Raw genomic sequence first — 55,905 nt, 5'->3', positions numbered from 1 at the left:
GCAACAGCCAGGCCAGGCTTCCCGCGGACGGCACCGGCGAGGGCCTGCCGCAGGGCAGCCAGCAGGCGGCGGGGATCAACCTGGTGGTCCGCAGGCGTGTCAAGGGCGCAGGCTATCGCGGGGCTGAGGAGTGGCTCGCGTTTGCGGGCGTCCCGCACGGTGAGTGGTTCCACGGCAAGTCCGTTGGCCTGCTGTACGGCGCGGAGGTCCATCAGCGCGCGGCGGTCCGCGGCGTCGGCACCCACGGCGAGAGTCGGCGTCGTCAGGTATCCGGAACCGGAGGTGGCTCCTGCGATGCCTGCGGCGAAACCGGGCCAGCGGGAGGAAGCGTCAAGCATCAGTTCCAGGAGGTCCTCCTCCTGGTAGTGCAGTTCGCTGACGGGGGCCAGCATTCCTGCGGCGGCCCAGCTGGCACCGCTTCCGGGCGCGTCATCGATCAGGGCCACGGAGCGGCCGGAGCGCTGCGCCTCCCAGGCGATGCCATGGCCCACCACTCCGCCGCCGATGACGGCGACGTCCGCGCGGACCGTGGAACGGGGGGCACTGGACGGCCCGGCACGATGGTCAACGGGAGTGCTCATAAGGTTCCTTCCCTACGCCGGCATTATCCGGATCAGGTCAAGCGGTCGGCTCTGACGCCCTCTCAGCCCGGCGCTTTGTGACAGCTGCCGCGGGCTCCCGCAGTACCAGGCCAGTTTAGAGGAACTAGGCTTGCAGGCATGAATGTGTCCGCTTCCTCCCTGCCCGCAGGCCCCCACGCTCCAGCAGCCCCGGCCGGCATAGCCGAAGTTGCCAACGCCGGCCACAACGACGCCCTGAAGGCGGCCCGCCTGTACCTGTGCACCGATGCACGCACTGCGCACGGCGACTTCGCGGAGTTTGTGGACGCCGCGTTTGCCGGCGGCGTGGACATCATCCAGCTGCGGGACAAGACCATCGAGGCCGCCGAGGAACTGGACCTCCTGGCGGCGTTGAAGGAGACCGCGGTACGCCATGGCCGGCTGTGGGCCGTCAATGACCGCGCCGATATTGCCGTGCTGTCCGGGGCACCGGTGTTCCACATCGGCCAAAAGGACCTTCCGCTGGCTGCGGCGCGCACGCTGGTCAACGGCAACGCCGCCATCGGCCTCTCCAGCCACACCACGGGCCAGGTCGACGCCGCCCTCGCTGCAACCGGCGGCCCGTCCGGGCTGGACTACTTCTGCGTTGGGCCGGTATGGGCCACACCCACCAAACCCGGCAGGGCCGCCGTCGGGCCTGAACTGGTGAAGTACGCCGCCGATGCCTCCGGGCAGGCCGGGGATCCGGTGCCGTGGTTTGCTATCGGCGGCATCGACCACGGAAACGTCCGCGAGGTGGTGGCGGCCGGTGCACGCCGGATCGTGGTGGTCCGCGCCATCACCGAGGCCGCCGACCCCGCGGCAGCCGCTGCCTCGCTCCTCGGCGCGCTGGACGGCTGAGACTGCTTAATCCCGGGACTTGGCGCTACGCTGAATTTTGTGTCGCATCATCGGTTGGCCCCTAACGTCCGTGACCACAGGAACGCCTTGGAAGAGGCGCTGGGCCTGCTGCGGACCGAACTTGAGCTGCCCGGGCCGTACCCTGCCGACGCGGTGGAAGACGCCCGGGCCGCCGTCGCGGCGCTGAAGCTGCCGTCCTACGACCTGACCGCCGTCGAGTTCGTGACTATCGATCCGGCGTCCTCCACGGACCTGGACCAGGCAGTCTTCATCGAACCGGACGGCACCGGCTACCGCGTCCTGTATGCCATCGCCGACGTCCCCGCATTCGTTGCACCGGGCGGGCCGCTGGACGCCGAGACCCGGCGCCGCGGACAGACGTTCTACGCTCCGGACGGCCGGATCCCGCTGCATCCGGAGGTGATCAGCGAGGGGGCCGGCAGCCTGCTGCCCGGCCAGGAGTGCTCGGCTTTCGTCTGGGACTTCACGCTCGACGGCGAAGCGTCCGTGATTACCGTCGGCGTCCGGCGGGCGCGGGTCCGCAGCCGCGACAAGCTCAGCTACAAAGGTGCCCAGGCCGACCTCGACGCCGGGACCGCCCCACCCGTCCTCCGGCTGCTCCGCGAGGTGGGGCTGAAACGCGTGGCGCTGGAACGGGCACGGGAGGGCGCCAGCCTGAACATGCCCGAGCAGGAAATCGTCCAGCTGCCGGACGGCGGCTACCGGATTGACGCCGTCCCGCAGCTTCCCGTCGAGGACTGGAACGCGCAGATTTCGTTGATGACCGGAATGGCAGCCGCGCAGCTCATGCTTGAGGGCAAGGTGGGCATCCTGCGCACCATGCCCGCACCTGACGAGCGGTCGCTGCGGCACTTCCGGCTGCAGACCGAAGTGCTGGGCAGGCCGTGGGACGGGCAGGTCAGCTACGGCGAATACCTGCGGTCGCTCGATCCCACCGACCCGCGCCAGCTGGCCATCATGCATTCGGCCGGGATGCTGTTCCGCGGCGCGTCCTACACCGCCTTTGACGGGACGGTCCCCGAAGACGGTATCCAGTCCGCCATCGGCGCCGCCTACGCCCACACCACGGCGCCGCTGCGCCGCCTGGTGGACCGGTTCGTGCTGGTCATCTGCGAGGCCCTGAGCAACGGCGGCGATGTTCCCGGCTGGGCGCGCGAAGCCCTGCCCCTGCTTCCGGGCATCATGGCGGGATCGGACCAGCTGGCGTCAAGGATGGAGCGCCTGGCCCTGGATACCGTGGAAGCGGCACTGCTGCTGAACCACATCGGGCAGGAATTCGATGCGATCGTCATCTCCGGATCCAAGCCGCAGAACGGGAACGGCAACGGGAATGGCAAGAATGGAAATGGGAACGGCAGTTCGGGGGTTATCCAGATTGCCGAACCGGCGGTGACCGCTCGGTGCGCCGGGGAGCTGGAGTCCGGCACCAAGGTCCGGGTACGGCTGGTTTCCTCCGATATCACCACCCGGCAGATCCACTTCGAGCTCGTTTCCTGAACGGCAGGCGGCCCCCCAGGCGGTCCGAAACCGTGTTTTTGTGCCCTTACGGCTAGACTGGAGGGGTAGAACTGGATGCCCGGTCGTTGATTTCCTTGATTTGAAACCAACAAGCCCGCCCCTACGCGATCTTGAGAAGTACCCGTTGGTCACCAGTGCCAGCATTAGATAGCCCGCGATCGGCTTCCACTGGAATCGCTTGCGCGCCTGAGCGTGCTCCGGAACGGCCAGGCCTGGCCGGCCCGTTGAGCAGGCAGCGCCATTGCCTAAATGAATAAGGAAACTCCCCTGTGAGTGAATTGCATACCCACCAGCTTCTGAGCGATGAGTCCGGCACGGAAACCATCGAGCCGGAAGAAACCATCGTCTCGGACGAAAAGCCGCACGAGATCGCGGAGAAGTCCTTCGCCGACTACAACGTCCGCGCCGACATCGTCGAATCGCTGGCTGACGCCGGCATCACCCACCCGTTCCCCATCCAGGCCATGACCCTGCCGGTGGCCCTGGCCGGACATGACATCATCGGACAGGCCAAGACCGGCACCGGCAAGACCCTCGGGTTCGGCATTCCCGCCCTGCAGCGCGTCATGGGCCAGGACGATCCCGGATACGCCACGCTGGCCGTCCCCGGAGCCCCGCAGGCGCTGGTGATCGTTCCGACCCGCGAGCTTGCCGTGCAGGTGGCCAGCGACCTTCAGACGGCGTCCCGCAAACGCAATGCAAGAATCACCACTATTTATGGTGGCCGCGCGTACGAGCCCCAGGTCGACGCCCTCAAGCAGGGTGTCGAGGTAGTGGTGGGTACCCCCGGACGACTGATCGACCTCTATAAGCAGAAGCACCTGAGCCTGAAGAACGTGAAGCTCGTGGTCCTCGACGAAGCCGACGAAATGCTGGACCTCGGCTTCCTGCCGGACGTTGAGACCCTCATCGCCGGCACGCCCGCAGTCCGCCAGACGCTCCTGTTCTCGGCCACCATGCCCGGCCCGGTCATCGCCATGGCGCGCCGCTACATGACCCAGCCCACCCACATCCGGGCAGCCGATCCGGAGGATGAGGGCCTGACCAAGCGGGACATCCGCCAGCTCATTTACCGGGCACACAGCATGGACAAGGCCGAAGTGGTGGCACGCATCCTGCAGGCCCGTGGCCGCGGACGGACCATCATCTTCACCAAGACCAAGCGCACCGCTGCCAAGGTTGCCGAGGAACTGGTGGACCGCGGGTTCGCTGCCGCCGCCATCCACGGCGACCTGGGCCAGGGCGCCCGCGAGCAGGCGCTGCGCGCGTTCCGCAACAACAAGGTCGATGTCCTGGTGGCCACGGACGTGGCTGCCCGCGGCATCGACGTCGATGACGTCACCCACGTGATCAACTACCAGTGCGTGGAAGACGAGAAGATCTACCTGCACCGTGTGGGCCGCACCGGCCGCGCCGGCAACAAGGGCACGGCCGTGACCTTTGTTGACTGGGACGACGTTCCCCGCTGGGCCCTGATCAACAAGGCCCTGGGCCTGAATGTGCCCGAACCCGTGGAAACCTATTCGTCCTCGCCGCACCTGTTCACCGATCTTGACATCCCCGAGGGCACCAAGGGCCGCCTGCCCCGCGACAAGCGCACCCTGGCCGGGGTTGACGCCGAAGTACTCGAAGACCTCGGCGAAACCGGCAAGAAGAACAGCCGCAGCAGCCGCGACGCCGGCCGGTCACGCGACCGGGACGGACGGGCCCGTGGAAAGGCCGACGCCGGCAAGGGCGGCAGCCGCGAAGGCGGCCGCAGCAGTGACTCCGCTGGACGCTCAGGCGAGCGCCGTCGTCGTACCTCAACTCCGGAGGCCACGCCTGCCGGCGAGGCCGCCGCACCCACAGCCGACGGCGAAAAGCCGAACCGCGCCCGCCGCACCCGCACGCGCACCCGCCGCCGCAACGGCGAAGTGGTGGCCGGCGCGGACAACAGCAGCCGCCCCGGCGCCTCCGAGGCCTAACCGCCCTGATGAGTGACACTGTTTGGGCGCCGGACGGCGGCAGCCTGGTGGTGCACGCGGACAACGCGGCGTACCTCCCCACGCTGCCGGACGGCGCCTTCACGCTGATCTACGTGGATCCGCCCTTCAACACGGGCCGGCCGCAGCAGCGCCAGGAAACCCGGATGGTGGTTAACGCCGGCGGCAGCGGGGACAGGGTGGGTTTCAAGGGCCGCTCCTACGACACGATCAAGGGCGCCCTGCACCGCTACGATGACGCGTTCAGCGACTACTGGTCCTTCCTGGAACCCCGGCTGGTGGAGGCGTGGCGGCTGCTGGCCGACGACGGCACCCTGTACCTGCACCTGGACTACCGCGAGGTGCACTATGCCAAGGTGATGCTGGACGCCATCTTCGGCAGGGAGTGCTTCCTGAACGAGATCATCTGGGCGTATGACTACGGCGCCCGGGCCAAGAACCGGTGGCCCACCAAGCATGACAACATCCTGGTGTACGTCAAGAACCCCGCGAAGTACCACTTCGACAGCGCCGAGGTGGACCGCGAACCATACATGGCGCCCGGTCTGGTAACTCCCGCCAAACGCGAACTGGGAAAGCTGCCCACCGACGTCTGGTGGCACACCATCGTCTCGCCCACCGGCAAGGAAAAGACCGGCTACCCGACGCAGAAACCCGAGGGCCTGGTCCGCCGCGTCGTCGCCGCGTCGTCGCGTCCCGGGGACTGGTGCCTGGACTTTTTCGCCGGCTCCGGCACCCTGGGGGCGGTTGCGGCCAAGCTCGGCCGGAAGTTCGTGTGCGTCGACCAGAACCAGCCGGCCATCGACATCATGGCCAAGCGGCTTGGTGCGCACGCCACGCTGACCTCGTTCCTGCCCGCCGGTTAGCGCGGACTGCGCCCTAAGGCCGGACGACGGCGGTTCCCGTGCCCTGTTCCTCGATCCGCGCCAGCATGTCCGGGGCCGTGAGGTTTTCACCGAGCAGGTTGGGCTTGCCGGTGCCGTGGTAGTCGGAGGAACCGGTGATCAACAGGCCATGCCTGGCGGCGAGCCTGCGCAGGAAATCCCGGCCCTCTTCCGGATTGTCCCGGTGGTCGATTTCCAGGCCGGCCAGGCCGGCGTCGATCATCTCCCGGTAGGTCCGCTCCCCTACGATCCGCCCCCGGGCGGAAGCCACGGGATGGGCAAACACCGGCACGCCGCCGGCGGCACGGACAAGGTCGACGGCGGTGGCCGGGTCCGGGGCGTAGTGCGGGATGAAGTAGCGGGACCGGGAGGTGAGGATGGAGGCGAACGCCTCGGAACGGTCCTCCACCACCCCCGCGGCAACGAGGGCGTCGGCGATGTGCGGGCGGCCGAGGGTGGCGCCGGGCGCAACATGGTGGATTACGTCGTCCCAGGTGAGCGGGTAGTCCTCGGCGAGGATGGTGACCATCCGTTCGGCGCGGGTCAGGCGGGAGTCCTTGGCCTTGGTGATTTCCTCGAGGAGCCCGGGATGGGTGGGGTCGTGCAGGTAGCTCAGGAGGTGGACGCTGATGCCTTCCTCCGTCCGGCAGGAGACTTCCATGCCCGGTACCAGGGCCACCCCGCAGGTGGCTGCGGCCGCGGCGGCTTCCGCCCAGCCTGCCGTTGAATCGTGGTCCGTCAGGGCCACCACGTCCAGTCCCGCGCGGGCAGCAGAGGCCATGACATCGGCCGGGGTCTCGGTGCCGTCGGAGACGTTGGAGTGGGCATGCAGGTCAATCCTCACTTATCCAGCGTAGTGGACCGGGGACGGGAGACCTGGGAGGCCCGTTCGCATAGCCGGGACGCTGGTGAGACGATGGTGCCGTGAACGATGCCGAAAACACCCAAAACTCTGCTTCCCAGCCGCTGGAGGACCGCGTCAACAACCGCTCCCAGCGGCCCAGTTCCAACGCCTTCAAGGCCTTCATGGCCAGCAACTGGGCACCCGCCACCCAGGAGCTCCCCCAGCGCGATGCCGTCGCCCCCTACGCCGCAAACCGGCGCAAGGCCATCTCGGCCCAGTTCAAGGGCGAACGGCTGGTCATACCCGCGGGGCCGCTCAAGGTCCGCTCCAACGACTGCGACTACCGCTTCCGCCCGCACTCCGGCTTCGCGCACCTGACCGGCCTCGGCCTGGACCACGAACCGGACGCAGTCCTGATCCTGGAACCGGTTGAAGAAGGAACGGGCGACGACGGCGCGAACCACCGCGCGACGCTGTACTTCCGGCCGCTGGCCGGCCGGGACACCGAACAGTTCTACGCGGACTCGCGCTCCGGTGAGTTCTGGATCGGGGCCCGCCCCACCCTCGAAGAATTCGAGGCCCGGCTTGGACTGGCCACCGCCCACATCGACCAGTTGGAAACGGCAATCACCAAGGACGTTGGCGCCCCGGAGATCGGCGGAATCTCCATCCGCCTGGTCCGCAAGGTTGACGAAAACATCGACGCACTGGTGGACACGGCCCGGTACAACACGGCCAAGGATCCCGAGAACCTGGACCTTGAAGTGCTCGATGCCCTGGACGAGAAGCTCAGCGAAGCCCTCTCCGAACTGCGCCTGCTCAAGGATGAGTGGGAAATCGAGCAGATGAAGATCGCCGTGTCCGCCACGGTCGAGGGATTCGAAGAGGTGGTCAAGGCCCTGCCCCGGGCCCTCACGCATGCCCGCGGCGAACGCGTGGTGGAGGGTGCCTTCTTCGCCCGTGCCCGTGAGGTGGGCAACGAACTGGGCTATGACACCATCGCCGCATCCGGCAACAACGCCACCGTGCTGCACTGGACCCGCAACACGGGGCGCATCCACGCCGGCGAACTGCTGCTCCTGGACGCCGGCGTCGAGGCCGACTCGCTCTACACGGCGGACATCACCCGGACGCTTCCGGCCAGCGGCACCTTCAGCGGGATCCAGCGCAAGGTCTACCAGGCGGTCCTCGACGCCGCCGACGCCGGATTCGCAGCCGCGCAGCCCGGGACCAAGTTCCGCGACATCCACACAGCGGCCACCACGGTCCTGGCAGAACGGCTCGCCGGATGGGGCATCCTGCCTGTCAGCGTGGAGGAGGCAATCAGCCCCGAGGGCCAGCAGCACCGCCGCTGGATGCCGCACGGCACCAGCCACCACCTGGGCCTCGACGTCCACGACTGCGCCCAGGCCAAGCGGGAACTCTACCTCGACGGCGTCCTCACCGAGGGCATGGTGTTCACCATCGAACCGGGCCTGTACTTCAAGAAGGAGGACCTGGCCATCCCGGAGGAATACCGCGGCATCGGTGTCAGGATCGAGGACGACATCCTCATGGCCGCCGACGGCCCCGTCAACCTCAGCGCCGCCCTTCCGCGCAATGCGGAGGATGTGGAGGACTGGATGGCCGGGATCTACCGGACCGAAGAAGCCTAGGCAACACGCAGGCATGAAAGAGCGGGGCCGCCGGATTCATTCCAGCGGCCCCGCTCTTTGTGTGCGTACCGGTTTCTCCCGTGCGGCGCGTGGACCCGTGGTCCTGGACCGCGGTTACTGGCGGTCTTCGCCCCGGTGCTGGCCGCCCTGGGCACCATAGCCGGTATCAGTCGGATGGCCGCTACCGTCCTGCGCGTGGTCTCCTGCCGGGTGTTCAGCAGGGCGTTCCGCGGCGTCTTCCATTCCCGGCTGCCCCCCGGCCGGCCCCTGGGGAACGCGGACGCCGTACTGCGGGCGGCCGTCGGGCAGGTCCGGGTAGCGGACCGCGGAACGGACCGGCTGCTGGGCGGCGTGCTGCTGGCCGCCGTCGTAGTGCTGCGGGGGCTGCTGGCCGCTCTGCTGCTGGCTGCCGTCCTCCGGGTACCCGTGGCCTTCCTGCGCCGGTCCGCCCTGGGCTGACGGGCCGGAGGACCTCTGGCCGTAGGGATCGTTCCAGCCGGTGGGACGGGCCGGGCCCTGTCCCTGCTGCTGGTGGTGCTGCTGCTGGTATGGCTGGTTGTGGTAGTCGTGCTGCGTGTACGGGCCGTGGCCGGATGCTGCGTCGGAACGGGACATGGGCAGCTGCTGCAGGAGGCGCCGGGCCTCGTGGGCTGCCTCGGGGGCCACGATCACGTCATAGCTGGTGGCCACCACCTGGCTGGTGGAGGTGAAGTCCCGCTTGCCGCGCTGCATGGCGTAGGTGACGATGCCGAAGAGCATGAAGAACGCCGCGCCCATCAGCACCGAGGTCATGATGGAGAAGTATCCAGGCGACGGGGCGAAGAAGGAGAGCATGACGCCCACGAACAAGCCGAACCACATGCCGCTCAGGGCCCCGGAGAGCGCCACCCGCGGGTAGCTCAGGCGCCCCGTGACACGTTCCACCATCTTCAGTTCGTTGCCCACGATGGACACCATCTGGACCGGGAACTGCTGGTCCGCCAGGTAATCGACCGCCTTCTGGGCGTCGAGGTAGGACGTGTAGGAGCCAACGGTGTCGCCGGTGGGAACAGCCCGGGCATCATCGGGTCCGCTCGCGGCGCCGGGCTTGGGACCACCAAAAATGTTCGACATAAACCCATTCTTGCCCATGAAGGTGGGTGCCGCCTGTAAATTCAGCTAAAAGAGAGCAGACTCGGTAGCCTGTAGTGGTGAGCACAACACCTACCCGCGTCTTCGTGGCACGCCTTCTTGGCCTCGACGTCTTCGACCCGCTGGGCGACCGGCTGGGCCGGCTGCGCGATGTTGTTGTGCTGTCGCGGGGGACCCAGGGAGCCCCGCACGTGGTGGGCATCGTGGTGGAAGTGCCGGGAAAGAAGCGGGTCTTCGTGCCCATGACCCGCATTACCTCGATCGACCAGACCCAGGTTATCTGCACCGGCCTGGTGAACCTGCGCCGCTTTGAGCAGCGCGGGGCGGAAACCCTGGTGGTGGCCGAAATGTTCGACCGGCGGGTCACCCTCCGTGACGGCAGCGGCGACGCCACCATCGAGGACATCGCCATCGACCAGCACCGGTCCCGCGACTGGTTCGTCAGCAAGCTCTTTGTCCGGCGCGGACACTCCCTCTCGCCCTTGAGCCGGCTGCGCCGCAACGAAACGCTGATCATCGACTGGGCGGACGCCCAGCAGGGACCGCGCACCGAGCCACAGGCAGCCACCCAGTTCGTGGCCAACCACGAGGACCTCAAACCCGCCGACTTCGCCGAAGCCCTGCAGGAGATGAGCGACAAGCGCCGGTTCGAGGTGGCCAGCGAACTGCAGGACGAACGGCTGGCAGACGTCCTCCAGGAACTCCCGGAGGACGACCAGGTGGAGATCCTCTCCGCCCTGGATGTCCAGCGCGCCGCTGACGTCCTTGAGGAGATGGATCCCGACGACGCCGCCGACCTTCTCGGCGAACTCCCCTCCGCCCAGGCCGAGGAACTGCTCCAGCTCATGGAGCCCGAGGGCGCCGAGGACGTCCGCCGCCTCCTTGAGTACGACGAGGACACTGCCGGCGGCCTGATGACGCCGGTACCGGTCATCCTGCCCCCGGAAGCCACGGTTGCCGAGGCCCTCGCCCACGTCCGCCGGGAGGAGCTTTCCCCGGCCCTGGCGTCGTCGATCTTCATTGCCCGGCCGCCACTCGAAACGCCGACAGGCCGGTTCCTGGGCGTGGTGCACATCCAGCAACTGCTGCGCTTCCCGCCGTTCGAGGCACTGGGAAACCTGGTGGACAAGAATCTCGAACCGCTGTCGGACCAAGCCCACATCAGCGAAGTGGCCCGGACCTTGGCTACCTATAACCTGAACTCCCTCCCCGTGGTCAATGACGCCGGCCGGCTTGTGGGGGCGGTGACTGTTGATGACGTATTGGATCACTTGTTGCCGGACGACTGGCGCGCCCACGACGGCGAAGCCCCGATAAGAAAGCTCGGTGGCCGTATTGGCTGATAACAGCGCTCCGAAGAACCCCAACCAGCGGAACCTGGCCACTGCGGAATCAAAAGGCAGTCTCGATACGCCCCTAAGCGCGCGCCAGCGGATCCTGCCCAAGTTCAAGCCCGATCCAGACGCGTTCGGCCATGCCACCGAGGGCTTTGCCCGGTTCATGGGCACGCCGCAGTTCCTGGTCTACATGACCGTCTTCTGCATCTTCTGGTTGGGCTGGAACACCTGGGCGCCGGTGGAGTGGCAGTTCGATTCGAGGGACCTGGGTTTCACCCTGCTGACCCTGATGCTCTCGCTGCAGGCATCCTACGCCGCTCCCCTGCTGCTGCTTGCGCAGAACCGGCAGGATGACCGCGACCGCGTCTCGCTGCAGCAGGACCGCCAGCGGGCAGAGCGGAACCTGTCCGATACCGAGTACCTGACCCGGGAGCTGGCCTCCCTGCGGATCGCGCTGCGCGAGGTGGCCACCCGCGACTATGTCAGGGCCGAGCTGCGCTCACTCCTGGAGGACCTCCTTGAAGCACAAGAGGAACTGCGGACCCACGATGACACGGGCCCCGGTTCGCACGAATCCCCCCGTGACAAGGTGAAGGACAAACTCCGCGAACAGCGGGACCGGCAGCGCAACCCGCGCACCCAGCAGATCCCGCGGATCAAGCCCGGCCACTCCACACAGGACCGTTCATGAGCGAACCCATTCCCCGCACGGCGTTGGCTGGGGCAGTCAACGCCGCCCTTGCCACAGTGATCGACCCCGAACTCCGGCGCCCCATCACCGAACTGGGCATGGTGGATTCCGTCCAGGTGGCCGACGACGGCAAGGTCACCGTGGCAGTCCTGCTCACCATTGCGGGGTGCCCGCTGCGGGACACCATTACTGCCGATTCCCAGAAGGCCCTGTCGGCGGTGCCCGGCGTGACCGCCGTCGACGTCCAGCTCAAGGTGATGGACCAGGCCCAGCGTGACGCCCTCAAGGAAAAACTGCGTGGCCCGGGCGGCCAGCGCAGGATTCCATTCAACGAGCCTGATTCCTTGACCAAGGTCTACGCGGTGGCCAGCGGCAAGGGCGGCGTGGGCAAGTCCTCGGTGACGGTCAACCTGGCCACCGCCCTGGCCGCCCGGGGCCTCCGGGTGGGAATCGTGGACGCTGACGTCTACGGTTTCTCCGTTCCAGCCCTTCTGGGAATCACGCAAAAACCCACCCAGGTGGACGACATGATCCTTCCCCCCGTTGCGTACGGGGTAAAGGTCATCTCCATCGGCATGTTCGTCACCGGCAACCAGCCGGTGGCATGGCGCGGACCCATGCTGCACCGGGCCTTGGAGCAGTTCCTCACGGACGTCTACTTCGGGGACCTGGACGCCCTCTTCCTGGACCTCCCGCCGGGTACCGGTGACATCGCCATCTCCGTGGCCCAACTGCTGCCCAAGGCCGAAATCCTGGTGGTTACCACGCCCCAGGCAGCCGCAGCCGACGTCGCCGAACGGGCCGGCGCCATCGCCACCCAGACGGGGCAGAAAATTGCCGGTGTCATCGAGAACATGTCCTACCTGGAGATGCCCGACGGCGGCCGGATGGAGCTCTTCGGAAGCGGCGGCGGGACGGTACTCACGGAACGGCTCAGCGCCACCGTGGGGGCGGACGTTCCGCTGCTGGGACAGATTCCCCTGGACATTCAATTGCGCGAGGGCGGGGATGCAGGGGTTCCGGTTGTCCTTGGCAGGCCCGGGACCGCGGCGGCTTCCGCCCTGGCCGGGATCGCCGGCCGGCTTGCCACAGCACCGCGAGGCCTTGCCGGGATGAAGCTGGGGCTGCAGCCCCGCTGACCTGCCTAGGTGGCTTCGGTATCGAACGGCGCGGCCTCGCCGGGGGCGAGCCTCTGCACTACCCTTTCCGGGCGCTTTGGTGAGGCATCAGCCGCGGCTGCGGCGCCGGCGACGGCAGCCACGGCGGCGGGAGCGCCTGCGCTGACCGGTTTGGTGTCGTCGTCGAGCAGTGCTTCCTTGATGATGCGGCGGGGATCGTACTGGCGGGGATCGTATTTCTTCCAGTCGACATCGTCGATGTCGATGCCCACTTCTTCCTTGATTTGTTCCCGGGCACCGTTGGCCATCCGGCGGACTTCCTTGACCAGGTTGGCCAGCTTCTGCGTATATTCCGGCAGCCGCTTGGGGCCGATCACCAGCACACCGATGATCAGCAGAAGAATGAACTCCGGGCCGTTGATTCCAAACACTTTAGGAAGATTACCCTCTCCGGGCTGCGAGTGACGATTCCCATCCGGCGGACGGGTGAACAGTCCGTGTCATTGGGTGAACAGGGCCGCGATCTTGTTGATTCCGCGCTCCAGCCGTGCATCCAGGGGTTCCGCAGCCTGGCCGTCGGGCTGCTCCGGGACGGATGCCGCGACCCCCTCCATGGCGGAATCGGCAAGCCGTTCGAGGATCGGCATGGCGTCGCCGGCCTTGTCCGCGGGCAGGTCGGAGCGGTAGGTGATGGTCAGGCCTGCGGCCCGGTAGGTGGCGGACGCCGGGGACGTGGCCCACGCGTGCGCCGGACCTGTGCCCTGGCTGGCGGGGTGCTGTTCCGTGACCGTGGCGTGATGGGCGCCGTCAGTGAGCTGCAGTTCCACTGCAGGTTCCCCGTCGACCACCAGTGCCCGCGCGGCTTCCAGGTGGAATCCCATGGCCTGGAGGTCCGGACAAGCCCAACCCTCGGAACGGAGGGTGGCGAGCTGGGCGGCACTCAAAGTCCTGCCATCAGCGGGAGTTTGGGACGAAACGTGCGAGAAAGCAGCCTCGGGCCCGGCCTGTTCGCTGGCGGTGGGGTCCCCCGCTGCGGTGAACGCACCGACGGCCAGCACCCCGGCGGCCGCCATGGTTCCGCCCGCGGTCAGGGCCAGCGCCCGCGCGGCGAGGCGCGAGGTGCCGCCTTGGGGTACCGGCGCAGGCGGCTGGGCGGCCAGTTCGTGGGTGCGGGCCAGCAGCCGGGCGGTCAGGTCCTGGCTGGCGGGCGGGATGGGAGCATCGCGGAGGCGCTCCAAGTATTGCCGTTCCCGGCGCAGGGTGGCGGCACACTCCTGGCAGGCCTCGAGGTGGCTGCCGGTGCGCTGATGCCTGCCGCCGAAAGGAAACTGGGACCTCATGTGCCGATCAGAGGATGCCGGCGATGCGCGGCATAGAAAGCTTGCGGCGGGACTGCTGCGGGCGTGGATCGCGGTGGGCCAGCTTCTCGCGGAGCATGGTCCTGCCACGGTGGATGCGGGACCTGACGGTGCCCAGCTTGACGCCCAGCGCCTCGGCTACCTCGTCGTAGGAGAGCCCCTCGAGGTCGCACAGGACCACGGCGGCACGGAAGTCCGGCGGCAGCTCTTCCAGGGCAGCCTGTACGTCCAGGTCCAGGTTGTTCAGCTCGAAGCTTTGCTCCGGCCCCGGCTCGCGGCCGGGCAGGCGGGACTCCGCGTCCTCTGCCAGGGCGTCGAAACGGATGCGGGTCCTGCGCCGGGCCTGGTCAAGGAACAGGTTGGTGGTGATGCGGTGCAGCCACCCATCAAGGGTTCCGGGTTTGAAGTTCTCCAGCGAACGGAACACGCGGACAAAGACCTCCTGGGTGAGGTCCTCGGCGTCGTACTTGTTTCCGGTCAGGCGGTAGGCCAGCCGGTACACCTTCGCGGAGTGGTTGGTGACCACTTCTTCCCAGGTGGGACGGACCCACTCATCGTCGGGATTGTTTACTGCAGGGACAGGTGCCACTACTGAAGATGACATCGTCCACTCCCCTCGTGGAATGCTAACGCCCGGATACTGTTGACATCTCTGATTCGGCGCCGGTCACCTTTTGGATGAGCGGAAATCAAGCATGTCAAACTTGGCTGGGAATTTCCTGATTACCTGCAAACTTCAGCGTTCGGCGCAACGGCTGCTTTCCGTCCCGGCAGGGCCGGACACAGTAGGCTTGGGGGGACATTCCCTTTACGCCCAGAAAGCGATTATTCATGAGCGCCGACAAGTCCAGCAGCTGGTCCTATGCAGAAGATCTGCCCGCTGAGGATGAGGTAATGCTTCGGGCGCGGGAACGTTCCTTTGAACTGGGGGTCAGCGCCATCAGCCCCGGAGTGGGCGCTGTCCTCACGGTATTGGCCGCTGCCTCCAAAGCCCAGACCGTCGTGGAGATCGGCACCGGCGCCGGCGTCTCGGGCGTCTGCCTGCTGCGCGGCCTCGGCGCGCACGCCGTCCTGACCACAATCGATGTGGACGTGGAGCACCTGCGGGCTGCCCGCGAAGCGTTCGCGGAGGCCGGCAGCCCCGCCAACCGGACCCGCACCATTTCCGGCCGGGCGGGTGACGTCCTGCCACGGCTTACGGACGGCGCCTACGACCTTGTCTTCATCGATGCGGACAAGCCGGGCCTGCCGGGCTATGTGGAACAGGCCATCCGGCTGCTCAAGCGCTCAGGGTTGCTGGTGATCAACGATGCGCTGGACAAGGACAAGGTAGCCAACCCTGCCGGCCGCGAGCCCAACACGGTGACCCTGCGGCAGGTGGGCAAGGCAATCCGCGACGACGACAGGCTGGCATCCGCCATGCTCCCCACCGGCGACGGCCTGCTGGTCGCGGTCAAGAAGTAGCTCCTGCATAAAGGTCAGGGTGCGCAGCCCGCGGGCTGCGCACCCTGACCGGCACGACTATTCGGTAACGCCTACCAGGCATTCCTTGAGGTTGGCTGCTTCGGCAGCGTTCAATTCGACCACCAGGCGCCCGCCGCCTTCGAGCGGGACCCGCATGATCAGGCTTCGGCCCTCCTTGGTGACTTCCATTGGGCCGTCTCCGGTGCGTGGTTTCATAGCCGCCATGAGGAATTCCCCTCCATTTTGTCCCAGGACTAATCAGCCCGGGCGGGCTGCGTCCGCATGTCGATCAGGCCGCTGTGGCGGGGTAGTTGGCACCACCGCCAATGCTGCGCGTTTTCTGAATGCTTATGTCCTTGCTTACCTATCATTATCGCGGAATTACCCGCCCGTAGCTAATCGATGGACATTTCCGTCAACGTATCATTCCCGCCCTGACCTGCATTAAAGCCCGTTATTGCTACGGCGGATAATCCCCTCCGCCGGGCAGTTGCGCCCAGGCCCACAACCATACGATCCAGACGATCTGCAGCAGCAGGAACATGGCCACCACCGTCCCCCGGTACGCCCTGGAACGGGACAGGAACACGGCGCCCAGGGCCAGCGGAAACAGTGGCAGCAGCATCCTGAAGGTGCTGGTCTGTGGGTGCAGGAACGCCAGCAGGTAGCCCATGTAGCAGGCGCACCAGAGCCGAAGTTCGACGCCGAGCCGCAGCACTGGCGGCAGATACAGCATCACTGCGAACAGCGCCACGAAGACCAGCGGGGCAACAACACCCAGGACAGGACCGAAAAGTTCGACGCCGGTGTCGAACCAGGGCTTGAACGGAACCAGGTCCTGGCCCCGCCACACGGTTTCCGTCTTGGTGTATGCCTGAAGGTCGCCGGTCGCCAACCACGCTGCGGCCGGCCAGGCAAAAGCGGACAGTCCGGCGACGGCGGTCAGTCCAGCGAGTGCGGCGAGGTCCCGGACGGAATGTGCGTCGCCGGAAGCGTCCTGACGCCGCCCGCTACGGACGTACGCGGCGGCATGGAAGACCAGGAGCAGCCCCACCATGGCTGCGAACGGAACACCGACAGGCCTGGACAGGCCCAGCAGGAACACCGCCGGAACAGCCCACAGGTACTGGCGCCGGACCACCAGCAGGAGGGCCCACGCGAGCAGCAGGAGGGACAGCGGCTCGGCGTAAGGGACCTGCAGGACGGCGGAAACGGGAAAGACCGAAAAAAACGCAACACCCCACATTGCCGGGGCGTGGGAGGCTTTCTGCCGGAACAGTGCGTAAACCACAAGGGCCGCCGCCCACCCGGCCAGCATGGCAACAAGGGTGAGCGCAGCGGCAGGCTCCATCCCGGTGAGCCGGCTGAGTCCGCCCGCCAGGGAAGGAAAGAGCGGGTAGAACGCCCAGGTGTTTTCCTGGACGTTGCCGGCTGCGTCCGTGGGAAGGATTGACGGGTAACCGCTGGCAATGACCTGTCCGTACCAGCGGGCATCCCAAATATTGATGAAGTTCCAGTAGTCCGGTTTTGGCGGGAACCACGGGTTGGGACCCTGGTGGAGTGCTGCGGCCATGAAGATGCATGCGGAGGCCAGCCGGGAGCCGCCGTACAGTGCGGTGACCTGGAGCCACCACGGCCAACGGCGGACGGCGGCGGCAGCCCGGTGGGCCACAGTACCGGCGGAGGCCAGCCGGTTGCGGCGGGCCACGGTGCTCACTGGCCGCCCTTGACCGGGGCAGCACCCTCCTGGGCTGCCCGGTTCCCATCCCCTTCCGCACCCGGCTCTTCCGGTGCCATGGGCGGGACCGGGGCGCCGTCGTCGGACGCCTCCCCTGCGTGCCGTTCGCCTGCGTCCAGCCGCCCGCGCAGCACCGCCAGTTCCGCATCCCGTGCGGCCAACTGGTCCCGCAGTTCGTCGAGGACCTGGTCCACCTGGTCCATCCGGTAGCCGCGCAGGCCCAGGGAGAACCGGAGCCGGGTCACATCCTCCGGAACGGCGCGCTCCGGCAGGAGCACCGGCGGAAGGTTCGCCGGCGGCTCGTCCAATCCGCTCAACAGGGCCGGCAGCGTCGTGGCCCCCGACTTGCGGGAGCGCCGTCCCAGGCCGGCCCAAAGAACAGCCGCGACCAGCACGACGGCGAGGAAAACCAGAAAGAAGCTCACGGTCCCATCGTGCCAGACCCGCGCGGCCAAGCCGCGCCGCGGCTACTCCGGCCGCTGTTCGCCGTTCAGCGACGGGGTCACGGCGCCGTGAAGGACCCGGTCCACAGCCTCTGCCGGGTCATCCACCAGCTGGATCAGGTCCAGGTCCTTTTCGGAGACCATTCCTTCAGCCACCAGGGTGCCCCTGATCCAGTCGATCATCGGTCCCCAGAAGTCGACGCCGAGGAGGACGATCGGGAAGGACGTGACCTTCCGCGTCTGGACGAGGACCATGGCCTCGAACAGTTCATCCAGAGTGCCCAGCCCACCGGGCAGGACGATGAACCCCTGCGCATATTTGACGAACATGGTTTTGCGGGCGAAGAAGTAGCGGAAGTTGATGCCCAGGTCCACCCACTGGTTCAGGCCCTGTTCGAACGGCAGCTCGATGCCCAGGCCCACCGACACCCCGTTGCCCTCCACCGTTCCCCGGTTGGCCGCCTCCATGGAACCCGGGCCGCCGCCGGTGATCACCGCAACCCCGGCCTCGGCGAGCTTGCGCCCCACCTGGACCCCCATTTCGTAGTACAGGCTTCCCGGCTTGGTACGCGCCGAACCGAAAACGCTGACCGCTTTTCCAATGTCTGCCAGCGCACCGAAGCCTTCGACGAATTCGCTCTGGATCCGCAGGACCCGCCAGGGATCGGTGTGGACGAACTGCCCCGGGCCCTTCGTATCGAGCAGGTGCTGGTCCGACATGTCCACTGCCGCTTGCTTGCGCCGCAGCTCAAGGGGCCCCTTACGGCGCGGCTGGGAATTCTTGGCCGGATCTGCATTGATGCTCATTCCCCTAGGCTAACCTCCAACATGAGGTATCTCTTGAATCACGATCAGCAGGAACTTGGGGTGATTGGCGTCATAACCCACTGTTGTTCGCTAGATTCTTTCTATGACTACTCATGTGCCCGGCGATGCTCTCGTCTCCCTGAACGCCGTAAATAAGCATTACGGCCAGCTGCACGTTTTGAAGGACATCAACCTCCAGGTCCGCAAGGGCGAGGTTGTTGTGGTCATCGGGCCCTCCGGCTCCGGTAAGTCCACCCTCTGCCGGGCCATCAACCGCCTGGAAACAATCGACGACGGCTCCATCACCATCGATGGCAAGGAACTTCCCGCCGAGGGCAAGGCCCTGGCGAAGCTCCGGGCCGACGTCGGGATGGTGTTTCAGTCGTTCAACCTGTTTGCGCACAAGACCATCCTGGAGAACGTCACCCTCGGACCGATCAAGGTCAAGGGCGCTTCCAAGGCTGAGGCCGAAAAAGATGCCATGGCGCTGCTGGAGCGCGTGGGCGTCGGGCAGCAGGCACCGAAGCTTCCTGCCCAGCTCTCCGGTGGCCAGCAGCAGCGCGTCGCCATCGCGCGCGCACTGGCCATGAAGCCGAAAGTCATGCTCTTCGACGAGCCCACCTCCGCGCTGGACCCCGAAATGATCAACGAGGTCCTCGATGTCATGGTCCAGCTGGCCAAGGAAGGCATGACCATGATCGTCGTCACTCACGAGATGGGCTTCGCCCGCAAGGCCGCGGACCGCGTGGTGTTCATGGCCGACGGGCAGATCGTGGAGGACGAGACGCCGGAGGAGTTCTTTACCAACCCGAAGAGCAGCCGCGCCAAGGACTTCCTGTCCAAGCTCCTGACCCACTAGCACACCGCACCGGCTGCCCCAGCGCGGCCGCTCAATGAAAGGTATCCCCATGAAAAACTTCTTTACCCGGAAGAAGCCGCTGCTTGTCGCGGCGACTGCGGCGCTGGCCCTGTCCCTCAGCGCCTGCGGCGGCTCAGGCGGCGGCGGAACTGCTTCCTCCGGTACTGATGAGGCTCCCTACAAAGTTGCTGACAACGTCACGCTCACCGGCAGCCCGACCTACGACGCCATCAAGTCCAGCGGCAAGGTCCGCATCGGCGTCAAGCAGGACCAGCCGGGCCTTGGCTTCAAAGACGCGGCCACCGGTGAATACACGGGCTTCGATATCGAGATTGCCAAGTGGATGGCAGCATCGCTGGGCATGAGCAAGGACAAGATCGAGTTCAAGCCGATCCCGTCCGCCAACCGCGAGTCGGCGATCACGAACGGTGACATCGACTACTACGTGGGCACCTACTCCATCACGGACAAGCGCAAGCAGCTGATCGACTTCGCCGGACCCTACTTCGTCACCGGGCAGGGCCTGCTGGTCAAGAAGGACAACTCCAGCATCAACAGCGAGAAGGACCTCACGGGCAAGAACGTCTGCTCGGCCACCGGTTCCACGCCGATCCAGAACATCAAGGCAAACTTCCCGAACACCAAGACCACCGAGTTTGATACCTACTCGCAGTGCGTCGAGGCGCTCAAGAGCGGCCAGGTTGACGCTGTCACCACCGACCAGGCCATCCTGCTCGGCTACGCTGCCCAGGAACCGGACAGCCTGAAGGTAGTTGGCCAGCCGTTCACCACTGAAAAGTACGGCGTCGGCCTGAAGAAGGGCGACACCGCGCTGCGTCAGTTCATGAACAAGACGTTCACCGACGGTAACTCTGTGTGGCAGAAGATCTACGACCAGACGCTGGGCCAGTCGGGCACGAAGGTCGAACAGCCCAAGGTAGAGAACTACTAAACCAAAGTTGAGGGGGCGGCCATGCAGCCGCCCCCTCTTCAACTGTCGAAAGCGACGATTCTGTGAATACGCTGCTGAACAATTCGGATCTCTTCATCACGGGATTCCGCAACACGCTAATACTTTTCTTCTTCTCGGCAATTTTCGCCCTGATCCTCGGTACCGTCGTTGCCGCGCTCCGCGTCTCCCCCGTACCCGCCATGCGTGCCACCGCGACGCTCTACGTCAACGTCGTGCGCAACACCCCGCTGACGCTGGTCCTCTTCTTCTTCGCCCTCGGCTACCCGAAGCTGGGCCTGGTCCCGATCGACTTTACGACCGCCGCCATCATCGGACTGAGCCTGTATACCGCCACCTACGTGGCGGAAGCTGTCCGTTCCGGCATCAACACCGTCCCGGTCGGACAGGCGGAAGCAGCCCGCGCCATCGGGCTCCCCTTCACCCAGACGCTGACCCTCGTGATCCTGCCGCAGGCCTTCCGCGCTGTCATCCCACCGATGTTCAGCGTTTTCATCGCCCTGCTCAAGAACACCACCGTCGCCGCCGGCTTCTCCGTCTTTGAAGCCGGGGCCATCCGGGCGAACCTCTCCGAACGCGGCGAGCCGGCCATGACCGGCCTCCTGTGGGTGGCGCTGGTGTTCATCATCCTCGTGTTCATCCTTTCCGCCCTGCAGCGAAAGCTTGAACAGAAGTGGAAGGTTGCACGATGAGTTCAATCCTTTTTGACGCCCCCGGCCCCAAGGCACGCGCCCGGTACCGGATCTTCGGCGTCGCCACCGCCATCGTGATCCTGCTAATCGTCGGTTTCGTCCTGCTCCGCTTCGCGGAAAGCGGCCAGTTCGAGGCGAAGAAGTGGCAGCTGTTCACCTTTCCGCTGGTGCAGCAGACCATTGCCCAGTCCGTAGGTGCCACGTTGGCCGCCTTCGGCACTGCGGCAGTCCTCAGCCTGGTCCTCGGCATCCTCCTGGCGTTTGGCCGCTTGTCGGACCGCCGCTGGATCAGCGCGCCGTGCTACGGCTTCACCGAGCTGTTCCGCGCGGTTCCGCTGCTGATCCTCATGATGATCTTCTACTACGGCCTGCCGACCATCGGTGTCCAGGGAATTACGCCCTTCACTGCCGTGGTCGCAGGGCTGGTGCTGTACAACGGTTCCGTGCTCGCCGAGGTGTTCCGGGCCGGCATCGAGTCCCTGCCCCGGGGCCAAAGCGAGGCCGGTTATGCCATTGGCCTGCCCAAGAGCAAAGTCATGACCAGCATCCTGCTGCCGCAGGCCGTCCGGTCCATGCTTCCGGTCATCATCTCCCAGCTGGTGGTCATCCTGAAGGACACCGCCCTGGGGTTCATCGTCACGTACAACGAGATCCTCTTCCAGGCAAAGTACTTCGGCAGCCAGATCCAGTACGGTTCCCCGATTATCCCGGCAGCCATCGTGGCCGCCGTGCTCTATGTGGGTATGTGCCTGATCCTGGCCGCTGTCGCAAAATGGCTGGAGCGCAGGCTCTCCCGCAAGCCCGGCGCAGCAGTCATACCTGCGGCGGCTGTTCCCGCCGAGGTTTAGCCACCCGTCGGCATTGCCGGCGTGAAAGGGCCCGGAACCGTCAGGTTCCGGGCCCTTTCCGTTTGCCGGCTTTCTTCGCCGCCAGCCGGCCGGCTTAGCCGGCGAGCCACTGCTCCAGGGCGCGCAGGCAGGTTCGGATGGCATCGGCGGAAACGTGCTCGTTGTCCTTGTGGGCCAGCAGGGCGTCGCCCGGGCCGAAGTTCACTGCCGGGATCCCCAGTTCGCTGAACCGCGCGACGTCGGTCCAGCCGTATTTGGGTTTGGGCTCCGCACCCACAGCGGCAACGAAGGATGCGGCAGCCGGGTGCTGCAGTCCGGGACGCGCACCGGCGGCGGCATCGGTGCGCACCACGTCGAAGCCTTCCAGGAGCTCCCGGACATGCGCTTCCGCCTGGTCCGGGGTCTTGTCCGGGGCGAACCGGTAGTTGATCTCCACCACGCAGCGGTCCGGAATGACATTGCCGGCCGTGCCGCCGTTGATCTTCACCGCATTGAGGCTTTCCCGGTAATCAAGCCCGTCAACGTTGATGGTCCGTGGCTCGTAGGCGGCGAGGCGCGCCAGGATGGGGGCGGCGGCGTGGATGGCGTTGCTGCCCATCCACGCCCGGGCAGAGTGGGCGGCCTCCCCTGCAGTACTGGCTTCGAACCGGCTGGTTCCGTTGCAGCCGCCCTCCACGGTGCCGTCCGTTGGCTCCAGCAGGATGGCAAAGTCCCCCTGCAGCAGGTCGCCGTGGTTCCGGACCAGGCGTCCTAGCCCGCTCTTTACCGCCTCCACTTCCTCATGGTCGTAGAACACGAAGGTGACGTCCCGTTTTGGGTGCGCGCCGTCGTCGAACATTCCCGCTGCCAGCGCCAGCTGGACCGCCACGCCGCCCTTCATGTCCGTGGCACCGCGCCCATAGAGGATCCCTTCACCCGGAACACCTGACTCCCAGCTGGAGGGGACGGTGCCCCTGGAACCTTCCGCCAGGGGCAACGGAACCGTATCCAGGTGCCCGGCGAGGATGACCCGTTCGCTGTGGCCCAGCTCCGTGCGGGCAATGATGGCGTCGCCGTCCCGGACCACGGTCAGCTGGGGAATCTCCCGCAGAGCGGCTTCGACGGCGTCCGCGAGCCGCTTCTCGTTGCCCGACACGCTGTTGATATCCATCAGTGCCGCGGTCAGCAGCGCCACGTCCTGGTGCAGGTCAAGGGTGGATACGGAAGATTCGGGGGCGGTTTCAGCAGTCACGAAGCCAGTCTAGTTCGAACCGCCAGCCCCGCCCTCGATAGACTGGGGCACATGACTGAGACCGCTTCCTCCGCCGTGCCCGAAACCCTGACTCCCAACGCTGACGACCGTTCCGCCCATGGCTTTGGCGTGGCCACCGTCGCCACCGCCGGCGGCGCGGATACTGTCCTGGACGTCTGGTTTCCCGCACCGGCACTCGGTGTTGCCGCCGAGGACCTCCGCTCGGTGGAAAATGCCGACGACGCCCTGACTGCCATCGCTGAGAACGGCGCAGACCAGGACCGCGGCACCGAGCAGAAGGTGGTCTTCGTCCAGATCAACCTCGACGAAGCCCCTGCCGACACCGCAGACGCCTACCTCCGGCTGCACCTTCTCTCGCACCGCCTGGTTAGGCCCAACACCATCAACCTGGATGGCATCTTCGGTAAGCTCCCCAACGTCGTATGGACCAACTTCGGTCCCGCCGCAGTCGAGGGCTTCGAACTGACCCGCGCCCGGCTGCGCCGCCGGGGCGCCGTCACCGTCTACGGCATCGACAAGTTCCCGCGCATGGTGGACTACGTGGTACCCAGCGGCGTCAGGATTGCCGACGCCGACAGGGTCCGCCTGGGTGCGCACCTCGCCGCCGGCACCACCGTCATGCACGAGGGCTTCGTAAACTTCAACGCCGGAACCCTGGGCACGTCCATGGTGGAGGGGCGCATTTCCGCGGGCGTCGTGACCGGGGACGGGAGCGACGTCGGCGGCGGCGCCTCCATCATGGGAACCCTGTCCGGCGGCGGCAAGGAAAAGATCACCATCGGCGAGCGGGTCCTGCTCGGGGCGAACTCCGGCGTCGGCATCAGCATCGGTGATGATTCCGTCGTCGAGGCTGGCCTCTACGTCACGGCAGGAACCCGGGTCCGCGTGCCGGGCCCCAAGGACGAGGTGGGCGAGGACACCACCAGGATCGTCAAGGCCGCCGAACTCTCCGGCGTCCCCAACCTCCTGTTCCGCCGCAACTCCACCACGGGCGCGGTGGAGGCACTCCCCCGCAAGGGCCAGACCGTGGAACTGAACGACGCCCTGCACGCCAACTAGTACTTTCGTGGCACCCATGTCCGTGGCACGCAGGCGCGGCCTGCGCCGCCTCGCGGTGCTGCTCCTCACCCTTGCGCTGGCTGCGGGAGGCATCTACACGGCGGCGTACTTCGTGCAGCGTTCCGAGACCCTCGTGTCGGAACGCTGCACTGCCACAGCCGGCGACCGGACGGGGGAACTGGCGCCGGACCAGGCGGCCAACGCCGCCCTGATCACAGCGGCAGCCGTCCGGCGGGGCCTCCCCGCGCGCGCCGCCACCATCGCCCTGGCCACTGCCATGCAGGAGTCCAAGCTGCGCAACATCGGTCACGGCGACCAGGCCGGCCCGGACTCGCGCGGACTCTTCCAGCAGCGGCCGTCCCAGGGCTGGGGCACCGAGGCCCAGATCATGGACCCCTACTACGCGGTCAACGCCTTTTATGACGCACTGGTGAAGATCCCGGGCTACGAGACGCTGGACATCACCGACGCTGCCCAGCAGGTCCAGCGGTCCGCCTACCCCAAGGCCTATGCCCAGCACGAAGAGATGGGCCGGGCGTTCGCTTCCGGACTGACCGGCCAGACCCCGGCGGGCGTACAGTGCACGCTTCGCTCCCCCACGGCCGGTGGCAACTCGGCCACTGTGGTGACTGACCTGGACCAGGCCTACGGCGGCGTCGATGCGCAGGTGGACGGCGACACCCTGGTGGTGGACGCCGGCGGGGCACTGGGGTGGTCGGTTGCCGCGTGGGCAGTTGCCAACGCCAAGGACCTGGCCGTGACCAGGGTGGAAGTAGCCGGCCGCACCTGGGACCGGCCAGGCGGCGACGGGTGGCAGGCGGCGGGTGTCCAGGACGGGCAGGTGCGCATTACGGTGCGGAAGGACGACGCCGGCACGTAAGGGGCGCCGTCGGCCCGCCGGCCGCGTGTCAGACCAGGATTTCCAGCACCGGCTGGACATAGCTGCGGAACAGCTCAGGCTGCCCCATCAGCTCGTGGCTCATGATCATCTTGTCCGGTTCCAGGTACCACGCCCGTTGTTCGTCCAGCGGCAACTCGATGATGGTCAGCGTGAAATCGCGTGAGTCCCGCCCCACCTCCATCAGCCTGTCGTCCACCATGTCCCCGATCAGCTGGTCAATTCCGCTGGCCACCCGCTCCGCTTCGAGCTCGGCATATTCACTCCTCCGTTCCCGTGCCCAGGTGAGGGCAGAGCCAAAGTGGGCCTGCAGGACCCGCTGGAGGGCCGGGGAGTTGCCGAAGGCTTCGAAATCCGGCGGCGAAAGTTCCGGGGAGGTGTGCGGGTGGGCCTTGAGCAGTTGCTCCCACCAGGCCTCCCACTCGGTCTTCAGTGCCCCGAGCCCACCGACATCCGCGGTCAGGTGGCTGTGGTCCGCTGAACGGACTTTGGGTGACGCATGGGACAGCATGGGGCGCCCCGCTCCGTTCAGGCCGGCAGCGTCCCGGACGTAAAGAGCAATCATCATCGGTCCGGATGTGTCGGTGGTGATCTGCCACCCTGAACCGCCTGCGTGCTGCATCCAAAGTCCTTTCCTGGCCTCCCGGTCCCGGGCGCCATATTCCGGCCCGGCCTACCCGGCTCCCAGTCTATTCCCGCAGCCAGTTCGCGGTAGTGCCGGACGGGCTTTGGTCGCTCAGCGTGCCAGCCCGTCCAGATGGCGCTCGAGCACGTCGCGGCACATCTGCGCCGTCATCCAGGCGGGCTGCAGGAGCGCGTGCATGCACAGCCCGTCCAACGTGGCCAGCAGCCGCTCCGCCTCCAGGACGAGGTTCTCCTGCGGTTCATCGTCCGGGAGCAGGCTTGCCACCAATGCACCCACGATGGCCGCCACTTCGCGGTGGCTGCGGTCCGCTTCCGCCACCAGGAAGGGCCGGATGCGTGCGGCGTTCTTGAAGGCCAGCCATGCGCAGGCTTCCACTGCTGTCACCTCATCCAGCGGAAGCATTCCACCCAGGAGGGTTAAAACGGCCTCGCGCTGGCCAGGGCTGGCCTTGCCGGCTCCGAGCACGGCCGGCAGCAGGCCCTCCAGCCTGCCGACGACGCGGTCCACCACGGTGCCGAAGGCGAAGGCCAGGAGCTCCTCACTGCCCTCGAAGTAGTGCCGGACCGAGCCGACGGCCAGTCCGGCCTCGTCCGCCACTTCGCGCAGCGACGCCCGTTCGAGCCCGTCCACGGCGATGATGCGGAGAACCGCCTGCACTACGTCCTGCCGCCGGGCACCGGCGTCTACAATTTTGGGCACCATCCTTAGTAGCACACTTGTGCTTTTTCTGTCCCGTCACGGCCCACCCGCCGTCCGCCACATAGCGGCGGGCAACGCTGCGGGTGGGATAGCGTTGAGGCATGAAAATCTTGGTCACAGGGGGCACCGGTTACATCGGTTCCCATACTGTTCTGTCCCTGCAGGAAGCCGGCCACGACGTGGTCGTCATCGACAACCTGGTCAATTCCAGCGAGGAGTCGCTGCGCCGCGTAGCCGAACTCAGCGGCAAGACCGCGGAGTTCCACAACGTTGACCTGGTGGACGAGGCCGCCGTCGAAAAAGTTTTCGCCGGGAGCGGCATTGAAGCCGTCATCCACTTCGCAGGCCTCAAGGCCGTGGGTGAATCAGTGCAGGAGCCGCTGAAGTACTACTACAACAACCTGGTGGGCACGCTGAATCTGGTCCGCGTCATGGACAGGCACAGCGTCCGGTCCATCGTCTTCAGCTCGTCAGCCACCGTCTACGGGGAACACAACCCCATTCCGTATGTGGAAAAGATGGAAATCGGCGCGAACAACCCTTACGGGCGCACCAAGGAACAGATCGAGGACATCCTCTCCGACCTCGGCGCAGCCGACCCACAGTGGCACATAGCCCTGCTGCGCTACTTCAACCCGGTAGGCGCGCACCCCTCGGGCCGCATCGGTGAAGACCCGCAAGGCATTCCGAACAACCTTGTCCCGTTCATTGCCCAGGTGGCCGTGGGCCGGCGCGAGAAGCTTATGGTCTTCGGCGGCGACTACGACACCCCGGACGGCACCTGCCTGCGCGACTACATCCACGTGGTGGACCTGGCCGAAGGACACGTGGCCGCACTGAACCACATCGCGGACCGCACCGGTGTTTTCCGCTGGAACCTCGGATCCGGCAAGGGTTCCTCCGTCCTGGAGGTCCTGCGCTCCTTCGAAAAGGCAGTGGGCCAGCCCATCCCCTACGAGATCACCGGCCGCCGCGCGGGGGACCTGCCGGCCTTCTGGGCCGATGCCACCTCGGCCCTGGCAGACCTGAGCTGGTCGACCACGAAGACCGTGGACCAGATGTGCGAGGACCACTGGCGCTGGCAGAAGAACAACCCCCAGGGCTACGCCTCGTAGTCCCCTTGAATGTGGCACAACGCGAAGCGGCCGCCCACCTTGGAAAGGTGGGCGGCCGCCGTCGTTATTGACGTTGCTGTCCCTGGCTGACCGGGAATCAGCGTGCGGGGTAGTCGCGCTCCGGCTCGCCGATGTACAGCTGGCGCGGGCGGCCGATCTTGGTATTCGGGTCGCTGATCATTTCGCGCCACTGGGCAATCCAGCCCGGCAGTCGGCCGATGGCGAACAGGACGGTGAACATCTTCTCGGGGAAGCCCATGGCCTTGTAGATCAGGCCGGTGTAGAAGTCCACGTTCGGGTAGAGCTTGCGCTGGATGAAGTAGTCATCGCTGAGCGCCTTCTCTTCCAGGCGCATGGCGATGTCCAGCAGTTCGTCGTTGCCGCCGAGCTTGCTGAGGATCTCGTGGGCCGTGGCCTTGACGATCTTGGCGCGCGGATCGTAGTTCTTGTAGACGCGGTGTCCGAAGCCCATGAGGCGGACGCCGTCTTCCTTGTTCTTGACCTTCTCCATGTAGTCCTCGGGCTTGAGGCCCTCGGCCTGGATCTGGCGGAGCATCTTCAGCACGGCCTCGTTGGCGCCACCGTGGGCAGGGCCGAAGAGGGCGTTGATGCCGGCCGAAACGGAGGCGAAGAGGTTGGCATTGGAGGAGCCCACCAGGCGCACGGTGGAGGTGGAGCAGTTCTGCTCGTGGTCCGCGTGCAGGATGAGGAGCAGGTCCAGCGCCTTGACGATGACCGGGTCCAGTTCGTACTGCTCCGCGGGGAGGCCGAAGCTAAGGCGCAGGAAGTTCTCCACCAGGTTCATGGAGTTGTCCGGGTACAGCATGGGCTGGCCGATGGACTTCTTGTGCGCGTAGGCGGCGATGACCGGCAGCTTGGCCATCAGGCGGATGGTGGAGACCTCCACCTGCTCGGCGTTGAACGGGTCCAGGGAGTCCTGGTAGAAAGTGGACAGCGCGGACACGGCCGAGGACAGCACCGGCATGGGGTGCGCGTCGCGGGGGAAGCCGCCGAAGAAGCCCTTGAGCTCCTCGTGCAGCAGGGTGTGGCGCCGGATCTTCTGGTCGAACTCGTCCAGCTCAGTGGGCGTGGGAAGGTTGCCGTAGATCAGCAGGTAGGACACCTCGAGGAAGCTGGAGTGCTGCGCCAGCTGCTCGATGGGGTATCCGCGGTAGCGCAGGATGCCCGCATCGCCGTCGATGTAGGTGATGGCGGACGTGGTTGCTGCGGTGTTCATGAAGCCGGGGTCAAAGGTCACGGCACCGGTCTGCTTGAGCAGCTTGGAGACGTCGTAACCTTCGTTCCCTTCAACAACCTGGATGCGCGGGAGCTTCAGCTCGCCACCTGCGTGGAGCAGGGTCGCAGCATTGTTGGTCTCAGTCATGGAGTCCCCTTCATGAGGCGTCTTCGGCCTCTGTCGAAAGCTTGATCCAACATCAGGTGAGCCGTGCACTGAGCCTGAGGAGACAGGTTCCAACACCCGGGCTGCCTTCTTGTAGAAAGCCACCATTGATCGTCAACTTAAAAAGTACCGCTCCTTGGCGGGTGTCACTAATCCGCAGGCTTCCCATCCGGCCTAAAATGCACCGAATGTGGGGCGAGTCACACGATTATTACGGGGTGCCTGGGAGCCGGATCAGGCCAGCCGTGCAACAGCGGCATCGATCCGCTCGTCGGATCCGGTCAGGGCCACGCGGACATAGCCGTTGCCCGCGTCACCGTAGAAGACGCCCGGGCCAACCACGATGCCCCGTTCGGCCAGGCGGGCCACCGTAGCCCACGTGTCCTCTCCCGCCGTCGACCACAGGTACAGGCCGGCATCGGACTCCTTGATCTCCAGGCCGAAGTCCAGCAGCGCGGGCACCAGGCGTTCGCGCCGGCCCCGGTACAGGTCCTTCTGGGCCTCGACATGGGTGTCATCGCCCAGCGCCACCCGCATGGCCTCCTGGACGGGGTAGGGAACGATCATCCCCGCGTGCTTGCGGCTGTTGACCAGGTTGGGCATCAGGTCCGGATCACCGGCAACGAAGGCTGCGCGGTAGCCCGCCAGGTTGGACTGCTTGCTCAGCGAGTACACGGCCAGCAGGCCCTGGTGCGAGCCGCCGGCAACGTGGGGATCAAGGATACTGGGGACGCGCCGGCCGCCGCGCTGGACGTCCCAGTCGCCCCAGCCGAGCTCTGCGTAGCATTCGTCCGATGCCACCACGGCTCCGATTTCACGGGCCTGGACCACCAGGGCCTTCAGGGACTCCGCATCGCGGACGCTGCCCGTCGGGTTGCCCGGGGAATTGACCCAGATGAGCCGCACGCGTGCACGTGTGGCGTCGTCAAGCTCGTCCAGGTTGTCCGTGGCCACCGAAGTGACCCCGGCCAGGGTGGCACCGATATCGTACGTGGGGTAGGCCACCTTGGGGCGTACGACGACGTCTCCGGGCTTAAGGCCCAGCAGCAGCGGCAGCCACGCAACGAGTTCCTTGGAACCCACCGTAGGCATGATGTTTTTGGGGTCCAGGCCCGCCACTCCGCGCCGGCGTTCGAACCAGCCCGCGATGGCTTCCCGCAGCGCCGGCGTGCCATGGACAGTGGGATATCCCGGAGCGTTGGCGGCGGCCTTCAGTGCGTCCTGGACCAACTGCGGGGTGGGATCCACGGGCGTGCCGATGGAGAGGTTGACTGCCCCGCCCGGGTGTTCCGAGGCCTTGGCCACGAAGGGGGCCATAGCCTCCCACGGGTAGTCGGGCAGGTTCAGGCCAAACGAATTCACTGCGGCGGTCACGTTCCCGTCCGCGTCAGTGGTCTTGGTTCTGCGGCGGCAGGGCGGCGATCATCGGGTGGTCCTTGCCCGTGTTGCCGATCTTTGCCGCCCCGCCCGGGGAGCCGAGGTCGTCGAAGAATTCGACGTTGGCCTTGTAGTAGTCGGCCCATTCCTCGGGAGTGTCATCCTCGTAGTAGATGGCCTCCACCGGGCAAACCGGCTCGCAGGCGCCGCAGTCGACGCATTCGTCCGGATGGATGTACAGCGAACGCTCGCCTTCATAGATGCAGTCGACCGGGCACTCCTCAATGCATGCCTTGTCCTTAACATCCACACACGGCTGCGCGATTACGTACGTCACGTCCCTGGCCTCTCCACGTTGGGTTCCGGCTTGCCCGCCGGCTCTTGCATCCGGCAGCACGGCCGGACTCTTGACATCTGAGCCTATTATCTCCCAGCCCTTTCCCGCTAACCTAGCCGGCGGCCTAGTATGAACTGGTGAGTCTGCCAGCGTCCGCCCCCGTCCGCTTCCTGACCGCGGCCGGCCCCGGAACCCGGGTGGTGGTGCGCTACCGGATCGATGGCGGCCTGACGGATGCGCTGGGCCACCTGCTGGCTTGCGACGCCGGTTCCTGCACCGTCCGCACCCGCCGGGCCGACGTCGTCATTCCCCTGGAGCTCGTGGTGGCCGCGAAGGAAGTCCCGCCCGCTCCCCCGCGCCGCCCCGCGCGCCCCGCCTAGGCCTCGCTGCGCCGGGACTGTCCCTGCGCCATGACCCGGTCCTTCACCGCGCCCGGCGGTACGTGGCCAGGGCCAGCTCCACCATCCGGACGAACTCCGCGGGGTCGCGGACCAGCATCTCGAACGTCACCCGAAGGGTTGGGACACCCCCGATGACGGTGACATTCCAGCGCCGCCTGTCTTCCCGGTAGGCCTCCCGGCTGCTGTGGTGGGCATAGCCGTCCGCCTCAATCCCCAGCAGACCATCAACAAGGAGATCCAGGTGGCCCATTCCAGGAATGTGCACCTGCAACTCGACTGTAAGCCCCGCTTCTTCAAGCAGATACCGGGCGATGGTTTCGATGATGGAGCCGGACTGGGGTCGGATTCTGCCAACCAGGTTCAGCAGGGCCTTTTCACGGGCGGCCGGAAACCGCGCCCGCAGCTCCGCGAGTTGGATGTGGCCTTTCTTGACGGCGGACTCCGCGATAGTCAGGCCCTGAAGAGCCGGCAGACAGCGGAGAGACTGGCAGACGACGTCCAGAGGCGTCAACGGAAGGTCGCTGCGGTGTACCACACAGCCGGCTATTGGCCTGCCATGGCGGGCGGCAAGATGCGGCCTATCCGGAACCTTGATCACCCACAACCCGGAAGCCACTGCGGCCGTGACGCAACCAGGTGCGGCGTGATGGCGCGCCGCATGGATGAGCACGGGGTCAGCATCCGGAAGGGCGAATACTCCACGGGCAATCCTTTGGACGGACCCCTCTGATAGTCCGGCTTCCAGACGTCGGCGGGAGACGCCTGCCAGTAGTAACTCCCGGGTCCCGGCAGTGCCGCCCAGGCCAGCCAGCGCTTCAGAAACAGTTCGCATGTCTGAAGCCTGCGCCTGGCGGGGAGCATCCGCAGGTGGTGGAAACGGCTATGTGGAGAACGGACCCGGGCGCGGAAGCAGGCGCTCAGTGCGCCCACGCCGTTCCTGCGCATCGAGGCCTGGTTTGGCCGCGCCGCCCGGCTTAACGCAGAACGCCACCGGCAAATGCCGGTGGCGTTCTGCAGACCTGCGGAGTTACTAGGCCTTGGCGCGGGCGCGGTTGGCCTTGGCACGCTCGTTGGTATCCAGGATGACCTTGCGGATGCGGATGGCTTCCGGGGTCACCTCGACGCACTCATCCTCGCGGGCGAATTCCAGCGACTCTTCAAGGGTGAGTTCGCGCGGCGGGGTCAGGTTCTCAAAGGTGTCGGAGGAAGCGGCACGCATGTTGGTGAGCTTCTTTTCCTTGGTGATGTTCACGTCCATGTCGTCGGCGCGGGAGTTCTCGCCCACGATCATGCCTTCGTAGACCTCGGAGGTGGGCTTCACGAAGAAGGAGCCGCGTTCCTGCAGGTTGATCATGGCGAACGGGGTAACCACACCGGCGCGGTCGGCAATCATGGAACCGTTGGTGCGGTACTCGATGGGGCCGGCCCACGGCTCGTAGCCTTCTGAGATGGAAGCTGCGATGCCTGCGCCGCGGGTGTCGGTCAGGAACCGGGTGCGGAAACCGATCAGGCCACGGGCCGGAACAATGAACTCCATGCGGCACCAGCCGGTGCCGTGGTTGGCCATGTTGGTCATCCGCCCCTTGCGGGCAGCCATGAGCTGGGTGACGGCGCCGAGGTACTCTTCCGGCACGTCGATGGTCATGTGCTCCATCGGCTCGTGGATCTTGCCGTCGATGGTCTTGGTGACAACCTGGGGCTTGCCGACGGTCAGTTCGAAGCCCTCGCGGCGCATCTGCTCGACCAGGATGGCCAGCGCGAGCTCGCCACGGCCCTGGACTTCCCAGGCGTCGGGACGCTCGGTCGGGAGGACCTTGATGGAGACGTTACCGATCAGTTCCTTGTCCAGCCGGTCCTTGACCTGGCGGGCGGTGACCTTGGCGCCCTTGACCTTGCCGGCCAGCGGGGAGGTGTTGATACCAATGGTCATGGAGATCGCGGGATCGTCCACGGTGATCAGCGGCAGCGGCTGGGGGTTCTCGACGTCGGTGAGGGTTTCACCGATGGTGATGTCCTCGATACCGGCGACGGCCACGATCTCGCCGGGCCCGGCGGACTCGGCCGGAACGCGCTCCAGTGCCTTGGTGGCGAGCAGTTCGGTGATCTTGACGGTCTTCAGCTCACCGTTCTGGCGGGCCCAGGCAACCTGCTGGCCCTTGCGGAGGGTGCCGTTGTAGATGCGGAGCAGCGCGAGGCGGCCCAGGAACGGGGAAGCGTCCAGGTTGGTGACGTGCGCCTGCAGGACGCCCTCAGGGTTGTACGTCGGCGCCGGGATGTGCTCGATGATGGTCTTGAAGAGCGGCTCGAGGTCCTCGTTGTCCGGTGCGGAGCCGTTGGCCGGCTGCTCGAGGGACGCGCGGCCAACCTTTGCGGCGGCGTACACAACGGGAACTTCCAGGACCTTGTCCAGGTCCAGGTCCGGCACTTCATCGGCGAGGTCGGAAGCCAGGCCCAGGAGCAGGTCCATGGACTCGTGGACAACTTCGTCAATGCGGGCGTCGGGGCGGTCGGTCTTGTTGACCAGGAGGATCACCGGGAGGTGCGCGGCCAGCGCCTTGCGCAGCACGAAGCGGGTCTGGGGCAGCGGGCCCTCGGAAGAGTCGACGAGGAGCACGACGCCGTCCACCATGGAAAGGCCGCGCTCCACCTCGCCGCCGAAGTCGGCGTGGCCGGGGGTGTCGATGACGTTGATGGTGATGGTCTCGCCGTTGGAGGAGGGACCGTTGTAGGCCACCGTGGTGTTCTTGGCCAGGATGGTGATGCCCTTTTCGCGCTCCAGGTCGCCGGAGTCCATGACCCGGTCCTCGACGTGGTTGTGCTCGGCGAAGGAGTTGGTCTGCTTGAGCATGGCGTCGACCAGGGTGGTCTTGCCGTGGTCAACGTGGGCCACGATCGCGACGTTGCGGAGGTCACTGCGCGATGCAGTGGCTACCGCAGTGTTGGTGGTGGTTTCAGACATGCGTAAAGGCTCGATTCAGTGGAGTCAGCTGTTGTATCGCGACATTTCCAACTGGAACGCACGACGGACAAGGCCCTTGGCACAGGGCGCCTTCCTCTATTCTAGCCGCTGAGTTATTTGTTGGCCTAAATTCCGGCGGGACAGGCTGCCGCCGATTGAGCCAGTATCAGCCACGGCGCCGCAATGGGTGTGACCAAGTTCACTCCAGGATTCCGGTGCATGGCATGATGTCTGTGACACAGCCCATCCATTGAGCACGCCGGAGACAACGATGCCCCCTGCAAAGGCAAGCACCCTGCGTGGTTTCGCCTGGGCTGCCTGCGCCGCGGTCTCCGCGCTCGTGGCGGTATCGGGAATCGTGGGCAACACCGGGGGCGACGCTGTTCCCGGTAAAGCCCTGTCACGGGCGGCCGCAGGCCAGGTATCCGGCGGCCGGACCGGCAGCGCCGAACCTGCCGTGGCAGCCACGGCCCGCGTCCTGAATACAGGCAACGGACGGCTGGAAGCGGTTGTGCCCGACGTCGCCGGCACCGTCCTGCTGATCGGGGACTCGCAGGCGGAACCCGTTGACGGCTGGCCGCGCCTGGGCCTCGCTGCCGCCGGGTACAACGTGTACTTTTGCGGCCGCGGCGGCACGGGCTACGTCGCGGCGAACGGTGCCACGGGAAACTACATAGACGCCCTGCAGCGCGGAGACTGGCTTCTCCCCTCCGGCACTCCCGCATTGATTGTGGTCGAAGGTGGCGGCAACGATGCCGCCGGCGGGGCAAGCAACGCGCAGATCGCCCGTAATGCCGAACGGCTGGTCGCTGAACTCCGGACCCGCTATCCCGGCACACGGCTGGCGATGATCGGCACCTTGGCGCGCGGAGCGAACGACGGCGGCGGCCGCCGGAGCGAGGTTGACGCCGTGTTGGGTGCCGTGGCGGGAGCCAACGGACTGCCGTTCATCTCTGCAGGCGACTGGCTCACCAGGTACGGGCTGGCGAAAGACCTCGCCGATGCGGTGCACATGAACTCTGATGGCCGCCGGGCCCTTGGCGGAATCCTCGCAGCCAGGCTCCGGGAACTTGGACTTGGCCGCAATCCTTCGCCGGCCCAAGGAGCCCTCGCTGCCGTGCCCGAAGCGGGCAGTACGTTCCAGGACTGACAGCCGCAGCGTTTCTGTCTTCAGCGCACATGGGAGGAGCCGGGACCCGAAGGTCCCGGCTCCAGCCATTCCGAAGAAAGGCTCCAGCTACGCCACCTCGGGCGGAAGCATGAGCTTCGCACCGGGGATGGCGTTGAGCAGGGCCTTCGTGTATTCCTGCTGGGGCGACTCGAAGACATCGTCCGTGGATCCCGTTTCCACCAGGCGCCCCTTTTCCATGACGCACACATGGTCGGCAATTTGCCGCACCACTGCGAGGTCGTGGGTGATGAACAGGTAGGTCAGCCCAAGGTTGGCCTGGAGGTCGGCGAGCAGGTTCAGCACTTGCGCCTGAACCAGGACGTCGAGGGCGGAGACAGCCTCATCACAGATGATGACCTCGGGGTCCAGCGCCAGTGCCCGGGCAATGGCAACACGCTGCCGCTGCCCGCCTGACAGCTCGTTGGGATAGCGCTGCATGGCGGACTGTGGCAGTGCCACCTGGTCCAGCAGCGTCCGGACCTTCTTCTCCCGGCTGGCCTGGTCCCCGATCTTGTGGACCCGCAATGGCTCCTCGATGGTGCGGAAGATGTTGTACATCGGATCGAGCGAGCCGTACGGGTCCTGGAAAATCGGCTGGACCCGCCGGCGGAACTTGAACAGTTCGCCGGGCTTCAGGGCCGACGTGTCGACGCCGTCGAACAGGATCCTCCCGTCCGTCGGCTTTTCCAGCTGGAGCACCATCTTGGCCACTGTGGACTTGCCGGATCCGGACTCCCCCACGATCGCCGTCGTGGTGCCGCGCCGGACGTCGAAGCTCACGCCGTCGACGGCTGCGAAGTCCGTCGCCTTGCCCAGCCCCGAGCGGAGCTTGTAGACCTTCCGCAGGTCCTGGATCTGCAGGAAGGTCTCCGGCTTCACCATTTCGGCGGCAGGTGCCAGCAGGTCCGACGTCTCCACGCCCTGTTCCTTGGCCACCTGGATGCGGCGGCTGGCAAGGGAAGGCGCGGACTCGACGAGCCGCTTGGTGTACGGGTGCTGGGGATTGCGCAACAGTTCCAGTGACGGGCCCGCCTCAACGACGCGGCCCTGGTACATGACCACGACCTTGTCGGCACGCTCGGCGGCCAGGCCAAGATCGTGGGTGATCAGCAGCACCGACGTGCCCAGGTCCTTGGTCATGGTCTCCAAGTGGTCCAGGATCTGCCGCTGGACAGTGACGTCGAGGGCCGACGTCGGCTCGTCCGCAATCAGCAGGCGCGGCTGGCAGGAGAGGCCAATGGCGATCAGTGCACGCTGGCGCATACCGCCGGAGAACTCGTGCGGGTACTGGCCGGCCCGGCGCTTCGCGTCCGGAAGTCCCGCCTGGGACAGCACCTTGGCGATATCGTCCGGACCGCTGGGCCGGCCGTTCGCCCGCAGTGTCTCCCGGACCTGGTACCCGATCTTCCACACGGGATTCAGGTTGGACATCGGGTCCTGCGGAACCATGCCGATGGTGTTGCCGCGCAGCTCGATCATGCGTTGCTCGCTCGCATGGGCGATGTCCTCGCCGTCGAGCAGGATCTGGCCGCCGGACACCTTGCCGTTGTTGGGCAGCAGGCCGATGGCGGCCAGGGCGGTGGTGGACTTGCCGGAGCCCGACTCGCCCACGATGGCTACGGTTTCGCCGGGCATGATGGTCAGGTGCGCATTACGCACTGCCTTGACCTCGCCGCTGCCGGTCTTGAAGGTGATGGCAAGGTCGCGGATCTCGAGCAGCGGCCTTACACCGGCGGCCCCGGATTCATCAATACGGACGTCTGCACTGGTCATCTTGTTATCTCTCATCGCTGACGGCTCTTCGGGTCCAGGGCGTCACGCACGGCGTCCCCGAGCATGATGAAGCTCAACACCGTAATGGACAGCGCCGCGGCCGGGTAGAGCATGATTTCCGGCCGGGTCCTGATCGATGCCTGCGCGCCGGCAATGTCATTGCCCCAGGACATGATGCTCTGGGGAAGACCGATACCCAGGAAGGACAGGGTGGCTTCGGCCACGATGAACACGCCCAGTTCCAGCGTCGCCAGGACGATGATCGGAGCCAAAGCGTTGGGCAGGACGTGGCGGATCAGTGCGCCGAACTTGGAGACCCCCAGCGCGCGGGCAGCTGTGACGAAGTCCGCGTTGCGTACTTCGATGACGGCTCCGCGGGTGATGCGGGCCATCTGCGGCCACGCCAGGAGCGAAATGACGAACACCACGGTCCACACGCTCTTGTTCTCCCGGAAAAGGGGCAGCTGCGTGATCACCAAGGCACCCAGGACCAGCGGCAGGGCGAAGAAGATGTCACCCAGGCGTGCGAGGACGGCGTCGACCCAGCCACCGTAGTAGCCGGCGAGGGCGCCGAGTGTCACACCGATCACCAGCACGCAGAGGACGGAAAGCAGGCCTACGGAAAGCGAGGCCTGCGTGCCGTGGATAACCCTGGAGTAGACGTCGCAGCCCTGGAAAGTGAAGCCGAACGGGTGCCCGGCCGTGGGGGCGCCTTCGGAATTGGCCAGCTCACAGCCCTCGTTGGGGGGCGTCGATGTGAACAGGCCCGGGAACAGCGCAACCACAATCAGGGCAAGGATGAGCAGTGCCGAGATGATGAACAGCGGACGACGCCGGAGCTTGCGCCAGGCATCGGCCCACAGGCTGAGCGGGGCTTGGTCCGCCTTCACGGCGTCAGTGGCCTGCAGCGGGGTCTCATCAATGGGGGCCACGAAGTGGCTGTTATTACTGGTCATAGCGGATCCTCGGGTCAAGCCAGGCGTACAAAAGATCGACAAGCAGGTTGGCCACCACGAACACCAGCACCAGCACGCTGACGATGGAGACGATGGTGGGGCCTTCACTGCGGAGGACAGCCTGGTAGAGCTTGTTGCCGACTCCGGGAACGTTGAAGATGCCTTCAGTAACAATGGCACCGCCCATGAGGCCGCCAAGGTTGGCGCCCAGGTAGGTCACTACCGGGATCAGTGAGTTACGCAGGATGTGCGCCACCACTACCCGCGGCCGGGAAAGGCCCTTGGCGGTGGCTGTCCGCACGTAGTCGGCGTTCATGTTCTCGCTGACCGATGCACGGGTCAGGCGAAGGACATAGGCGAAGGACACGAGTCCAAGGACCACCGCCGGCAACAGCAGGGTGACCCAGTTGGCGTTGGCGCCCACGGTGGGTTTTGCCCAGCCAAGCTGCACGCCGAACACGAGCTGGAAGACGAAGCCCAGGACGAAGGTGGGGACTGCGATGACCACCAGCGAGGCGACCAGGACAGTGGAGTCGAACCAGCCACCACGGCGCAGGCCGGCGAAGACGCCGAAGGCAACGCCGAAGATGGCCTGGATGGCCAGTGCCTCAATGGCGAGCATCGCCGTCACCGGGAAGACGCGGGCGAGGCTGGCTGCAATCGGCTGCCCCGTGAAGTCATTGCCCAGGTTAAACGTGAAGAGGTTCTTGAGGAACAGTCCGTACTGGACCCAGAAGGGTTGGTCCAGGTTGTACTGGGTGCGCAGGGTGTCGATGACTGACTGCGGGGGCTGGCGGTCGCCGAACAGCGCCGCGATGGGATCGCCCGGCAGGGCGAAAACCATGTAGTACACCAAGAGGGTAGTGCCGAGGAAAACAGGGATCACCTGGAGGAGTCGGCGCAGGATGAACCGGATCACAGGATCACCTGCCTTCCGGTAAAGGGGAAAACGCGTTCATGAATGCCTTCCTGCCGCTTGCAAGCCAATGGGGGCCCGGACGTGACCGGAACCCCCATCAGCCTTACGGCAAGTTAGATCTGGGACTACTTGGCGGTGATGCCGTAGTAGAGAATTTCACCGTTCCAGCCAGTTTCGGCCTTCGTAATGTTGTTGCTCCACACGATCGGACGTGCCTGGTCCCACAGCGGCAGGCCGGGCAGGTCCTGGAACAGGATCTCCTGCGCCTGGTTGAACTTGGCGTTTGCCTCGTCGGTGGTCTTGCTGGCAAGGCCTTCCTTGAGGAGCTTGTCGAACTCGGGGTTCGAGTACTTCTCGTAGTTCGACGGAGCGTCAGTGGCCCAAACCGGACCCAGGAAGTTGTAGAGCGACGGGTAGTCACCCTGCCAACCGGAGCGGGTCAGGCCCGGAAGCTGCTGGGACTTGCGCAGGTTCAGGACTTCGGCGAACTTGGCGAAGGGCTGGATTTCAGCCTGGATGCCGAGGTTGTTCTTGAAGCCGTTGGTTACGGCGTCGATCCATTCCTTGTTGCCGCCGTCGGTGTTGGAGGCAATCTGGAGCGGCTTGGAGTCGTCGTACGGCTTGATCTTGTTGGCCTGGTCCCACAGGTCCTTTGCCTTGGCGGCGTCGAACTTCAGGACTTCGCTGCCCTTGAGGCCTTCCTTGAAACCGTCGATGACCGGCGGCGCGAACGCCTTGGCCGGGGTACGGGTGCCGTTGAAGACCACCTTGGCGATTTCCTCGCGGTTGATGGCGTAGGACAGTGCCTGGCGGCGCAGCTTGCCGGCTTCACCCTGGAAGTTCGGGTTGTAACCGGGGATGTTCAGCGTGGAGTCGGTGGCAACAGCCTTGGTGGCATTGCGGTCCGGGAAATCGTTGACGTAGGTCTTCAGGGCGTTGGACGGCAGGACGTCGGTGATGTCCAGGTTGTCCGACTGCAGGTCCGTGTAAGCGGGGCCCGGATCGGTGTAGAACTTGAACGTCACGCCACCGTTCTTGGCGGGGCGGGTGCCGTTGTAGTCGGCGTTCTTGACCAGGGAGATGGACTGGTCGTGGACCCAGGAGCCCTGCTTCTCGAACTTGTAGGGACCGTTGCCCACGGGGTTCTCACCGTAGGACTTGGGGTCCTTCAGTGCTGCGGAGGGCATGGGGTAGAAGGCGGAGTAACCGAGGCGCAGGGACCAGTCGGCCTCAGGCTGGGCGAGCTTGACCGTGATGGTCGAGTCATCCGTCGCCTTCAGGCCCGACATCGTGTCGGCGGTCGGCGCGGGAGTGGTGGTCTTCTTGCCGTCCGCACCTGTCGAGGACGTTACCGCGGATACTTCCGGGTAGCCCTCGATGGACTCAAAGAAGAAGCCGTTCTGCTGCAGGTTCTTCGAGTTGGCGGCGAAGTTCCAGGAGTCGACGAAGGTCTTGGCCGTGATGGCCTCACCGTTGGTGAACTTCTGGCCCTGCTTGACCTTGATGGTCCAGTTCTGCGCGTCGGGAGACTCGATGGATTCGGCCAGCGCATTGACTGCCTTGCCGTTCGCGTCGTAGCTGCGGAGACCTTCGAAGAGCAGGTTGACGACGCGGCCGCCATAAACCTCTCCGGTGTTTGCCGGCAGCAACGGGTTTTGTGGCTCGTTGCTGTAGGCGGTGATGACCTTGTTCGGATCGCCGGCTGCGTTGCTGGATCCGTCAGTGCCGCCGCCGCCGCCGGCGCCGCACCCGGTCAGGGCAAGCGCGGCGACCGCCACGATGCCCAGTGCTTTGGAAGTGCGCGTAAAACGCATTCCGCCTCCTATGAGTTGTGGGAGAGATGTATAGGGGAATCTTGTGCTTCCCCGCAGGCCGAAGCAGCTCACCGCTGTGACGGAACCTACACAATACGAGTTAGCCTAACCGCACGCAGTCCAGATATTGGTACTCCGTTGCCAAACCGTGACCGGGGCAGTGCAATGCCCCGTCAGGTGTGGATAGTTAGGCACGTCACATGCTACTCGGCGGTAGGCCGGACGGCGAATCGGCGCCGCGGGCGCCAAAGGAGCCCACGCCAGGCGCGCTTACTGGGACAGCCGCCAGTCCCACACGTTCCACCAGACGCCCAGCGGTCCAGGGCTCGTCTTCACTCCGGCCACCCTGGAGCTGAAGGCCGTGGTACCCAGGGTTTGGTAGAGCGGCAGCCCGTAGGCGTCCTCCCACACGTGCTTGTCGATCTCGGCCAGGAGCTCGTCCTGCTTACCGAGATCCGTCGTGGCGGCGAGTTGTTCCATGATCTTGTCCGCGTCGCCGTCGGAATATCCCGTGAAGTTGCTGCCTGCCCCGGTGCGGAAAATCTGTGGCACCCTGCTGACGCCTACCTCGGTCCCGATCCACCCTGAGAGGGCGGCCTCAAAGCCGCCCCGGCTCAACGCCGCGGGCCAGTCGGCGCTTGCCAGTCCGCCGTCGACCACCTTGAATCCCGCCAGCGCGGCTGAATCGCGGATCAAGCCGAATGCCCTGGCCCGGTTCGGGTTGTCGCGGTTGTAGAGGATGCGGATGCTGGGAGAGGCGCCCTTCAGGAGCTTCTTTGCCCCATCGATGTCCACCTTGGCGTAGTCGGCGGACCCGTTGTTCCTTACGGTGTCGTCGTACTTCGGCTGGCCGGGGAGGAACACCTGCGAATCCAGCGGCTTGGTGTCCTGGGTTCCCACCACCGCATCCACGATCGCCTGCCGCGGCACAGTCTTCAGGAAGGCCTCCCTGACATCCTTGTCGGAGAACGTCCCGGTGAAGTTCAAATCAAGGTGGTCATAGGCGGACTGCTTGTAGCGTTGAACGGTGATGCCCTGGCTGGAGAGTCCGCTGAGGAGGCTGTCCGTTGAGGCCGAAGGCTGGGGCGAGATGATGTCTGCCTGGCCGCTGCGCAGGGCGTCGACTGCTGCCGGCACGGCCCCTGTGAACCTGACGTTGATTTCATCGAGCCAGGGTTCGGCGCCCCACACGTAGTCCCGGTTCCGGACCAGTTTCATGGAGACACCCGGCACGATGTCGCGGACAATGTAGGGGCCGCTGGAGAGGTACAGCGCGGGGTCATCAGGAATGGATTTCGCGTCGAACCCGGTGTTCCAGAAGTCGCTGACCTTCTTGAGGGCCGGGTTGGAGGCCGGCTTTTCCGGGTTGCCCCGCGGCGTGTCCTTGAGGAGATTGACCAGGTCTTTTTCGTCGTTGAGTCCACTTTTTGCAGCAACGACGTGGGCTGGGAGTCCGACGTCGAAGGCCACTTCCCAGTCAGCGTAGGGCGCGGCGTACACAATGGTGATGGACCGGCCGTCCGAACCGATGTCGGGGAACAGGGTGCCCGCCAGGCCCGTGGTGTCCGAGGCGACGGAAAAGTATTTGGTGCCCTTGCCGGCAACAGGATCGACGTCGTCGAAATACCCCGATCCTGCAGCCCAGGCCAGCAGGAGGTCTGCCGCGCCGATCGGGGCCCCGTCTGACCACTTCACGCCCTCGTTGACCGTGTACTTCACCTTGAGGGGCTGGTCCGAGACCTTCTCGAAGTGCCCGAACTTGTCATTGCGGACCACTTTGGAGCTGTCGTCCAGGTAGTAGAAGCCGGAGTGCGTAATGGCACCGATCTTGGAGTTGATGTCGGTATTGCCGCCGGCGCTGTAGGGGTTGAACGAGGAGAACGCATTGACTTCTGCCACGGTGACGCTGCCGCCGCGCTTCGCCTCCCCCACCACCACGGACGGGGCGCTGCCGCCAGAACACCCGGACAGGACCAGGGCTGCCGCTAACGCCGCGGTGAGCAACTGCATCAGGCGCCTGACCGGCATGCCGCCTCCTTGTGGTTTTTCCCTCTCCGGAGGGGACTGGGGCCGCTGCGATCACGCCCTGCATACTCAGGATACTTGGTGCTGCGGCCCGGTACCCGGATCCGCACCCCCTCCGGATGCAGGAGGGCGCCCCTGCAACAACCTGTCCGCCCCGGGCCGGCTAAGCAGCCCGCAGGCCCTACGCCGGTGGCCCTCCCGCACGCCGGGCTCCATCCGGTCAAGAAGGGAAACGATCATCCGCGAGCGCGGGTTCCGCTCGAAAACCGGCCGGTGGTCCTGGATGAAGGCCCAGTACAGCGCATCCCAGTCAGGCATCCACTCCCCCGGCGGCAGGTCGGACATTTTCCGCAAGTAGTTGCTGCCTGACACATAGGGCTTTGTGGTGATGTCCGCCCCTGCGGCGAATTGGCTCATGGCGTAGACGTTGGGCACCATCACCCAGTCGTAGGCATCGACGAACATTTCCATGAACCACTCGTAGACGTCGTCAGGATGGATCCGGAGCAGGGACATGGCGTTGCCCAGCACCATGAGCCGTTCGATGTGGTGCGCATACCCCGTGGCCAGTACGCGGGATATCACCAGGTCCACGGGCAGCAAGCCAGTAGTTGCATCCCACCAGCCGGGTCCCAGCTGGTTCCGGTGGTTGAGCAGGTTGGAAGTGCGCATCCGGCGGCCGCGCAGCCGGTACGTGGCGCGCATGTACTCCCGCCAGCCAATGACCTGGCGCACAAAGCCCTCAAGGGAGGCGAGCGGGGTATTTTCATCCGCACCCGCCAGAACTGCCTGCAGGATATCGCCCGGGTTCAGAAGGCCGATGTTTAGCCCGGGGGTCAGCAGGCCGTGGTTGACGAATGGGTGCACTGCGGAGATCGCATCTTCGTAGGGGCCGAAGCCGGCGAGGCGTTCTTCGACAAACTCCTGCAGGTGCCTTTGGGCCTCTTCCGCGGTGGTGGGCCAGGCGAAGAGGTGTGGGTCTCCAGGGGCATCCGGAAACTCCGTGGCGACCCAGGCGATAGCGGTTTCGACGTCCCCCGCGGCGTCGGAGCCGGCGTCCTTTCCCTGCCCGCTGCCCGGCGATGCCAGCGCATCCAGGTTGAACTTCCCCTCCTCCTGGAGCACGGGGTGCCCCCTGAACCTGCCGACAGAGGGTGGGGTATAGCCGCGGGGAAGCTTCCTGCGGTTGTCCGCGTCGAACGACCACTTTCCGCCGACCGGAGCGCCGTTGTCCACCAGGATGTCCAACCTACGCCGCTGCCAGATGTAGAAGTCATGCATACGGGCCGGATTGTCCGCGAACCAGTCGTCCAACTGCGCCCGCGACGTCAGGAAATTCGGTGTCTCAAGCACGTCCTGGCTGCGCATCCTGTAACCGCCGTCCTCAAGGGCGGCTTCCAGGTCCTTCTCAAGCCAGTCATCGACGACGTCGAACCAGGTCACCCGCCGGGGGCGCCGCTGCCGGATAAGGTCCGCCAGCTGGACACGGGATATCCGCGCTGGGTCGCTGTAGAGGACAACCACGTCGTGCCCAAGTGCGCGCAGGCGGCGGCCAAAACCAGCCATCGACGCCCGGTGCAGGACCAGCTTGTGTGAATGGAACCGGTATTGGCGGAAGTAGAGGTCGTGCTCGATGAGCACAAAGACCGTGTCCTGGTCCGTACCATCCCACTGCTGCTCAAAGAGCTGATGGGGCAGGACGAGGCGCAGGAGCGGGCCGGAAGTCATACCGCAACCCTAAGGCAGGGTGCCGCAACTGGACCGCGGCACCCTGCCTGATTGACGAAGCGGCGCTAGACGTTGAAGCGGAACTCCACCACGTCGCCGTCCGCCATGACGTATTCCTTGCCTTCAATCCTGACCTTGCCCCGGGATTTCGCCTCAGCCATGGAACCGGCGTCCACGAGGTCCTCGAAGGACACTACTTCGGCCTTGATAAAGCCCCGCTGGAAGTCGGAGTGGATGACGCCGGCCGCCTGCGGTGCTGTGTCCCCCTGCCGGATGGTCCAGGCGCGCGCTTCCTTGGGGCCCGCGGTGAGGTAGGTCTGCAGGCCCAGGGTGTGGAATCCGACGCGTGCCAGCTGGTCCAGGCCTGATTCGTCCTGGCCGTTCATCTCGAGCATCTCGCGGGCTTCTTCCTCGTCCAGCTCCACGAGGTCGGCTTCGAGCTTGGCGTCGAGGAAGATGCAATCGGCCGGGGCCACCATGGCGCGCAGCTCTTCCTGCTTTTCCGGGCTGCCCAGGATCCCTTCGTCGGCATTGAACACGTAGATGAAGGGCTTGGCAGTAAGCAGGCCCAGCTCCTTGAGGTGCTCCATCTCGAGCTTGTCGCTCTTGATGGAGGAGTAGATGGTATCGCCCCGCTCAAGCACCGCCTGGGCGGCCTTGATGGCGGCGAGCTCTGCGGCTTCCCGCTTCTTGATCTTGACTTCTTTTTCGATCCGCGGAATGGCTTTTTCGATGGTCTGCAGATCGGCAAGGATCAGCTCGGTGTTGATGGTCTCCATGTCGGAGCGGGGATCCACCTTGCCGTCAACGTGGACCACATCGGGATCGTCGAAAACCCGGACAACCTCGGCAATGGCTTCAGCCTCGCGGATATTGGCCAGGAACTGGTTGCCCAGCCCCTCCCCCTCGGATGCGCCCTTCACGATGCCGGCGATGTCGACAAAGGAAACGGCGGCGGGCAGGACGCGCTGCGAGCCGAAGATCCCGGCGAGCTTCTGCAGCCTGGGGTCCGGGAGGTTCACGACGCCGACATTGGGTTCGATGGTGGCGAACGGGTAGTTCGCGGCCAGGACCTGGTTGCGGGTGAGCGCGTTGAAGAGGGTTGATTTGCCGACGTTGGGCAGTCCGACGATGCCAATAGTAAGAGCCACGAGCATTGATTCTACCCGCCGGACCCCGCGGGCCAGTACCCGGGGATGTCACTGCCCGTGATTGTCAGAGCCCCGTGCAACAGTGAAGCCATGGATGCTTTTGCCTTGATTCTGGCCCTCTTCATGCTGCTGCTGGGTGCGCTTGCCGGCGCTGCAGCCACTTATTTCTCATTGCGCCGGAACTCGCACGCGCTGGAGGCGGACTTTGACCAGGTCTCGTCCCGCCTTTCGGAGGTCACCGCGCAGCTGGCAGCGGCCGACGCCGAGCGGCGGCTTTTGGCGGCACAGAACCGCGAGCTGGGCGAGGCCAGGACACAGGATGGAAGTGTGCTGCGTGCCCTGGCGCCCGTGGCGGAGAAGCTGTCCGCCGTTCAGCAGCAGGTCGCATTGCTGGAGCGGGACCGGGTGGAGCAGTACGGCCAACTGGCCCAGCAGCTGCAGGAGGCCCGGCTTTCCGACGAGCAGCTCATTCGCTCCACCCATGCCCTGGAGTCGGCGCTGCGGTCCAACAGCGCCCGGGGCCAGTGGGGCGAGGTGCAGCTCCGGCGCGTGGTGGAGGCCGCCGGTATGCTGCGCCACGTCGACTTCGTGGAGCAGGTCCACAGTGCGGGCCACGACTCGGCGGTGCGGCCGGACCTGGTGGTGCAGCTGCCGGGCGACAAGCAGCTGGTGGTGGACGCCAAGGTTCCGTTGTCCTCCTACCTTGAGGCACAGGAGCTGGGCTCGGTGGACCCTCGCCTGGGCCCGGCTGGTCCGCAGTCGGCGAACGACGGCCGCAACAGGCAGGCCCTCCTGGCCGCACACGCCAAGGCCCTCAGGGCGCACGTGGACGCGCTCGGTACCAAAAAGTACTGGGACATCCCGGGGAACTCGCCGGAACTGGTGGTCTGCTTCATCCCGGCCGAGTCCATCCTGGCGGCGGCGCTGACAGCTGACGCCGGGCTCCTGGACCACGCGCTGTCCCGCAACGTCGTCCTCGCCTCGCCGAGCACCCTGCTGGCCGTGCTGAAGTCCGTCGCCTTCACGTGGCGGCAGGACGTCCTGACGGACAGTGCGCGCGAACTGTTCGAACTCGCGCGGCAGCTGTACGACCGGATGGGCACGCTGGGCGAGAACGTCACCAAGCTCGGATCCTCGCTGAAGACGTCCGTGGACCGCTACAACGCCATGGTGGGGACGCTGGAAGCCAGGGTCCTGCCCACCGCGCGCAAACTCAACAGCCTGGAGGAAACAGGCCTGGTGGCACCCCCCTTGGTGGAGGTGCAGCCGCGGGCGCTGGTGGCACCCGAGCTGCAGGGCGACGGTGAAGCAGCCTGACACGGCCGCCGGATGCAGAATGGGCCGGGCAGCAAGATGCTGCCCGGCCCATTCCTTTGGAAATATGGTGGCGGTTCTAGCTGCGGGGCCGGCGTCCGCCCAGGGCACGGCTGACGTCGCCGGCCTGCTTCAAGGTGGCCCGGAGCTCCTTGGGCAGCGAGAAGAGGAGGTCTTCCTCAGCCGTGACTACTTCCTCCACGGCGCCATATCCATAATCGGCGAGCAACCGCAGCACGTCCTGCACCAGGACCTCGGGAACGGAGGCCCCGGAAGTAACTCCCACGGTGGCCACTCCTTCGAACCAGGCTTCGTCCACCTCGTTGGCGAAGTCCACCCGGTAGGACGCCTTGGCGCCGTATTCAAGCGCCACTTCCACCAGCCGGACGGAGTTGGATGAGTTGGCCGACCCCACCACGATCACCAGGTCGGCCTTCGGCGCGATCTTCTTGATGGCCACCTGGCGGTTGGTGGTGGCATAGCAGATGTCGTCGCTGGGCGGATCCTGCAGGGTGGGGAACCGTTCCTTGAGCAGCCGCACGGTTTCCATGGTCTCGTCCACACTCAGCGTGGTCTGCGAAAGCCAGATGACCTTCTCGGGGTCCCGGACAGTGACCTGGTCCACTTCGTGCGGGCCGTTGATGATCTGGATGTGCTCCGGCGCTTCCCCTGAGGTGCCTTCCACTTCCTCGTGGCCGTCGTGGCCGATCAGGAGGATATCGAAATCGTCCTTGGCGAACCGGACGGCTTCCTTGTGCACCTTGGTAACCAGGGGGCAGGTGGCATCAATCGTGCGCAGGCCCCGGGTTTCGGCAGATTCGACGACTGCCGGGGAAACGCCGTGGGCGGAGAAGATCACCAGGGCGCCCTCGGGCACCTCATCGGTTTCGTCCACGAAGATGGCGCCCTTCTCCTCCAGCGAGCTGACCACGTGGACGTTGTGGACGATTTGCTTGCGGACGTATACGGGCGGACCGTAGTGTTCCAGCGCCTTCTCGACGGCGATCACGGCACGGTCAACACCGGCGCAATAACCGCGCGGAGCAGCCAGCAGTACCTTCTTGGTGCCGTTCACGGGGGCCGCAGCTGCTACTTCCTCCGGGGAGCGGCGCCTGCGCGGAATGGATGGCATCGAAAGGGATACAGCCGAGGTGGTCATGCCTCCATGCTACCGGCTGGCCCCAACCCGTTTCCGGGATGCGAACAACGTCACAATGCCGGCTGCCACCAGGACGCCGCCGGTAACGGCGGTGGTTGTGATCCATGCCTGGAAGTCTGCACCGGCGGCGGCAAGGAACTCGTCGCGGAACATGTTGGCTATCGCGTTACCGGTGTCGGTGGCCTGGGCACGGCCCGAGCCCAGCTGCAAGCCAAGCCCCCACAGCCCTGCAACCGCCAGGCCGCCAACCCCTGAGGCCAGCAGCACGGTCCAGCGGCGGCGTGCCGCCACGAGCGCCAGCAGGAATGCCACGGCCGAGCCGATGGCCAGGACGTAGCCCATCGGCGCATAGGTGGCCAGCCGTTCGGTCCATTCCCGCTGCGCGGGTTGGCCCACATTAATCAGCGTCTGTTCCGGGGGGTTGAGGGGAAGCCTTGTGGCCCGGCTGATCTCCTCTGCGCCGAGGGCTACCAAGGGGGCGACGTCGAGGGTCAGCGACGAGGCCGACGCTCCGCCCTGCGGCGCCGCGGCGGGGTCGGCGAAGCTGAGGCGGTGGCTCCTGCGAAGGGTCTCCTCCCACGCTGCCGGATAGCCCGGAAGCTGGGTCAGGGACTCCGCCGCTTTCTCGAGCATCGGTTCCACCAGTCCCGAGAGGAAACCGGGAACAGACCCGGTATCGATCGTCCCCACCGCCGCCGTGGCCAGCTTCCGTTGGAATTCCGGGTCCTTGCCGAGCGGAGCAGCAAGACGGACAAATCCATCTTCCTGGACGATATTGCGGTCTACCCAGATGGCGGGAACGGCAACGGCAGCCAGGAGGATGCCCAGCACGGTGGCCAGGGCGGAAACAAAAGTGCGCACAACAGGTCCTTCGGGGTTGGGGGACTCAACCCATCCTAGGCAGGGTGGCGGGGCTGTCCCTGTCAGCACCCGGTGCTAGACCTTACGGATAAGGTTGATTGACCGCCACCAACAGATAAAGGACCGCATGCCCGCAGCACCAGCCTCCCAACGGCGTCCGCATGTCTGACCAGGCCTCCCTTCCAGGCACTGCACCCACTACCCTGCCAGCCACCGCGGCGGAAACCAGTCCGGACAACCCGTGGCCGCTGCAGCTGCTCTCGCAGAAGCTGAAGGCCCACATCGACCGGACCCCGTCGGCGTGGGTCGAAGGGCAGGTCATTGAACTGAACCGGCGCGGCAGCAACGCCTACATCACGCTTCGCGATGTAGATGCCGAGGTGTCCCTTCCCGCTTCGGTCTGGACCAAAGTCCTGGAACGGCAGAACCTTCCCCTGGAGCGGGGTTCACGGGTCGTGGCGCTGCTGAAGCCGGAATTCTGGCTGAAAACCGGTCGGCTGAACATGCAGGTCAGGGATATCCGGCCGGTCGGCCTGGGTGACCTGCTGGCCCGCATTGAGCGGCTGCGCCAGGCCCTCGCGGCGGAGGGCCTGTTCGCCGACTCCCGCAAGAAGCGGCTGCCCCTGCTGCCTCACCGGATCGGCCTGATCACGGGACGGGACTCGGACGCCAAGAAGGACATCCTCCGCAACGCGGCACTGCGGTGGCCGGCCGTGGAGTTCGAGATCCGCGAGGTTGCCGTCCAGGGCAACACGGCCGTGGCCCAGGTGGTCCGCGCCCTGCGGGAACTGGATGCCCGGCCGGAGGTCGATGTGATCGTTATCGCGCGCGGCGGCGGGGCGCTCGAAGATCTCCTGCCCTTCAACAGCGAGGACCTCATCCGCGCGGTGGCCGCGGCCGAAACACCGGTGGTGAGCGCCATTGGCCACGAGGCGGACCGCCCCCTGCTGGACTACGTTGCCGACCTCCGCGCCTCAACCCCCACGGATGCGGCCAAGCGGATCGTTCCTGAGGTGTCCGAGGAGCTCGCCGGCGTGCGCCAGGCACGCGAACAGCTGCGGCGCTCCATGGACCGGATGATAGACCGGGAGTCGGACCGGCTGGCGGCACTGCATTCCCGGCCAGTCATGGCGGCGCCGGAGGGCATGGTCTCCGTCCGGGCGGAGGAAATCGAGCGCCTGCTGCGGCGTTCCTCCGCTGCCGTGAACTCCACGGTGGTGCGGGCAGCGGACCAGCTCCAGCACCTGAAGGCCCAGGTGCGCGCCCTCTCGCCGCAGAAAACCCTGGACCGGGGGTACGCCGTCGTCGAACTCGCCGGGAACCAGGCCGCCCGGATCGCCGAAGCCGGCCACGCCGTGGTGCGCAGGCCCGACGAAGCGCCGGCAGGCGCCGCCCTGTCCATCCGCGTCGCGGAGGGCCGCTTCGGCGCCACGTCCGACGGACCCGCGCAGCCCACCGGGGCACTGCACCCGGGAAACCCCGACCAGCACCAGGAAGTGGAAGAAAACGCATGACTGAACAGAAGCCCGAATCAGACGTCGCAGCCCTGAGCTACGAGGACGCCCGGGAGCAGCTCATCGCCGTGGTGGGCCGGCTTGAAGCGGGGGGCGCAAGCCTGGAGGAATCCCTGGCGCTGTGGGAGCGAGGCGAGGCATTGGCCGCGCGGTGCGAGGAGTGGCTCGAGGGAGCACGGAAGCGGCTGGCCGCTGCCCGCGACCAGCCGCTGTAAGCAGGCTGCAAAGCCGAACATACTGCCCGGGCCCAGGCCGTTGAGTCACGAACGGGCGACGAGTTCCTTTTCGATGTCAACGTCGAATTCAGCCTTGGGCCACTCCAGCCGAAAATCGGACAGCGCCGACATCACCAACTGCTGCACGGCGATACGGGCGAACCACTTCTTGTTGGCCGGCACCACATACCAGGGCGCAATGGCTGAGCTGGTCTCGTCGAAAGCAGCTTGGTAGGCAGCCATGTAGTCATCCCAAAAGGCGCGCTCCTTCAGGTCGCCGCTGCTGTATTTCCAGTGCTTGGCAGGGTTGTCCAGGCGGGCCAGCAGCCGGGACCTCTGCTCATCCTTGCTGATGTTGAGCATCACCTTGATGATCTTCGTGCCGGCGTCGGTTTGCCGGGCCTCGAATTCATTGATGGCCCGGTAGCGCCGGCTGATTTCTTCCGGGGTGGCCCAGTTATGGACGCGGTGGATGAGGACGTCCTCGTAGTGCGAGCGGTCGAAGATCCCCACCATGCCGGCTGCGGGGACTTCCTTCTCGATACGCCACAGGAAGTCGTAGGACTTCTCCTGCTCGGTAGGGGCCTTGAACGCCTTGAACTGGACACCCTGCGGGTCCATGGTGGCCATGACGTGGTTGACGATTCCACCTTTGCCCGCCGTGTCCATCGCCTGCAGGACCAGGAGGATCCGTTTCTTTCCGCCGGCCCGTGATTCGGCGAACAGCTGTTCCTGCATCTCGGAGAGCTTTCCGTCCAACTCAGCCAGCAACGCTTCACCGTCAGCCTTGTTGCCGCTGTAGCCCGGGGTGGCATCCGGGTCAACCGAGGCCAGGGAAAATCCCTTTCCAACGCGCAGCGTGTCAGAGGGATGCTGGTCGAAGCCAACGACGCGGGCCATGGGGTTCCTCTCCGCAGGGGATACACGGGCCCGGTGGCCCGTGAGCACAGGCTAGTTCCCTTGGTACCTGCTTAGGAAGTCCCCCATGCGCCCAATGGCTTCTTCGATGTCCTTCACGTTGGGCAGTGTCACCATGCGGAAGTGGTCCGGGCGCACCCAGTTGAAGGCCCGGCCGTGGGAGACCAGGATCTTCTGTTCCCTCAGGAGGTCGAGGACAAACTTCTCGTCATCCCTGATGTGGTAGACCTCCGGGTCAAGGCGCGGAAAGAGGTACAGCGCGCCTCGTGCCTGCTGCGTGCTGACGCCGGGAATGGCGTTGAGCATGTCGTAGGCCTTGTTGCGCTGCTCGAGCAGCCGGCCGCCCGGGAGGATGAGGTCGTTGATGCTCTGGTATCCGCCCAGTGCCGTCTGGATGGCGTGCTGGGCCGGGACATTGGCGCACAGGCGCATGTTGGCCAGCAGGTTGATGCCTTCAAGGTAGTCGGAGGCATCCTTCTTGGGTCCTGAAATGGCCATCCAGCCTGCCCGGTAGCCGCAGACCCGGTACGCCTTGGACAACCCGCTGAAGGTCAGGCACAGGACGTCGTCGCCGGTCAGCCCGGCGAGGTTTACGTGGACAGCGTCCTCGTACAGGATCTTTTCGTAGATCTCGTCGGCAAAGATCACGAGGCCGTGCTTCTCGGCGAGGGCCACGATCCGTTTCAGGGTCTTCTCGGGGTAGACGGCGCCGGTGGGGTTGTTGGGGTTGATGACCACGATCCCCTTGGTGCGGGGCGTGATCTTCGCTTCCATGTCCTCCAAGTCGGGCTGCCAGCCGGACTCTTCATCGCAGAGGTAGTGCACCGGTTTGCCGCCGGCAAGCGCTACGGACGCCGTCCAGAGCGGGTAATCCGGTGTGGGGATGAGCACTTCGTCGCCTGAATCGAGCAGCGCCATCAGGGACATGGTGATCAGCTCGCTGACGCCGTTGCCCAGGTAGATGTCATCAACGTGGATGTTCTGGATGCCGCGGGTCTGGTAGTACTGCGAGACCGCGGTGCGGGCCGAGAAAATGCCGCGGGAGTCGCTGTAGCCCTGGGCGTGGGGCAGGTGGCGGATCATGTCCACCAGGATGGCGTCCGGCGCTTCGAATCCAAACGGTGCCGGGTTTCCGATGTTCAGCTTGAGGATCCGGTGGCCCTCCGCCTCCATCTGTTGGGCGGCTTCGAGGATCGGTCCACGGATGTCGTAAAGGACGTTATTGAGCTTCGTGGACTGCCTGAATTCTGCCATCCCTCAAATATGCCACAGGAAGGATGAATGGCCGTTGAGACATCCGCCACATGGCCGACGGCGGCTGCCGGACCTTCGAAAGTCCGGCAGCCGCCGTCGTTGTCACCAGTGTGTTCCTGCCCGCCCGGGCAGGGAACGGGCCCCTACTTGACGATGCCCTTGTCCTTCAGCCAGGCGGCTGCTGCGGTCTTGGCGTCCTGCTTCTGGCTGCCGCTGACAGCCCGGTTGAGGTTGATCAGGTCATCGGTGGTAAGGATGCTGGACACCGAATTCAGTGCCTGCTTGGCCTTATCCGTCATCTTGGCCTTGTTGTACAGCGGCAGTACCTGCTGGGCGATGAAGTTGTTCTTGGGATCATCCAGCACCACGAGGTCGTTGTCCGCGATGGACGGAGTGGTGGTGTAGATGTCGGCCACCTGCACCTGGTCCTCCAGGAGGGCCTTGAGCGTCACCGGGCCGCCGCCGTCGCTGAAGGGCTCCAGCTTCTTGGGTTCGCAGTTGTAGTTCTTCTTCAGCCCGGGCAGTCCGTAGGCGCGCTCGGCGAAGGTTGCCGGGGCGCCGACGACAATCTGGCTGCAGACCTTGGCCAGGTCCTCAATGGACTTCAGCTGGTACTTCTCGGCCGTTGCCTTGGTGACCACCATGGCGTCCTTGTCTTCGGCCTTGGAAACGTCCAGGACGCCGAGGCCATCCGGCAGCTTGCCCGGCAGCGCCTTGGCGATGTCGCCGGCGGAGACTTCGGTGGCCTGCTTGTTGACGTAGAGCAGCAGGTTGCCGCTGTAATCCGGCACCACATCCACCGAACCGTCCTGGACAGCCTTGAAGTAGACCTCCCGGGAGCCGATGTTCGGCTTGGTGGTGGCGGTGATTCCGTTGGCGTTCAAGGCGCCGGCGTACAATTCAGCGATGATCTGGCTTTCCGGGAAGTCGGCGGAGCCCACCACCAGGGAGGTGGCTCCCCCGGAAGCGCCCGCACTGGACGCGGGCGCGTTTTTCAGGGGATCGGACGATCCACCGCAGGCGGACAGCGCCACGGCCAGGCCAAGCCCGGCGGCAAGGCCGGTGAACGCCCGCCTGCCGAGGCGCTGGGGACGGCTATTTTTCATGACTTACCTCCTTGTACAACAGTCTCCGCAACAACGGGGTCTGTGAGATCAACCGCAGCCTCCTGGCTGCGGAAGGACAGCTTCGAGGCCCCTGGTGTCAGGAACAGCCTCTGGAACAGGGACAGGACGAGGTCTACGGCAATGGCCAGCACGGCGATGAGGAGGGAACCTCCCAGCATCTGCGGAAAATCGCTGAGGACAAGTCCGTCAAACAGATACCGGCCCAGGCCGCCGAGGTTGATGTAGGCAACCACCGAGACGGTGGCTATCACCTGCAGCACGCCGGTCCGGAAGCCGCCGAACATGACGGTGAGGGCGTTGGGCAGTTCCGCCCGGAACAGGACCTGCAGTTCGGTCATGCCCATGGCCCTGGCGGCATCCACAACGTTGCGGTCCACGCTGGAGATACCCGCGTAGGTTCCGGCCAGGAGTGGCGGGACCGTGAGGATCACCAAGGCCCAGATGGGTGGCATCAGCCCGATGCCGGCCAGCAGCACGAACAGGATCAGCAGGCCCAGGGTGGGCAGGGCACGCAGGGCGCCCGCGAGCGCGACCACGGCCACCCGGCCCCTCCCTGTGTGGCCGACGAACATCCCGACGGGTACTGCAATGGCGGTAGCGATCAGCATGACCAGGCCGGTGTATTGCAGGTGCTCCCCCAGCCTGGCGGGTATGCCCATGCTCCCGGACCAGTGCAGCGGGTCTGCGAGCCAGGCGAAGGTATCGGCGAATACGTTGCTCATGCTGCTTCACCAACTGCGGAAGCAGCGCCATCGGCTTCGGGTGCTCCGGCGGGGACGCCCTGTGTCCCGTGGCTTTGTGTCCCGTGGCCCTGCGGCTTCCCTGCCCGCTCCCACGGGGTGAGGATTCGTTCCAGCAGGACGAGAACCGCGTCCATCAGCAGCGCCAGGACCAGGATGGCGATGATGCCCACCACCACCTCGGTGACGAAGTCCCGCTGGAGACCGTCTGTGAAGAGCATGCCCAGGTTGCCGACACCCAGGAGGGCCGCAACGCTGACCAGCGAGATGTTGCTGACGGATACCACCCGGAGGCCGGCGAACATGACGGGGAGGGAGAGCGGGAGGTCCACCTGCAGGAACCGGGCCAGCGGTTTGAAGCCCATGGCCTGCGCAGCCTGGCTGATGTCCGCGTCCACGGAATCGAAGGCGTCCAGGGCCGCGCGCACCAGCAGCGCAACGGCATAGATAGTCAGGGCCACCACCACGTTGAGGGGATCCAGGATCCGGGTCCCGAGGATGGTGGGAAGGATGATGAACAGCGCCAGCGACGGAATCGTGTACAGCAGGGAGGAGGCCGTCAGCACCACGGAGCGGAGGGCATTGTTCCGCCGGGCCAACTGCGCAAGCGGGATCGAAATGATCAGCCCCAGGAGCATGGGAACGAGTGCCAGCACCAAGTGCTGTCCGCCGCGCTCCAGGATCATGCCGGTGTTGGCCAGGAACCAATCCATCAGAGGGCAGCCTGCCGCACCTGGCGTGCTTCTTCGATCAGTGCCAGGACCTCGCCGCCGCGGACCACGCCCAGCACTACGCCGTCGGCATCCACGGCAACGCCAAGGCCGGACGGCGAGGAGAGGGCAGAGTCCAGGGCGCGCCGGAGGCTATCTCCGGGACGGAACAGGGAACCGCCGGGAACGAGTTCGATTTCGGTCCCCGGCGCCGACCAGCCCAGCGGGCGCTTGTCCGCGTCCACCACCAGCTGCCAGCCGCCGGCAGCGCTGGAATCCGACTCATACCCTCCGGAAGCCCTGATGATCGTTGGCACCGGGTGGATGGCCACACCGTCGGACGGGGCAAAGCCGAGGTGGCGGAAGCCGCGGTCGCGCCCCACGAAGGACGCCACGAACTGGTTTGCCGGCGCCCGCAGGATTTCCTCCGGCGAGGCGTACTGGGCCAGCTTGCCGCCGGTGGCGAAGACGGCCACCTTGTCGCCCAGGATGGTGGCTTCGTCAATATCGTGGGTCACGAAGACGATGGTTTTGGCCAGGTCCTTTTGCAGCCGGAGCAGTTCCTGCTGGAGTTCGTCGCGGACCACGGGG

Annotated in this window: 54 protein-coding genes and 1 riboswitch (2 of these 55 only partly in view); of the genes, 21 read left to right on the top strand and 33 right to left on the bottom strand. The window is 65.8% G+C overall.

The annotated features are described in order from the left end of the window. Window positions 1-581: the start of a glycine oxidase ThiO gene (thiO, locus tag J2T23_RS03660; protein ID WP_141159908.1), read on the bottom strand. Its footprint begins 715 nt before the window's first position; the window shows 581 of its 1,296 coding nt (coding positions 1-581); the start codon lies at window positions 579-581; the stop codon falls past the left edge of the window. Beyond that, a riboswitch (TPP riboswitch) is annotated at window positions 573-692 on the bottom strand. Its footprint overlaps the gene before it by 9 nt. A 27-nt stretch (window positions 693-719) precedes the next feature. Here thiO and thiE point away from each other — a divergent pair. The 4 genes from thiE (at window position 720) to J2T23_RS03640 (ending at window position 5,847) form a co-directional block, all read left to right on the top strand. Next, a complete protein-coding gene (gene thiE, locus J2T23_RS03655) occupies window positions 720-1,460 on the top strand; it encodes a thiamine phosphate synthase (RefSeq protein ID WP_141159907.1) in 741 nt (246 codons plus the stop codon). Between the two features lie 39 nt (window positions 1,461-1,499). Continuing rightward, window positions 1,500-2,978, top strand: a complete 1,479-nt coding sequence (locus J2T23_RS03650) for an RNB domain-containing ribonuclease (RefSeq protein WP_307357317.1) — start codon at window positions 1,500-1,502, stop codon at window positions 2,976-2,978. Window positions 2,979-3,268: 290 nt separating this feature from the next. Next, window positions 3,269-4,963: a DEAD/DEAH box helicase gene (locus J2T23_RS03645; RefSeq protein WP_307357314.1), complete on the top strand. Its 1,695-nt coding sequence runs from the start codon at window positions 3,269-3,271 to the stop codon at window positions 4,961-4,963. 8 nt (window positions 4,964-4,971) lie between these two features. Beyond that, window positions 4,972-5,847: a DNA-methyltransferase gene (locus J2T23_RS03640; protein WP_141181967.1), complete on the top strand. Its 876-nt coding sequence runs from the start codon at window positions 4,972-4,974 to the stop codon at window positions 5,845-5,847. A 13-nt stretch (window positions 5,848-5,860) separates the two neighbouring features. Here J2T23_RS03640 and J2T23_RS03635 read toward each other — a convergent pair whose 3' ends face one another. Further along, window positions 5,861-6,709 carry a PHP domain-containing protein gene (locus tag J2T23_RS03635; protein WP_141159903.1) on the bottom strand — a complete coding sequence of 283 codons (849 nt, stop codon included), beginning with the start codon at window positions 6,707-6,709 and terminating at the stop codon, window positions 5,861-5,863. 80 nt (window positions 6,710-6,789) lie between these two features. Here J2T23_RS03635 and J2T23_RS03630 point away from each other — a divergent pair, with 80 nt between their 5' ends. Next, window positions 6,790-8,364 carry an aminopeptidase P family protein gene (locus J2T23_RS03630; protein WP_307357309.1) on the top strand — a complete coding sequence of 525 codons (1,575 nt, stop codon included), beginning with the start codon at window positions 6,790-6,792 and terminating at the stop codon, window positions 8,362-8,364. Between the two features lie 114 nt (window positions 8,365-8,478). Here J2T23_RS03630 and J2T23_RS03625 read toward each other — a convergent pair whose 3' ends face one another. Next, entirely contained in the window at window positions 8,479-9,477 is a 999-nt protein-coding gene (locus J2T23_RS03625; RefSeq protein ID WP_141159901.1) for a YflT domain-containing protein, read from the bottom strand. 77 nt (window positions 9,478-9,554) lie between these two features. Here J2T23_RS03625 and J2T23_RS03620 point away from each other — a divergent pair, with 77 nt between their 5' ends. From J2T23_RS03620 to J2T23_RS03610, 3 genes are read left to right on the top strand one after another with little or no spacing between them, the layout of a single operon-like run. After that, entirely contained in the window at window positions 9,555-10,838 is a 1,284-nt protein-coding gene (locus J2T23_RS03620; RefSeq protein WP_141159900.1) for a magnesium transporter MgtE N-terminal domain-containing protein, read from the top strand. Beyond that, entirely contained in the window at window positions 10,822-11,523 is a 702-nt protein-coding gene (locus J2T23_RS03615) for a DUF1003 domain-containing protein (RefSeq protein ID WP_141159899.1), read from the top strand. The genes J2T23_RS03620 and J2T23_RS03615 overlap by 17 nt, the downstream gene beginning before the upstream one ends. Beyond that, window positions 11,520-12,662, top strand: coding sequence for an Mrp/NBP35 family ATP-binding protein (locus tag J2T23_RS03610; RefSeq protein WP_141159898.1), 1,143 nt, complete (start codon window positions 11,520-11,522; stop codon window positions 12,660-12,662). Before J2T23_RS03615 ends, J2T23_RS03610 begins: the two co-directional genes overlap by 4 nt. A gap of 5 nt (window positions 12,663-12,667) precedes the next feature. On the opposite strand, the gene J2T23_RS03605 is transcribed toward J2T23_RS03610, so the two are convergent. The 3 genes from J2T23_RS03605 to sigE form a co-directional block, all read right to left on the bottom strand. Further along, a complete protein-coding gene (locus tag J2T23_RS03605; RefSeq protein WP_141159897.1) occupies window positions 12,668-13,072 on the bottom strand; it encodes a twin-arginine translocase TatA/TatE family subunit in 405 nt (134 codons plus the stop codon). Window positions 13,073-13,141: 69 nt separating this feature from the next. Then, entirely contained in the window at window positions 13,142-13,981 is an 840-nt protein-coding gene (locus tag J2T23_RS03600; protein WP_141181972.1) for an anti-sigma factor, read from the bottom strand. A 7-nt stretch (window positions 13,982-13,988) separates the two neighbouring features. Beyond that, window positions 13,989-14,603: an RNA polymerase sigma factor SigE gene (gene sigE / locus J2T23_RS03595; protein WP_141159895.1), complete on the bottom strand. Its 615-nt coding sequence runs from the start codon at window positions 14,601-14,603 to the stop codon at window positions 13,989-13,991. A 227-nt stretch (window positions 14,604-14,830) separates the two neighbouring features. On the opposite strand from sigE, the gene J2T23_RS03590 reads away from it, so the two are divergent. Further along, entirely contained in the window at window positions 14,831-15,463 is a 633-nt protein-coding gene (locus tag J2T23_RS03590; RefSeq protein WP_141159894.1) for an O-methyltransferase, read from the top strand. A gap of 57 nt (window positions 15,464-15,520) precedes the next feature. Here J2T23_RS03590 and J2T23_RS03585 read toward each other — a convergent pair whose 3' ends face one another. From J2T23_RS03585 to J2T23_RS03570, 4 genes are all read right to left on the bottom strand, one after another. Beyond that, window positions 15,521-15,688 (bottom strand): DUF3117 domain-containing protein, encoded by a 168-nt coding sequence (locus tag J2T23_RS03585; RefSeq protein WP_009357720.1) that lies wholly within the window; start codon window positions 15,686-15,688, stop codon window positions 15,521-15,523. Window positions 15,689-15,923: 235 nt separating this feature from the next. Then, window positions 15,924-17,180, bottom strand: coding sequence for a putative hexosyltransferase (locus J2T23_RS03580; RefSeq protein WP_307357303.1), 1,257 nt, complete (start codon window positions 17,178-17,180; stop codon window positions 15,924-15,926). Then, a complete protein-coding gene (locus J2T23_RS03575) occupies window positions 17,177-17,626 on the bottom strand; it encodes a DivIVA domain-containing protein (protein ID WP_307357300.1) in 450 nt (149 codons plus the stop codon). Before J2T23_RS03575 ends, J2T23_RS03580 begins: the two co-directional genes overlap by 4 nt. Window positions 17,627-17,668: 42 nt before the next feature. Continuing rightward, entirely contained in the window at window positions 17,669-18,451 is a 783-nt protein-coding gene (locus tag J2T23_RS03570) for an LOG family protein (protein WP_141181975.1), read from the bottom strand. 103 nt (window positions 18,452-18,554) lie between these two features. Here J2T23_RS03570 and J2T23_RS03565 point away from each other — a divergent pair, with 103 nt between their 5' ends. The 4 genes from J2T23_RS03565 (at window position 18,555) to J2T23_RS03550 (ending at window position 21,820) form a co-directional block, all read left to right on the top strand. Then, a complete protein-coding gene (locus J2T23_RS03565; RefSeq protein WP_141181976.1) occupies window positions 18,555-19,310 on the top strand; it encodes an amino acid ABC transporter ATP-binding protein in 756 nt (251 codons plus the stop codon). A gap of 49 nt (window positions 19,311-19,359) precedes the next feature. Next, window positions 19,360-20,262, top strand: a complete 903-nt coding sequence (locus tag J2T23_RS03560; RefSeq protein ID WP_141181977.1) for a glutamate ABC transporter substrate-binding protein — start codon at window positions 19,360-19,362, stop codon at window positions 20,260-20,262. A gap of 62 nt (window positions 20,263-20,324) precedes the next feature. Then, complete coding sequence (locus J2T23_RS03555) at window positions 20,325-20,972, top strand: amino acid ABC transporter permease (RefSeq protein WP_141181978.1); 648 nt, start codon at window positions 20,325-20,327, stop codon at window positions 20,970-20,972. Beyond that, window positions 20,969-21,820, top strand: a complete 852-nt coding sequence (locus J2T23_RS03550; RefSeq protein WP_141181979.1) for an amino acid ABC transporter permease — start codon at window positions 20,969-20,971, stop codon at window positions 21,818-21,820. The genes J2T23_RS03555 and J2T23_RS03550 overlap by 4 nt, the downstream gene beginning before the upstream one ends. Window positions 21,821-21,914: 94 nt before the next feature. On the opposite strand, the gene dapE is transcribed toward J2T23_RS03550, so the two are convergent. Next, window positions 21,915-23,051, bottom strand: coding sequence for a succinyl-diaminopimelate desuccinylase (gene dapE / locus J2T23_RS03545; RefSeq protein WP_141181980.1), 1,137 nt, complete (start codon window positions 23,049-23,051; stop codon window positions 21,915-21,917). A 51-nt stretch (window positions 23,052-23,102) separates the two neighbouring features. Here dapE and dapD point away from each other — a divergent pair, with 51 nt between their 5' ends. Next, window positions 23,103-24,131, top strand: coding sequence for a 2,3,4,5-tetrahydropyridine-2,6-dicarboxylate N-succinyltransferase (gene dapD, locus J2T23_RS03540; protein ID WP_141181981.1), 1,029 nt, complete (start codon window positions 23,103-23,105; stop codon window positions 24,129-24,131). Between the two features lie 22 nt (window positions 24,132-24,153). Further along, window positions 24,154-25,011 (top strand): transglycosylase SLT domain-containing protein, encoded by an 858-nt coding sequence (locus tag J2T23_RS03535; protein ID WP_210418955.1) that lies wholly within the window; start codon window positions 24,154-24,156, stop codon window positions 25,009-25,011. A 28-nt stretch (window positions 25,012-25,039) separates the two neighbouring features. On the opposite strand, the gene J2T23_RS03530 is transcribed toward J2T23_RS03535, so the two are convergent. Next, complete coding sequence (locus tag J2T23_RS03530) at window positions 25,040-25,651, bottom strand: hypothetical protein (RefSeq protein ID WP_141159886.1); 612 nt, start codon at window positions 25,649-25,651, stop codon at window positions 25,040-25,042. A 114-nt stretch (window positions 25,652-25,765) separates the two neighbouring features. Next, complete coding sequence (locus J2T23_RS03525; RefSeq protein WP_168223154.1) at window positions 25,766-26,374, bottom strand: TetR/AcrR family transcriptional regulator; 609 nt, start codon at window positions 26,372-26,374, stop codon at window positions 25,766-25,768. A 101-nt stretch (window positions 26,375-26,475) separates the two neighbouring features. On the opposite strand from J2T23_RS03525, the gene galE reads away from it, so the two are divergent. Then, window positions 26,476-27,489, top strand: a complete 1,014-nt coding sequence (gene galE / locus J2T23_RS03520; RefSeq protein ID WP_141181982.1) for a UDP-glucose 4-epimerase GalE — start codon at window positions 26,476-26,478, stop codon at window positions 27,487-27,489. Window positions 27,490-27,586: 97 nt separating this feature from the next. Here the strand turns inward: galE and J2T23_RS03515 are convergent, their stop codons facing one another. The 3 genes from J2T23_RS03515 to fdxA form a co-directional block, all read right to left on the bottom strand. Beyond that, window positions 27,587-28,873, bottom strand: coding sequence for a citrate synthase (locus J2T23_RS03515; protein WP_056334606.1), 1,287 nt, complete (start codon window positions 28,871-28,873; stop codon window positions 27,587-27,589). A 252-nt stretch (window positions 28,874-29,125) separates the two neighbouring features. After that, window positions 29,126-30,265: a succinyldiaminopimelate transaminase gene (gene dapC, locus J2T23_RS03510; protein ID WP_307357282.1), complete on the bottom strand. Its 1,140-nt coding sequence runs from the start codon at window positions 30,263-30,265 to the stop codon at window positions 29,126-29,128. A gap of 13 nt (window positions 30,266-30,278) precedes the next feature. Beyond that, the gene (fdxA, locus tag J2T23_RS03505; protein ID WP_013601705.1) at window positions 30,279-30,605 is read right to left on the bottom strand and encodes a ferredoxin; all 327 of its coding nucleotides are present in this window, start codon (window positions 30,603-30,605) and stop codon (window positions 30,279-30,281) included. Between the two features lie 137 nt (window positions 30,606-30,742). Here fdxA and J2T23_RS03500 point away from each other — a divergent pair, with 137 nt between their 5' ends. Continuing rightward, a complete protein-coding gene (locus J2T23_RS03500; RefSeq protein ID WP_141159881.1) occupies window positions 30,743-30,985 on the top strand; it encodes a putative acetyltransferase in 243 nt (80 codons plus the stop codon). 43 nt (window positions 30,986-31,028) lie between these two features. Here the strand turns inward: J2T23_RS03500 and J2T23_RS19960 are convergent, their stop codons facing one another. After that, window positions 31,029-31,838, bottom strand: a complete 810-nt coding sequence (locus J2T23_RS19960; RefSeq protein WP_503128803.1) for a type IV toxin-antitoxin system AbiEi family antitoxin domain-containing protein — start codon at window positions 31,836-31,838, stop codon at window positions 31,029-31,031. A gap of 198 nt (window positions 31,839-32,036) precedes the next feature. Further along, complete coding sequence (typA, locus tag J2T23_RS03490; RefSeq protein ID WP_141159879.1) at window positions 32,037-33,965, bottom strand: translational GTPase TypA; 1,929 nt, start codon at window positions 33,963-33,965, stop codon at window positions 32,037-32,039. 271 nt (window positions 33,966-34,236) lie between these two features. Between typA and J2T23_RS03485 the strand changes: the two genes are divergently transcribed. Then, a complete protein-coding gene (locus J2T23_RS03485; protein ID WP_307357276.1) occupies window positions 34,237-35,115 on the top strand; it encodes an SGNH/GDSL hydrolase family protein in 879 nt (292 codons plus the stop codon). A gap of 87 nt (window positions 35,116-35,202) precedes the next feature. On the opposite strand, the gene J2T23_RS03480 is transcribed toward J2T23_RS03485, so the two are convergent. The 7 genes from J2T23_RS03480 to ychF form a co-directional block, all read right to left on the bottom strand. Then, on the bottom strand, window positions 35,203-36,909 hold the full coding sequence (locus J2T23_RS03480; protein WP_307357272.1) for a dipeptide ABC transporter ATP-binding protein: 1,707 nt from the start codon (window positions 36,907-36,909) through the stop codon (window positions 35,203-35,205). 11 nt (window positions 36,910-36,920) lie between these two features. After that, window positions 36,921-37,865: an ABC transporter permease gene (locus J2T23_RS03475; RefSeq protein ID WP_141159876.1), complete on the bottom strand. Its 945-nt coding sequence runs from the start codon at window positions 37,863-37,865 to the stop codon at window positions 36,921-36,923. Next, the gene (locus J2T23_RS03470) at window positions 37,855-38,784 is read right to left on the bottom strand and encodes an ABC transporter permease (protein ID WP_141181986.1); all 930 of its coding nucleotides are present in this window, start codon (window positions 38,782-38,784) and stop codon (window positions 37,855-37,857) included. The genes J2T23_RS03475 and J2T23_RS03470 overlap by 11 nt, the downstream gene beginning before the upstream one ends. A 125-nt stretch (window positions 38,785-38,909) precedes the next feature. After that, a complete protein-coding gene (locus tag J2T23_RS03465) occupies window positions 38,910-40,598 on the bottom strand; it encodes a peptide ABC transporter substrate-binding protein (RefSeq protein WP_141159874.1) in 1,689 nt (562 codons plus the stop codon). 270 nt (window positions 40,599-40,868) lie between these two features. Further along, entirely contained in the window at window positions 40,869-42,626 is a 1,758-nt protein-coding gene (locus J2T23_RS03460; RefSeq protein WP_307357263.1) for an ABC transporter family substrate-binding protein, read from the bottom strand. Between the two features lie 66 nt (window positions 42,627-42,692). Beyond that, a complete protein-coding gene (locus tag J2T23_RS03455; protein WP_307357260.1) occupies window positions 42,693-44,351 on the bottom strand; it encodes a cryptochrome/photolyase family protein in 1,659 nt (552 codons plus the stop codon). 65 nt (window positions 44,352-44,416) lie between these two features. Beyond that, entirely contained in the window at window positions 44,417-45,502 is a 1,086-nt protein-coding gene (gene ychF, locus J2T23_RS03450; RefSeq protein ID WP_141159871.1) for a redox-regulated ATPase YchF, read from the bottom strand. Between the two features lie 90 nt (window positions 45,503-45,592). On the opposite strand from ychF, the gene J2T23_RS03445 reads away from it, so the two are divergent. After that, a complete protein-coding gene (locus tag J2T23_RS03445) occupies window positions 45,593-46,819 on the top strand; it encodes a DNA recombination protein RmuC (RefSeq protein WP_141159870.1) in 1,227 nt (408 codons plus the stop codon). A 76-nt stretch (window positions 46,820-46,895) separates the two neighbouring features. Here J2T23_RS03445 and J2T23_RS03440 read toward each other — a convergent pair whose 3' ends face one another. Then, complete coding sequence (locus J2T23_RS03440; RefSeq protein ID WP_141159869.1) at window positions 46,896-47,975, bottom strand: 4-hydroxy-3-methylbut-2-enyl diphosphate reductase; 1,080 nt, start codon at window positions 47,973-47,975, stop codon at window positions 46,896-46,898. A 9-nt stretch (window positions 47,976-47,984) separates the two neighbouring features. Then, window positions 47,985-48,836 carry a hypothetical protein gene (locus tag J2T23_RS03435; RefSeq protein WP_307357255.1) on the bottom strand — a complete coding sequence of 284 codons (852 nt, stop codon included), beginning with the start codon at window positions 48,834-48,836 and terminating at the stop codon, window positions 47,985-47,987. A gap of 161 nt (window positions 48,837-48,997) precedes the next feature. On the opposite strand from J2T23_RS03435, the gene xseA reads away from it, so the two are divergent. Beyond that, window positions 48,998-50,350: an exodeoxyribonuclease VII large subunit gene (gene xseA, locus J2T23_RS03430; RefSeq protein ID WP_141159867.1), complete on the top strand. Its 1,353-nt coding sequence runs from the start codon at window positions 48,998-49,000 to the stop codon at window positions 50,348-50,350. Further along, window positions 50,347-50,565 (top strand): exodeoxyribonuclease VII small subunit, encoded by a 219-nt coding sequence (locus J2T23_RS03425; RefSeq protein WP_141159866.1) that lies wholly within the window; start codon window positions 50,347-50,349, stop codon window positions 50,563-50,565. Before xseA ends, J2T23_RS03425 begins: the two co-directional genes overlap by 4 nt. A gap of 45 nt (window positions 50,566-50,610) precedes the next feature. On the opposite strand, the gene J2T23_RS03420 is transcribed toward J2T23_RS03425, so the two are convergent. The 6 genes from J2T23_RS03420 to J2T23_RS03395 form a co-directional block, all read right to left on the bottom strand. Continuing rightward, the gene (locus J2T23_RS03420) at window positions 50,611-51,465 is read right to left on the bottom strand and encodes a polyphosphate kinase 2 family protein (protein WP_141159865.1); all 855 of its coding nucleotides are present in this window, start codon (window positions 51,463-51,465) and stop codon (window positions 50,611-50,613) included. 51 nt (window positions 51,466-51,516) lie between these two features. Next, the gene (locus J2T23_RS03415) at window positions 51,517-52,737 is read right to left on the bottom strand and encodes a pyridoxal phosphate-dependent aminotransferase (RefSeq protein WP_307357252.1); all 1,221 of its coding nucleotides are present in this window, start codon (window positions 52,735-52,737) and stop codon (window positions 51,517-51,519) included. Window positions 52,738-52,880: 143 nt separating this feature from the next. Next, window positions 52,881-53,843: an ABC transporter substrate-binding protein gene (locus tag J2T23_RS03410; protein ID WP_141181993.1), complete on the bottom strand. Its 963-nt coding sequence runs from the start codon at window positions 53,841-53,843 to the stop codon at window positions 52,881-52,883. After that, window positions 53,840-54,586 (bottom strand): ABC transporter permease, encoded by a 747-nt coding sequence (locus tag J2T23_RS03405; protein ID WP_141181994.1) that lies wholly within the window; start codon window positions 54,584-54,586, stop codon window positions 53,840-53,842. Before J2T23_RS03405 ends, J2T23_RS03410 begins: the two co-directional genes overlap by 4 nt. Beyond that, window positions 54,583-55,317 (bottom strand): ABC transporter permease, encoded by a 735-nt coding sequence (locus tag J2T23_RS03400; RefSeq protein WP_307357246.1) that lies wholly within the window; start codon window positions 55,315-55,317, stop codon window positions 54,583-54,585. Before J2T23_RS03400 ends, J2T23_RS03405 begins: the two co-directional genes overlap by 4 nt. Next, a protein-coding gene (locus J2T23_RS03395) for an ABC transporter ATP-binding protein (RefSeq protein ID WP_307357242.1) crosses the window boundary here: on the bottom strand, window positions 55,317-55,905 show its 3' portion. The gene runs 512 nt beyond the window's last position; only the last 589 of its 1,101 coding nucleotides appear in the window; its start codon lies beyond the right edge, outside the window; the stop codon is at window positions 55,317-55,319. Before J2T23_RS03395 ends, J2T23_RS03400 begins: the two co-directional genes overlap by 1 nt.

Origin of the sequence: Pseudarthrobacter niigatensis, assembly GCF_030812615.1 — a bacterium.
GTDB lineage: Bacteria > Actinomycetota > Actinomycetes > Actinomycetales > Micrococcaceae > Arthrobacter > Arthrobacter niigatensis.
This window is presented reverse-complemented; position numbering and strand designations above follow the sequence as displayed.

What these genes read in the sequence shown, in the direction of transcription:
- thiE (WP_141159907.1), top strand. Translation starts at nt 720, where the DNA reads ATGAATGTGTCCGCTTCCTCCCTGCCCGCAGGCCCCCACGCTCCAGCA.
- J2T23_RS03640 (WP_141181967.1), top strand. Translation starts at nt 4,972, where the DNA reads ATGAGTGACACTGTTTGGGCGCCGGACGGCGGCAGCCTGGTGGTGCAC.
- J2T23_RS03625 (WP_141159901.1), bottom strand. Translation starts at nt 9,477, where the DNA reads ATGTCGAACATTTTTGGTGGTCCCAAGCCCGGCGCCGCGAGCGGACCC.
- J2T23_RS03610 (WP_141159898.1), top strand. Translation starts at nt 11,520, where the DNA reads ATGAGCGAACCCATTCCCCGCACGGCGTTGGCTGGGGCAGTCAACGCC.
- J2T23_RS03600 (WP_141181972.1), bottom strand. Translation starts at nt 13,981, where the DNA reads ATGAGGTCCCAGTTTCCTTTCGGCGGCAGGCATCAGCGCACCGGCAGC.
- sigE (WP_141159895.1), bottom strand. Translation starts at nt 14,603, where the DNA reads ATGTCATCTTCAGTAGTGGCACCTGTCCCTGCAGTAAACAATCCCGAC.
- J2T23_RS03590 (WP_141159894.1), top strand. Translation starts at nt 14,831, where the DNA reads ATGAGCGCCGACAAGTCCAGCAGCTGGTCCTATGCAGAAGATCTGCCC.
- J2T23_RS03585 (WP_009357720.1), bottom strand. Translation starts at nt 15,688, where the DNA reads ATGGCGGCTATGAAACCACGCACCGGAGACGGCCCAATGGAAGTCACC.
- J2T23_RS03570 (WP_141181975.1), bottom strand. Translation starts at nt 18,451, where the DNA reads ATGAGCATCAATGCAGATCCGGCCAAGAATTCCCAGCCGCGCCGTAAG.
- J2T23_RS03565 (WP_141181976.1), top strand. Translation starts at nt 18,555, where the DNA reads ATGACTACTCATGTGCCCGGCGATGCTCTCGTCTCCCTGAACGCCGTA.
- J2T23_RS03560 (WP_141181977.1), top strand. Translation starts at nt 19,360, where the DNA reads ATGAAAAACTTCTTTACCCGGAAGAAGCCGCTGCTTGTCGCGGCGACT.
- J2T23_RS03550 (WP_141181979.1), top strand. Translation starts at nt 20,969, where the DNA reads ATGAGTTCAATCCTTTTTGACGCCCCCGGCCCCAAGGCACGCGCCCGG.
- dapD (WP_141181981.1), top strand. Translation starts at nt 23,103, where the DNA reads ATGACTGAGACCGCTTCCTCCGCCGTGCCCGAAACCCTGACTCCCAAC.
- J2T23_RS03530 (WP_141159886.1), bottom strand. Translation starts at nt 25,651, where the DNA reads ATGCAGCACGCAGGCGGTTCAGGGTGGCAGATCACCACCGACACATCC.
- galE (WP_141181982.1), top strand. Translation starts at nt 26,476, where the DNA reads ATGAAAATCTTGGTCACAGGGGGCACCGGTTACATCGGTTCCCATACT.
- J2T23_RS03515 (WP_056334606.1), bottom strand. Translation starts at nt 28,873, where the DNA reads ATGACTGAGACCAACAATGCTGCGACCCTGCTCCACGCAGGTGGCGAG.
- J2T23_RS19960 (WP_503128803.1), bottom strand. Translation starts at nt 31,838, where the DNA reads ATGCGAACTGTTTCTGAAGCGCTGGCTGGCCTGGGCGGCACTGCCGGG.
- typA (WP_141159879.1), bottom strand. Translation starts at nt 33,965, where the DNA reads ATGTCTGAAACCACCACCAACACTGCGGTAGCCACTGCATCGCGCAGT.
- J2T23_RS03485 (WP_307357276.1), top strand. Translation starts at nt 34,237, where the DNA reads ATGCCCCCTGCAAAGGCAAGCACCCTGCGTGGTTTCGCCTGGGCTGCC.
- J2T23_RS03480 (WP_307357272.1), bottom strand. Translation starts at nt 36,909, where the DNA reads ATGACCAGTGCAGACGTCCGTATTGATGAATCCGGGGCCGCCGGTGTA.
- J2T23_RS03475 (WP_141159876.1), bottom strand. Translation starts at nt 37,865, where the DNA reads ATGACCAGTAATAACAGCCACTTCGTGGCCCCCATTGATGAGACCCCG.
- J2T23_RS03465 (WP_141159874.1), bottom strand. Translation starts at nt 40,598, where the DNA reads ATGCGTTTTACGCGCACTTCCAAAGCACTGGGCATCGTGGCGGTCGCC.
- J2T23_RS03460 (WP_307357263.1), bottom strand. Translation starts at nt 42,626, where the DNA reads ATGCCGGTCAGGCGCCTGATGCAGTTGCTCACCGCGGCGTTAGCGGCA.
- J2T23_RS03455 (WP_307357260.1), bottom strand. Translation starts at nt 44,351, where the DNA reads ATGACTTCCGGCCCGCTCCTGCGCCTCGTCCTGCCCCATCAGCTCTTT.
- J2T23_RS03445 (WP_141159870.1), top strand. Translation starts at nt 45,593, where the DNA reads ATGGATGCTTTTGCCTTGATTCTGGCCCTCTTCATGCTGCTGCTGGGT.
- J2T23_RS03440 (WP_141159869.1), bottom strand. Translation starts at nt 47,975, where the DNA reads ATGACCACCTCGGCTGTATCCCTTTCGATGCCATCCATTCCGCGCAGG.
- xseA (WP_141159867.1), top strand. Translation starts at nt 48,998, where the DNA reads ATGTCTGACCAGGCCTCCCTTCCAGGCACTGCACCCACTACCCTGCCA.
- J2T23_RS03425 (WP_141159866.1), top strand. Translation starts at nt 50,347, where the DNA reads ATGACTGAACAGAAGCCCGAATCAGACGTCGCAGCCCTGAGCTACGAG.
- J2T23_RS03420 (WP_141159865.1), bottom strand. Translation starts at nt 51,465, where the DNA reads ATGGCCCGCGTCGTTGGCTTCGACCAGCATCCCTCTGACACGCTGCGC.
- J2T23_RS03415 (WP_307357252.1), bottom strand. Translation starts at nt 52,737, where the DNA reads ATGGCAGAATTCAGGCAGTCCACGAAGCTCAATAACGTCCTTTACGAC.
- J2T23_RS03410 (WP_141181993.1), bottom strand. Translation starts at nt 53,843, where the DNA reads ATGAAAAATAGCCGTCCCCAGCGCCTCGGCAGGCGGGCGTTCACCGGC.
- J2T23_RS03405 (WP_141181994.1), bottom strand. Translation starts at nt 54,586, where the DNA reads ATGAGCAACGTATTCGCCGATACCTTCGCCTGGCTCGCAGACCCGCTG.
- J2T23_RS03400 (WP_307357246.1), bottom strand. Translation starts at nt 55,317, where the DNA reads ATGGATTGGTTCCTGGCCAACACCGGCATGATCCTGGAGCGCGGCGGA.